Source organism: Halosolutus gelatinilyticus (assembly GCF_023028105.1).
Classification (GTDB): Archaea; Halobacteriota; Halobacteria; order Halobacteriales; family Natrialbaceae; genus Halosolutus; species Halosolutus gelatinilyticus.
The window spans coordinates 1,843,038-1,898,438 of the sequence record NZ_CP095491.1 but is presented as its reverse complement, the minus strand read 5'-3'; the positions used below and the strand labels follow the sequence as shown (position 1 = coordinate 1,898,438).

The window sequence follows — 55,401 nt, the reverse complement described above, 5'->3', positions numbered from 1 at the left end:
GTGGCGTTGTTGCGATTCGCCACGTCCGCGCCTCGCTGCAGGGCGGCCATCGCGTGATCGCTTCCGACCGTCGGGACGAGGACGGCGGTATACGGATAGTTCGTCGTCACATCGTCGGCCGCGCGGACCGTCAGAACCGGTATCGTCGCTCTGTTGACGACGCGCTCCGCGACACTTCCGAGAACGTATCGCTCGAGTCCGTCCCGGCCGTGGGTTCCCATCACCACGAGGTCGGCGTCGTGCGTCGCGGCGTATTGGACGATAGCTTCGTGGGGAATCCCCTGGACGATATCCGTGGTGACGGAGACGCCGCGTTCCGCGACTCGTTCGCGAGCGTTCGAAACGATCTCTTCGCCCTCCTGTTCCAGAACGTCGACGACCTCGGTACCGAGACGAGTCTGACTGGACTCGTTCGTATCCGCGACGTAGAGCAGGGAAATGGTCGCATCCCACTCGTCGGCGATCTCGAGTCGGCAGATGCTCGAGGAAAATCCACGGGAGGGCGCTCGAGTCAATATCGAGGGCTTCGTAAACGTCGTCGAACAGGCGCTGGCGGACGGCTGCCGGACGATCGTCTACGCGTCGTCGTCGGTCTACGGGAGCCGGACGACGCCGACGGCCGAAGACGTTGATATCGAAGCCGCGACGGGGTACGACGCGTCGATGCTCGGGAGAGAGCGGTACGCGGAGCACTACAACGACTTCTACAACGAGTTGACGCTCGCCGGAATGCGGTTTTTCTCGGTCTATCAGGGCTACGGGGGGCGAAGAACACAAAGGCGCGTACGCAAATACGGTTTCGCAGCGTTGTTTCGAATACTTGGCTCTGTTGAAACCATTTTTCGTTGACACTAAATAGAGCAGCCCTCAAATTGGCTCTCGGCCGATGCGTTCGAAAAGCGGCCTCAGATAAAACCGCCAGACGTGAAGAGGGTTTCAACAAAGCCGAATACTTTAAAGAATATCGTGAGACTGCTCGTTGAGCAAGGTGAAATGCTTCCTCGACAAACCGAAGTAACTGCGATTTTGGGAGGGTCTGCATTCACTCACACTATCGACTGAATCGTACCTCTCCATTGATTTCAACAGAGCCGAAGATAAAGCACCGTTCCCCCAGTGTAACAGCCATAATGGAGAATGGTGTATGGCCATATCGGCCATAGAAGACGCAACTATTTCGAACTCAGTGGCCTGAAAATCACAACCCAATTATCCAGAATTCGGCGTTGTACGGCCATATCACGCCAGAATTGGATTGGAAGGTCTCTAGAGTTTATTTATCCCCGATGGATGAGGGCAATCGGATGAGAATGAACTCGATCGTCGACTTCTGGATGTCGCGCCTTATCTCCCACATAGAGATGCTCAGTGATGACCGCGGAATCGGAATCAGCGAGGCACTTCACGGGTTGGCACAGGACCCGGTTCTCGTTTTCTTTGCGCTGTTAACCCAGCTTGGCGATGTCTGGTTTCTCTTTTTGCTGGGCGGCGTACACTACGTCGCCGGCGACAGGTTCCCGAAGTGGGGGATCGACCGACGACGTGGTCTGTTCGTTCTCGGACTCTTACTGACCTACGTTGCTCTCGTCGGAGTGCTCAAGCAGTCCTTCATGGTTCCCCGACCGCCGGGGGCGGAGACTCCACCGGACGTTCAGTGGATTCCGTCCGCCCTGCAAGGGGTGTTCGCTAGTATTTCGACGGGTACGGGGTATGGGTTTCCGAGCGGCCACGCCCTCGGGAGTACGCTGGTGTGGGGTGGGTTCGCTCTCGCTGTCCGAAAAGACAAACGTTCGCATGTGTGGCTCGCGCTCGCGGGCGTCGTAATCCTCATCGTCTCGCTTTCGAGAGTCGTCTTGGGGGTTCACTACCTCGTTGACGTCGTAGTCGGAACCGTCATCGGGATAGTCGTTCTGGGAGGACTCTACACGATCAGTGATCACGGCACTACCCCTGGCCGGGTACTCGTGTTCGCCGCGGGCATTGGAGTGCTGGGATTGATTCACGGAGTTACCTTCGATAGCGTAGCTGCTGTCGGGAGCGCTGTTGGTGCGTGGCTCACTTGGCGTGCCGTCGGTGATTTGACGCCAGCCCACCCATTGAATCGCCGAGAGGTTGTTGTCGGTTTCGCCGTCTTCGGACTCGCTGGCGGCTTCTTCGCGCTCTTGAATTCCCTCAAACCGTCGCTGCCAATCACGTTTTTCGGGGCTACTATTGCCGTCGGCGGTGTCGTTGGTGCACCGCTGATTGGTAACCGATTTGTCGAGCAGTCGGAAGGTCGGTAGACTTACTCGACGTTTCGTGGGCCCGTCAGTTCATCCGGAGGAAAACGCTCGTGCAGATCTCACGCTCTGTTACAGCACGTCGTTCTTGGCAGCTATCAGTGGGATCACTTTCGGTTCCGATACCTCTTTCATCTGTACTGATCGTTAGATTGCTCGGTCAAGATTATGGACGATACACGCAAGGGCGAGTTCACGGAACTGCTTCCACCAGCGTCGTGAACGGACGAACGCACCGTATCTTCGTTTGAGTCGAGAGTTCACCGTTTCGCTCTGGCTCCGTTGGCCGTAGAGTTCAGTATCCAACCGAGCGTTCCACGCTTTCTGAAGTGAGGAAAATTCACGGTGTTTGATAAGTGGACGAACCCCGTTCTCGCGGGCCATCGCTCGAATCTGCTGATCGTCGTACCCCTTGTCTCCAAGCAAAACTCCGATTTCAGACACGTTGCGGTTGATGAGTGACGGTGCGATCTGCGTATCGTGTTTTCGGGTCGTTGTGACGTGGAGATCGAGGATCGCGTTTGCTCTCGTATCGACTAAGAGCGTGACTTTCAGCTGCTGAATCGTCAGCTTCGCCCGTTCGTATAGTACTTTGAGGCATGGATTCGGTCGAACCCCGAAGCGTTGATCCCTGCAACACCGTTAGTCGGGAGCAGTGCAACAGAGAGATTGAGAAGTACCCGCCAGACAGCCATATCGAGTCTATCAAACGCTTTGCACAGCGTTAACGGGGCAGGAAGTTCGGTGAGGTTGATCGCACTCCGAATACGAGGCATTTCAATGAGTTCGTCGAGGAGTGTTCGATAGGTCGTGTTCTTCCGAACTTTGAGACAGAGCAGAACGGCGTGCTGATGAAGCGTGTAGCGTTGTTTCGAATACTTTAAAGAATATCGTGAGACCGCTCGTTGAGCAAGGTGAAATGCTTCCTCGACAAACCGAAGTAACTGCGATTTTGGGAGGGTCTGCATTCACTCACACTATCGACTGAATCGTACCTCTCCATTGATTTCAACAGAGCCGAAGATAAAGCACCGTTCCCCCAGTGTAACAGCCATAATGGAGAATGGTGTATGGCCATATCGGCCATAGAAGACGCAACTATTTCGAACTCAGTGGCCTGAAAATCACAACCCAATTATCCAGAATTCGGCGTTGTACGGCCATATCACGCCAGAATTGGATTGGAAGGTCTCTAGAGTTTATTTATCCCCGATGGATGAGGGCAATCGGATGAGAATGAACGAGACACGCGCTTTGACGAAGCATTATGCGAATCTCGCCACAGTGCAGGGAGAGGCATATAGGTTGCATCGAATCGTTGTCGAGAAGATTATTATTTTATCAGATAGACAATGAAAACAGATACGGCATTAGCATCTGTTGTGATCGTGACCGCCCTCGCCGTCTGTACCGGACTGACGATGACGTGTGCTCTCTGTGTCCAGCCCCGACAGTTTCGACGAACCATCGGTGAACTCGATCGTCGACTTCTGGATGTCGCGCCTTATCTCGGCGCTGCGGCGCTGTTCTTCCTGCTGAAGCGAGCAACGCATAAGTACAGTCTGGAGATCTCGTATGCGCTTGACTGGGACATTACCGACGAACTCTACGCCGTCGAAGGCGAGCTCGTCGCCTCCCTTCAGGACATCGTCCCCGAGGCTACGCTAGGTTTCTTCTCGGCGATGTACATGTTCGGGTTCCCGTTCCTCCTGGTGACCGCACCGATCCTCTATTTCCTGTGGTCGTCCCAGCGCCACCTCAAGGAGTTGCTCATCGCGTACCTCTTCAATTACCTGCTCGGTTCGATCTGTTACACGTTGTTTATCGCGTACGGACCCCGCAACCACCTGTCGACCGTCGATGGCTTGATGTACTCCTTCTATCCGGAGACCCAGGAACTCACGTCGGCGGTCTCTGCGAACACGGACGTGTTCCCGTCGCTTCACACGTCGCTGTCGATCGTCGTCTTGCTGTTTGCTTGGCGGTCGCGCCGGGAGTCCCCACGGTGGTTCCCGATTGCATCGTTGGTGGTCACCTGTGTCGTCTTCTCGACGATGTACCTCGGCATTCACTGGTTACTCGATGTCGTGGCGGGCGTCGTGCTCGCGGTCGGATCCGTCTTCGCGGCCGAATGGATCGTCGCACGCGTGGAAGGCGATGCTGACCGGGTTGCTTCGTAGGATCGGTAGACGAGGCTCAATTTCGGCGTTTTCACTAACTCCACCGCCGGCCGAAAACCGACACACTGCGGTTGATTCTACAGATATCTAACCGTTCGGCGAAGATTGTAGACGGCGCACTTGAGTACCATCTCTCGGAACTCAAGGTGCCAGCTTCGTGCACGCACGGCGGAGCCGAGCGTGCGCTTGATCGACGAGAAGACGGTTTCTACCATCCATCGGCGATTGTACCAGAGTCTGCTCATCCGAGCGTTGTGAGCGAGGTCGAGAGATGAGTAGATCCGGTGTTTGATCAGCGGACGCACACCGTCTTCGCGGAGTTCATCACGGAACGGTTTCCCGTCGTAGCCACGGTCAGCAGCTAGTGAACGCAGGTCCTCGGCGTTGCGCCGAGCGACCTGCGGACCCATCTTGGCGTCGTGTTTCTTTGTGGTCGTGCAGTGAACATCGAAGATGTACAGCGTTTTCACGTCCACGAGGGCGGTGACTTTAGCGACCGAACGCGGTAGTGCGATCGCTGAGCGTAGTGGCGTGAAGGCTGATCACGGTCGAAGCCAGTTGCGTCGATTGCGGCGTGACCAGAGCGTTTCTCGGCGCATCAGCCGAGAAACGCTCGGTAGGTCTTCATCGGGATTTTCTCGAACCAATCACGCAACACCGTGTAATGGGGAAGTCGTGTGAGACCGAGTTCTTCAAGAATGCCGGGTATCTCGCTCAGGGGTTGAACAACAGTTCTAATTAATCTCGGCGCTGAGTAGGCCGAGTTCACTTTTATTGTAAGTGTAGCCGATGTATAGAAGACCCTGAGTTTCTAAATATATGATATTTTTATTGAGTTACTGAAATAAGACAGCAGGCTTGATGCCACTACTGCAGGCGACATTTCGGCGGTACGCGACTACACGTGAACTCATTGAATTCGATAGGAGTCTGTGACCTGCGTTCTTATTTATTATTTCTAGAACTCCAAAACGCCGAATCTGCGTGAAATTAGTTAGTTTACCGAAGTGAGTGGTTATCTTTGGTGTCTTAGCAGGCCCTCTTTTCGATTGAGATCCGTATCTGGAAACGGGTGTACGTCCATATCGCCTGTAAAGCATGCAACTCTCTCGAACTCAGCGGTTTGATTGGTGGAAACTAATTCCGCCGAATTTGGCGGTGTATGGCGGTATCAAGCCGGTATTGGATACAAAGGTCTCTATGGTTTATTTGCTCCCAGAAGAGAAAGGCACTCGAATGAGCATGATCGAAACGCACGGTCTGACGAAGCAGTATGGAAAATTCCCTGAATTATTATATTTCAAAAAAATTTAATATGAGTCGTCTCAGGCGTTTTGCCGGCCCAAAATTAACCCAGGGTAGCCTACTGCACATTGTATTTCGATTGTATCGACTCGTTGTCGAGAGGAGCAGGATATTCTCGGACCGACAATGAAATTAATCGCTGACCGTGGATTCGCGGAAATCTTTCCTGAGAACACACAAACTGCGTTTCAAAACGCACCCGAGCACGCTGATATGATCGAATTTGACCTCCGTCGATGTCGAAGTGGGGAAATTGTGGTTATCCATGATGGAATTTTGGATGCTGTTACTGACGCAAGTGGCCGAGTAGATAGCTTTTCGGCCACAGAGCTGGCGAATCTCAACGCCCTTAAATCCGGGCAGGGACCTCCGACGCTCGATAGCGTTCTTGATACCATTCCGTCGAGTGTCGGTCTCAACCTTGAGCTTAAAGAATATGGCTTAGCGGAAGATGTTGTGAAAGCGATTCGGGACAGAGAAGCCCATATCGTGATCTCGTCGGCAAATAAGGAGATTCTCCGAGAGGTAAGGGTGGTTGATCCGGACATCCCAACCGCACTCATCTTTGCAATAAATCCAGAGAAAAATCTCAAAACCGCGGAGGAATTGGGTTGCACTCACATTCAACCCCATTGGGTTATCTGTCTATCCACGGGTCTCATTGAGCGAGCACACAAGAAGAAGATGAAAACGTTCGTGTGGACGATAAATACTGACGTTGGGGCACAAATCCTTCGGAAATCCGGTGCTGACGGCGTGATTGCTGACCGTCCAGTGTCCGTTGGCCAGCTATCCTCGTATTCCTCACAAGAAGGAACAAAATTTGACCACTACTCCGTTCAGAAGATCGGCATCTCACTACTTCCAATCGCACTCAGTAGCATTACGTATCCGTTTGTTCTGGTCAGCTCTTGTCTCTCCCTCATCACCCAGAATTTTGGAACGATCCCACTCAATGCCACCGATAGCGGACGTGCAGGCCGTCTTATCACGCAAAGCAGTTCAACGGTGAAACGAAAGCTATCGGTCCTTCTGTGGAAAGGGAAAGCAGTAGCTATACGGAGTGATGGCCAATGGCGGGGAGTATTATATCTGACTAGTGTTCGCCGATTCTACTCCTCGATATTCAGCCGAGGAACGGTCCCTATTCAGTTTACAGGATCCGAGCCGGCGACCAAAGTGAACAAGCTCTGGAACAAGGCTCAGAACGGCGTTTTGTCAGTATATGCAGCAGTGACCGACAAGCTCCACAACGTTTCCCTGAGCAGATCAACCGTTATTGGTTGGTGGAGGCAATGAAGGTATTTGCTTCCACACTGAGTCGAGCGCAGAAGTCTGCAATTCTCGGTGGGGTTGTTGTCGCTGCCATCGCAATATATCTGCTCACCTATCAGTTTCTACCCGGCTTATTAGACACAACAAGACTCCTCCAATGGATCGATAGCTTCGGCATCTTTGCCCCGGTCATATTCGTTCTAATCCAGACTGCTCAAGTTATTTTTGCACCAATTCCCGGCCAGTTGCTAGCGTTGTCTGGCGGGTACCTCTTCGGACCAGTTTATGGCACAATCTATAGCTTACTCGGTGTCACAGTTGGGAGCAGTATCGCGTTCCTCCTCACAAAGCGGTATGGTCGGCCTCTCGTCGAACGAGTCCTCCATGAGGATGTGATAGCTGGTTTTGACGGGTTCATTGATCGAGTAGGACTCCCAGGCTTCATCGCCTTCATTATCATCCCTGGACTCCCGGACGACGCAGTGTGTTTCCTCGCCGGTCTCACCAAGTGGCGGCTCCGAACATTCATATTTGCCATTATCATCGGCCGCTTCCCCGCGTACGTTCTTACCGTCTACGCTGGTGGCGAATTGGCAAGTGGTCGATTTGTTGTGGGTGTCGTCCTCATCAGCGTCTTAGTAGTGCTTTCGGCCGTTGGTTATTTTAAACAACAGGAGATACAGAATTGGGTCTATCGCCTAGAGGAACGCATACGGTTTTGATCCGTGCAATAGTATCAATTATACTATTATAAGCGCCTTCGATGCTTTGAGGGTGGGGCCTGTTCGTGAACTCGGCCTCAAATCCATCAGGGTAGGCAGTAAATCCGCTCCTCGGCTTCAGCGTTCCAGACTTTAGGGCGAGCTGACTGTCACCCATCCGCCGAGACGACTGTTGGCCTCGACGGACGTACCGCAGACCGATGTTCTTCGCCGCACTGTAGTCCGCATTCGCTTCCGACCCACACTTCACGCACCGGAAGTCGTTGCGCGACGAGCGATTCTCGTCTGCCGTAAATCCGCACTTGGAACACCGCTTCGACGTGTACGCCGACTCGACTTGCATCACCGAGATACCGACGGCTTCGGCTTTGTACTCGACGTATTCGTAGAGCGTTCGGAACGCCCACTTGTGACCCCACGACGCACCGGTTCGGTCGCGGATATGGGTAGGTTCTCGAACGCGATTACCTACCCTTTTGGCCCTCAAGTCCTCAGATATCAGATCTACAAATCATCCCACGCCTTCCGCATTTGCTTTCCCGGATCCCTGATCAGGCTTTTGAATCCCTCTCTCACTACTGCTGCCGGATTTCGCCGAAACCTCACAAGAACTGGGATGATGTTATATTTCAATATTTTCAATGACGTAATAATAAACCATCCCACTGTGCATATGACGAAAGGGATACCAAATAGTGGTAACAGCGGGTCGAGATTTATCGCCGCTCCTTCGGCAATATACTCATCGGACAATTCAAGGATTGCGTAAGGAATGAAAAAAACAATGGCTAGTTTTCCCAGCCTGCTTGCCCGTTTATCCCAGGGACCCTCTTCAAACCGTTCTTCAACGTCGGCTTCTGCCTGACTGCGAATCTCTGCCGTTGTCTGAAGTTCAATCTGATCGATGGTAGCAGCATTCGTTGTGTCGGAGTCGTCTTCAATCTGGGCGCGAACCTCCTTGATCAGTTCCGCACGGTCGATATCGTTGAGTTCCCGGAGTCGCCCAACGACAATGGTAGTAGACGCGAGTATCGTCAAGAGTTCGTCATCCGACAGTTCGTCGAGCGCCATCTCGAACTGCCGGTCTGGATAGTCGGCAAGCAGTTGGAAATCCAAGAGACCCGATCTTACCCGTTCTCGAATTCGTTGTTGGTCCCGGCGTTTTTTCTCCTCATCGAGATCAGCAAAATCATCCCGTATTCTATTTCGCTGGGTTTTCGTGAGTAGTGAAGCCGACTTCCCCGCCATACTACACGGATACAGGGTATAGAGAGTTACTCTTTTCGGTTGAGGGCTGTATCTGGAATGTAGGTGTATCTCCCATACCGCCCGTATATCACGTAGCTACTCCGAACTCAGCGGTTTGGCTTCCGAAAATCAATTCACCAGAATTTAGCTGTATATGGCCGTACAAGGGTGGTATTGGATACAAAGGTCTGCACGCTTTATTTACATCAGAAGAGAAGGGTACCCGGATGAGCATTGATCGAAACACAGAGTCTGGCTCGGGTCCCTCAAACGATCGCCTACGAGGACTATTATGAGTGACCATCCAAACGTCGTATTTCTGGTTCTGAATACACTTCAACGGGACCGAGTTCCGCTCTACAACGATGACGTGACTTTCACCGAAAACCTCGAAGCGCTCGGCTCAGAGAGCGTGGTCTTCACTGACGCGGTCGCCCAAGCTCCGTGGCCCCTTCCTTCTCACGCGTCAATGTTCACCGGAACGTATCCCTGGGAACACGGAGCAACCCAACAGTCACCAATATTCGAATCGGCCACCGTTACACCCGTTGGGCGCGTCGCCGACGCAGGGTACCAAACAACTGGGTTCTCCCCGAATCCGTGGGTCTCGTCCTTTACTGGCCTTACAACCGGGTTCGACACTTGGGATGATTTCCTTACGCCAAGACGCTTCTCTCTTCCGGAGTTCGTAGCAAGCTCGCGAATTCTCGAATGGTGGTCAAATCAACGCTTTGAACGGCTCAAAGGCACCCTCACCGATCTCGCGGACTCGCTCTTCGAGGCTTGGTCCCGGTATCAGGATACCGACGCGGCTCAATCCAAGTGGGTCGTTGAGCAAGTACAGGCGTTCCTCGAAGATAGGAATCGTTTTTGCCCGTTTTTCCTCTATATAATTCTGCTCGACATCCACAAACCGTACTATCTGTCGGATCCATACCGCCAGCGTCACGCCCCGGATGTTGCCTCTCAGGAAGAATGTCAGATCACATTCCAGTACTTGAAGGCCGATATAACAGCTGACTTCGAGAGTTACACCGCGGGCGCCCCCGTCGCCAAGGACGGATATGGATTCCTTGACCTCGCCACTAGACAACTGCCGGCCACCCATCGGGACAGGTACTACAAACAGTTTCGCTACGTCGTCAATGAGTTCTGGCGCGTGGTCAGGGCGAAGTCGGAGTCAGAGCCTGCTAGTGCGACTTCAGCGGTGCGTCGGGAACTGGGGAGGAAACGAAGCCGGATCGAACGCTTGTGCGCTCGTTCCCGACCGACGAGAACTGCGAACGCGATTCGGTTGACTTCAAGGATCCCGTTGAAAACCGCCTTGCGAAATTTGACTATCTGTAGTGTCTGCATTAACGAAGGGGTCATTTCCGTGAGTGATCTGTGTTTGCAGAGAGTCGAAAATCGCTCGCTAACAGGTCTCGGAGGTGGATGCGTCTCGTGCAGCGCCGCCAAATAGTCGCGGGCTTTGTCGGCGCTGGCATTGTCCTCGCGGGACTGCTCTGGCAAACTGATTTGGAAGCGGTCCTCTCGGCGCTGAGCCAGGCGAACCCCCTGTGGACGGTGGTACTGTTCATGTTTGCGTGCCTATGGATCTTTGCATGGGGATTAACGCTCAGAACGGTCCTTAGCACCCTAGACGTGGGAATCTCCATAGGGAATTCAGGGATTGTCTACAGCGCGGTTGTGTTCGCGAACAACGTAACCCCGTTTGGGCAAGCCGGCGGCGAACCGGTCTCGGCGCTGACTATCTCAAGCGTAACCGATACCCAATATGAAAAGGGGCTCGCCGGTATTGCGACTGTTGACGTGTTGAACGTAGTCTCCTCGCTTGTGCTTGTATTCTTTGGGTTCGGTGTCTACGCGAGTTCGTTCACGCTGGTACCTCGCGTACGTTCGATCGTCGGTACGGGCCTCGGTGTCGCTGTAGTTATCATAGCTACGTTTGTGGTGGTATGGCGATACCGATCACGGCTCGTGGATCCAGTCGTGGGCGCGCTCGCAGGGATCGTAGCCAGTATTGGCGGGAGACTACCTGGGTCGGCATCCGTCACGAAGACCGATGTCACTGCTCGGATTGACGGATTCTTCGACCACCTCAAGAATATTAACGCTGACCGAAGCACGCTCGCAGTGGCGCTCGTGTTGTCAATGTCTGGATGGGTTCTCCAAAGTGTTGCACTTGCCGCCGCATTCAGGGCCATAGGCCCGGACATCTCGATTGCTGTTCTATTGTTCGTCATTCCGCTTGCCAACCTCGCAGGGTTTACCCCCGTCCCTGGTGGTCTTGGTGCCATTGAGGCCGCATTCGTCGCGCTGCTTGTCCCGACAACCGGCATTGATGCACCGACGGTGACTGCGAGTGTTCTACTGTTTCGGGCCGCAATCTACTGGATGCCTGTCTTGGTCGGTGGCACCTTCACGGCGGTTCAGGTAGGTGGGACGCTCGAATAACTACACGCTAGATACGCCGCGATCTTCACGATTTCGGTCACGAAATCACGTCTAATCGGTTAATTATGAGTATACTATCCATACAATCTGTTATTCAGCAACCTAGTCGACAGAGCCGTCGCACTCCTCGCCGGTCGCTCCTCTGGCTTCGACCTCACGGCAAGAGTCGTTACCGACTGGCGGCGAGACAGCCTTCCACAGCGCTGGGAAGTTTGTGAGGAGGATCAGCAAGGGGAACTAACGGTGCGACGCTGTGAGAGGTCACGCATCAGCCACTTCGTTAATGAAGGTCTCGTCCAACTGCTGTTTCAACACCCGGAGGTTTGCCGCCGCTTCGGCGCTGACGAGCTCTGTGAGCTGGTCGATGGTAATTTCGTCATCGTAGCAAGCGGCCGCAATCTCTTGGGTAACCGTGTCTTCGTCGGTCATCGGTCGCGCAGTTGATCGCGAGCGGCCGCGAACCGAACAGGATCTGTGTCGCCAGATGCAGCCATCTTGTTTGCTGACTGAAGCTGCGAGTCAATAAGGCGATTCTGCTGGCGTGACCACTCCTCATCGTCGTGCGTTCGAACGTACTCGGCCCAGCGCTTGATCATCGCACGCCGTTGCTCCGTGTTCCGGCGTTGATCGTCCTCAAACTCCTGTGAGTTCAGCATAGTAGTCCTCCACTCCAAGTTTGTTAACGTACGTTTCGAGTTGCTCCTTCCAGAACGATCGCTGGTAGGACACACCGACTTTCGGATGCGCGATCGAGCGGTTGTTGTCCAAGCTCACCGCCTGCTGCGCGTAGTAGTGTTTCACTTCCTTTGGTAACTCGTGTGATGGAAACGCCTCACGGACACGTCGTGGGCCGAGAGTCGCCGTGTGATAGTATCCGGGACGATCTCGATGTTCATCGCTGTCGTACTGAACGAGTTTGCGTCGCCCTGTACGGTCGTTCTCGAGCAGGTGGCCCAGTTGGGCAATTGTCCCATCGCGTGCATGCACTGGGCCACTCTCGTTCTCGATCAATTGCACCCGCACCCACCTCCTGACAGACCGTCACTATCGCAAATAAGGAAGATGTAGAGACGGTTCCACCGGTATCGTTCTTTATACACCCTGGTTTAACCAAAACGCAGGAAGCCAGACCGGTGTTTGAACCCGGACTCCATTCTTACCTTACCAAGACTGTGCGAAACGACTATACGCTAATACTACAATTTAGCTCCTAGCGAACCGCACGACAACGCCGACCCCCGTTCACCAATTGAACGGACTCTAAACGGCGCATCGGTCGCCGTTTAAATACACCCCGACGCCGCCCCTTGGATTTGAACCATCCAGAATTCGGATGGGCCCTGACGGATTCGAACCATCGACCACTCGGTTATGAGCCGAGCGCTCTAACCAGACTGAGCTAAGGGCCCTCCAGTCGGGAGGAATCGCGCGTCCTAATTAACGTTTGCTGTCCGGTCCGCGCCGGAGAAAACTGGGATCGATCGCTACGCGGTAAGTGCTTCGAGTTCCTCGGCGCTCAGTTCCTCCTCCAGTTCGTCTTCGCTGTGGGATTCGAGGACCTCCTCGCGTTCTTCGGCGTCGAGGTCGGTGACGGATTCGAAGTGGTGGCACATAGCACTCGACGCTACGCGCGTGCCGTCAATAAAGGCTGGTTCAGGCGATCCGACTGGTACCGATCCTGCCGATCGAACTCGAACGGCGCCAAGGACCGAAATCCGAGCGCAGGGTTCGTTATTCCTCCTCGTAATCCGCGAGCGTGTGGTCGTTCGACCCAGCATGGTGGCGCGTCGCAAGACCCGCGAGGTGCGGCGCCTCGGGGACGATGAGTTCCTCGCAGGCGGTCCGACAGGCGCCCGTGCTTCCGGGCAGACAGAAGACCGGCGTGTCGACCGCGATCCCGGCCGTCGCGCGCGAGGCCATCGCGCGAGTACCGATCTCGTCCCACGAAAGCGATCGGAACAGCTCGCCGAAGCCGGGGAGATCGCGTTCGAACAGCGACGAGGTGGCCTCGGGTGAGACGTCGTCTGCGGTGACACCCGTTCCGCCCGTGGTGACGACAACGTCGATATTCCGGCGAGCGACGAGGCCCCGAACCGCGGTCCGGATCGACGAGTAGTCGTCCCGGACCAGGAGGCGTTCGCGAACCTCGTGGCTCTCGGCCTCGAAACACTCCTGAACCGTGTCCCCGCCGGGGTCGTCCGGATCTTCTGCGGCGGCGCGGGAGCTCGAAACGGTCACGATCCCGACGTACAGCGGGTCGATGACGTCGTGGCCGTGGTGATCGGTGCTCCGTCGATCGTCATCCTCGGTTGCCATGTGGATACGTCGACCTCGGAGGGCGATAATAGCTCCCCCGAATCCGCCCGTTCTTGCGGCAGGGGTGCGGTTTCAGTCTTCCGACGAGGACGACTTCCGATCGGCGTCTGCACCGCCGTCAGAGCCGCCGGTATCGGTCGAAACGATGATCGTCTCGCCCATTCTCGCCGGCGCTCGATTGGCGAACGTCGACCAGTCGGCGTCCATCTCGGCGTCGGTGAGCAGACAGCCGTCGAGCCGAGATTTCAGTGCGGCCACGTCGAGGTTCCGGCCGATCAGCGCCAGTCGGACCTCGCGATCGCCCCACTCCTCGTCCCACGAAAGATCGGGCTGTCCCTCACGGTACAACTGTTGGCGCTGTTCGGGGAAGCTGGCGATCCACCGCCCCGTCACTTCGAGCGTCGTCTCCGAGCCGGCGTAGCTAATCGTGATAGCCTGTTTCTCGCGGCCGGCGATCCAGCACAGTCCCTTCGCGCGCACGAGTTTGGCCGGGAGGTCGGCGAGCAACTCCTCGAAGCGTTCGGGGTGGAGCGGACGCCTGCGGTGGTAGGTTTCGACCTGGAACCCGTACCGATCCTGCGGAGTGGGGTGTGCGTGATCGCCGTGATGATCGTGGTCATCGTGGTGATCGTGTCCGTGAGCGCCGTGGTTGTGCTCGTTGTCGTCCCGATCGATCTCGCTGCGATCGTCGTGACGACCGTCTTCGCTGCCGCTCCGATCGGCGGCCTCGATCGCCCGTTTCCAGCCCGCCGACTCGCTCGCGGCCTCGAGATCGAACCGATCGCTCTCCAGGATCGTCCCGGGATCGATCGCGCCGTACTCGGTCGTCGCGATCTCGGCGCGGGGCTGAAGCGTCTCGAGCAGGGCGACGACGCGATCGCGTTCGTCTGCGTCGACGAGATCGCACTTGTTCACGACCAGCAGATCGCAGAACTCCACCTGCTCGAGTAGCAGATCCGCGATCGGGCGCGCGCCGGTTTCGTCCGGCCCCTCGCGGATCGGCGCGTCCGCCGCCTCGGCAAACGTGTCGTAGAAGCGCCGCGCGTCGACGACCGTGACGACCGCGTCGAGGTCGTACGGTCCGCCCGCGGGTCCGCGGACGAACTGCCGGGCGATCGGCTCTGGTTCGCCGACGCCGGAGGCTTCGACGACGAGGGCGTCGAAGTCGTGTTCCTTCCACAGTCGAACGACCGATCGGGAGAGTTCGCTCCCGAGGCTACAGCAGATACAGCCGTTCTCGAGGGCGACGACTTCCTCGCCGGTGTCGAAGTCGGTTCGAGCTTCCACGAGGTCGGCGTCCACATTGATCGCACCGACGTCGTTGACCAGGACCGCGATGTCGCGGTCGGTCGATTCGAGCAGGCCCGACAGCAGGGTCGTCTTGCCGGCGCCGAGTTCGCCACAGAGGATCGTGACCGGAACTGCCATTACTCGTTCGCGAGCGCGAGTTCACGTCGCTCTTCCGGTTCGAAGGGATCGGCGTAGGCGTCCCAGTCCTCGTCCATCTCGGCGTCGGCGAGCAGACACTCGTCGAGCCGGTCGATCAATCGCTCGCCGTCGAACTTGCGACCGATGAACACGAGTCGGGTCAGGCGATCGCCCCACTCGTCGTCCCAGTCGTCCTCGAGACCGGGGCGGGCGGCGAAGAACTGCTGCCGTTCGGCTTCGGGAAGCGTCGCGAGCCACTTGCCCGACGATCCCGCCCGGACGGACGTGCCGGCCTTGTCGACGCCCATCGCGACGTCCTCTCGGCCGGCGCTCCAGAAGAATCCCTTCGCGCGAATCAGTTCGTCCGTGAGATCCGAGAGGACGGCGGCGATCCGCTCGGGGTGAAACGGACGGCGCCGTTCGTAGACGAACGACGCGACGCCGTGTTCCTCCTGCGGATCGTGGTGGTGCTCGTGCTGGAGTTCGTGTTTCCAGCCGGCGGAATTCTGTGCGCGCGAGAAATCGAAGCGATCGGTATCGAGGATCGCCTCGGGACCGACGTCGCCGAACTCGGTTCGGACGATCTCTGCCCGCGGCTGGAGTCGCTCGAGGACGGCCTCGATCTCCTCGAGCGCGTCGTCGGGCACGAGATCGCACTTGTTCACCAGGAGGACGTCGCAGAACTCGATCTGGTCGAGCAGGACCGCCTCCGGAACGCGCTCCGCATCCCCGGAGATCTCGTCTCCGGTCAACGCCGCGCCGGAGTCGAACGACTCCCAGAAGCTGTGGGCGTTGACGACCGTCACCATCGTGTCCAGTCGGTAGGTGTCGGTCGGATCGAAGTCGGCGTCCTCGAAGCCCATCGCGAAGGTCTGTGCGACGGGAATCGATTCCGAGATCCCCGACGATTCGACCAGCAGGTAGTCGAACTCGCGCCTGTCGGCGAGTCGACCGACTTCCTCCAGCATGTCGCCGCACAGGCGACAGCAGATGCAGCCGTTCGATAGCTCGATGACCTCCTCCTCGCCGCCGAGGTCGGACTGCTGCGTGACGTGTTCGGCGTCGACGTTCACCTCGCCCATGTCGTTGACGACGACGGCGACGTCGAGCCCGTGGTCGTCGGTCAGCACGCGATTCAGTACGGTAGTCTTTCCGGCACCGAGACTGCCGCTCAGGACGGTGACGGGGATTCGATCGTCGGTCACACCTCGGTTGTGAATCCCATATGAGGTTTTAATAATATTAATTATTACGGTTTGATTGGATCTCAAATAACAATGGCTATTATTTTGCAATTCAGAATTCATATATGGCCGTCGTCAGTGTTTCGATGCCCGACGCCCTCCTCGAGCAACTCGACGCGCTCGCGAAGGAGTACGAGTACACCGGTCGCAGCGAGGTCGTTCGCGAAGCGGCCCGATCGCTGCTCGCCGAGTTCGACGCCGAATCCCTCGAGGACAGCACCGTCGCGGGGATCGTCAGCGTTCGCTACCCCTTTGGCACGCGGAGCGTCGAGCGGCGTCTCACGGAACTTCGACACGATCACGACGCGGGAATCGTCTCGAACGACCACAGCCACGTCGACGACTACTGCCTAGAGGTGTTCGTCCTAGAGAGCGACCCGGCGGGCGTGTCGGCGTTCGTCAGCCGGTGTCGATCGATCGCTGACGTCGATCGCGTCGACTACTCACTGGTTCCACTAGACGGCGTCGAACGCCTGCAGGAGACGTAGCTACGGCCGCCGAAGGTCGTCGAGTCGATCGTCGAGGAGGTACTCCTCGCACCAGTTGATCCCCGCTCGTTGCTCAGTTTTCGGCGTTCGAAACCGGAGTGCCATCGTTTCGGTCGCAGCATCGGAAACTGGGACGAGATACTCGTCATCGTTGATCGGATCGTACACCGCGAAGTACTCCGCACAACCATCGTACTCCGTCCGATCGGACCCGCTCCCACGACGACGCGTACTCACCGTTTCGAACGCGACGGCCCCCTCATTCTTTCGATAGGCGGTCTTGCACTGAATTCTATGAAGTCGCCCGCCCACTTCGACGACCAGATCGTACGGTTCGGTATCGTAGGTGGGGACGAGAACGGGAACGTCGCGGACGGCAAACGCCGATTGGACGATCGCTTCCGTCGCCTGTCCGCGTTTCTGTGGTTGTTCGAGATCTTCGTAGCAGGCCGTTCGATCGGGCATGCATGGATTCGCCGCGGTATCGAATATAAACTACAGGGGCGGACCACCGTGAAGAGATACGTCAGAAGGCGGCTATTCGCTGCGCTCACCGACAGCGTCGTAGTACTGGCCTCGGGTGACCGTGTACCGGTGGAGATCAGCGACCGCGTCACCCATCGGCACCCAGTTTCGAAGTACCCCGTCGTACTGGCCGCCGTGAGCCTCGATGTACGTCTCGATCGCCCGTTTCGACTTCTCGTTGCCGTCGTTGTGGCCGGCGGTGACGAGTTCGAGGTCGAGGCGCTCGAAGGCGAGTCCCATCAGAGCCGCCGCCCGTTCGCCCGAGTAGCCGCGTCCCCAGAACGGTTTCCGCAGGATCAGTCCGAGTTGACCGGTCCGTCGCTCCCACTGACAGGTCAACCCCGTTATTCCGGCCAGTTCCCCCGCGCCGCCTTCACCCGCTCTGGGACGGACGACGTATTCGGCACCCTCCCTCTCGGCCCAGCGTTCCTCTGCATTCGCGATCTGTTCACGCGCGTCCATCACCGTCTGATACGGGGTCTGTGGGACGTACTCGAACACCTCGTCGAGGCCGTCGCCGTGTCGATCGGCGAAACAGTCGTACAACTCGAAGACGTCCGCGTTCTCGTGACAGAGCCGTTCGAGTCGAAGTCGATCGGTTTCGATTCGCTCCGGAAACATGTGTCACCGTTCCAACCGGTCGTGCAAATAGTTACCTGTGGTGTGCGACAGCCTCTCAAATGACGAGGGTCTCGTCGGTCAAACCCGGCAGTATTGACACGAACGACGAAGAAGCGCCGAAGCCAGGACTCGAACCTGGGACAACCTCGTTAACAGCGAGGTGCTCTACCATCTGAGCTACTTCGGCTCATCTTCACGTAGTGGGGAGTATTTGATAGGGCTTTCGTTTTCACCGTCCCGTGCCCGTGTTCGACACACTTTCACGCGCCGCACGAATACTTCTCACCAATGAGTGACGAGGACGCCGATCGCGACGACGGCGAGTCGGAGGCCCCGGACGCCGACTTCGAGGACGTCGTCGCCGCGGTTCGCGATCGAATCGACCCCGACGAGGAAGAGCACCGAGAACTCCGGGACGTCGCCGATCGACTGCTCGACCGCGCGGAGGTGGCAGCGACCGAGCGCTGTCCCGAGGCCGACGTGCTCCAGGTCGGTTCGACGGCCAGGGACACCTGGATCAGCGGCGACCGCGACATCGACGTCTTCGTCCGGTTTCCGCCGGACCTCGATCGGGAGACCCTCGAACGGTACGGGCTCGAGGTCGGCCACGAGACCCTCCCCGAAGGCCACGAAGAGTACGCTGAACATCCCTACGTGAAGGGGACCGTCGACGGGTTCGACGTCGACGTCGTCCCCTGTTTCCGACTCGAGTCGGCCACCGAGATCCGATCGGCGGTCGATCGGACGCCGTTTCACGCGCGATACCTCGAACGGCGCCTCGACGACGACCTCGCAGCCGACGTGCGACTCGCGAAACAGTTTCTGAAAGGCATCGGCGCCTACGGAAGCGACCTCCGGACGCGGGGATTTAGCGGCTACCTGACGGAGCTGCTCGTCCTCGAGTACGGCGGCTTTCGGCCGCTGTTCGAGGCGGCGGCCGACTGGCACCCGCCGGTCGAACTCGATCCCGAAGACCACGGACGGGCGCGCGAGACGGCGAAGCCGTCTCGGAATGAGGAGGTCGGCAACGCTGACCTCCCGTTCGACGATCCACTTGTCGTCATCGATCCGACCGACCCAGAGCGCAACGTCGCGGCAGTCTGCGACGCCGAAAACGTCGCCCGGCTGCAACACTACGCCCGCGAATTCCTCGCAGCGCCCGCCGCCGCGTACTTCGAACCCGCCGATCCCGACCCGCTCGACGAACCCGCGCTGCTCGAACACGTGGGGCGCCGGGGTACCACGCCCGTCGCGATCCGGTTCGACGCTCCCGACCTCGTCGACGACCAGCTTTACCCCCAGCTTCGCAAGTCGCTCGCCGGCGTCACCGGCGGGCTCGACGACCGCGGCTTCGACGTCTTCCGCGCGACGACGTTCGCAGACGACATCGCCGTTCTGTTCGTCGAACTCGCCGTCGCCGAGCGACCCGCCGTCGAACGCCACGAGGGGCCGCCGGTTCGCGTTCGCGGCCACGCGGAGGGGTTCTACGATGCATACGCCGACGATCCGAACGCTTACGGTCCGTTCATCGACGACGATCGGTACGTCACCGAGCGCGAACGCGAATTCACCACTGCACGCGCGTTCCTGGAGAGCGATCGACTGTTCGACGTCGCCCTCGGCACGCACGTCGAAACCGCACTGAAGGAGGAATACGAGGCGCTGATCGGCGAGGACGTGACCGCGTTGTTGCCGGAGTTCGGGACGGCCCTCGCGACGTACTTCGATCCCGAACCGTAGTCACCCGTCGAGGTCGACGTCAAGCCCGTGTTCGTCGACGACCGACTCGATGGTCGCTCTGGCGTCCCCGTCGGACGCGGAATCGGGTTCGAGTGGCTCGCGCCCGTCGAACGTCTCGTGGACGAGGGCGACGCTGTCGGCGAGCACGTCCAGCCCATAGCCGCCTTCGAGGACGATCGCGAGAGCGGCGTCCGTTTCGTCGGCCGTGGTTCGGAGCCGATCGGTCAGCAACGCGTAGGCTTCCGTCGAGAGTCGAATCCGCGAGATCGGATCGTGTTTGTGCGCATCGAACCCCGCGCTGACTAACAGGAGATCGGGATCGTATGCCCGGAGCGCGCTATCGATCGGCCCCTCGAACGCGGCGAGGTAGTCCGCGTCGTCGCTGCCGGCCGGCATCGGGAGGTTCATCGTCGTCCCCTCGCCCTCGCCGGTTCCCGTCTCGTCGATATCGCCGGTGCCAGGGTAGAGCCCCTGCTCGTGTATCGAGATGAAGAACACGTCCCCCCTGTCGTAGAAGATGTCCTGTGTGCCGTTCCCGTGGTGGACGTCCCAGTCGACGATCGCGACCCGATCGACGTCGAACTCGTCGTGATCCAGGGCGTACTGGGCGGCGACCGCGACGTTGTTGACGAAGCAAAAGCCCATCGCGTCGTCCTCGATCGCGTGGTGGCCCGGCGGTCGGCCGATCGAAAACGGGGTTTCTCGGCCGTCCGCGCCGTCCAGCGCCGCCTCGGCGGCCCAGCACGCGAGCCCGGTACTCTTGCAGGCCGCGTCCCACGTCGCTTCGACGGCGCTGGTGTCCGGGTCCCAGCTCCCGCCGCCGTCGGCACAAAACTCCCGCACCGACTCGAGGTAGTCGCGGTCGTGGACGGTCGCCAGCCGATCGATGTCGCAGGGATCGGCGTCGATGTACTCGACGCCGTGTTTCCGCTTCAACCCCTCTCGAATCGCCCGCAATCGGTCCGGTGCCTCGGGGTGGCGCGCGCCGGGATCGTGTGCGAGACAGTCCTCGCTGTAGCCGAATTGCATCTCACTCGAACAGCGAGAAGTACGTCTCGATGTCGTCGTCCGTGATCGTTCGCCGATCGGCGTGGTGTGCAAGGGTCGCCGCCGCCCGGGCGACGTTGTCCGCGTAATCCTCGAGGATGTCGGCGAGGGCGACGCGGGCATCCATCGAGACGCGATACCGGTCGTCGATCTCGAGGCGCGCGATCCGATCGACCGGGGCGACCGGTAGCTCGAGATCGTCCTTGTCGACGACCTGTTTGACCTCGAAGTCCGCCGCCATCAGCGTCTTTCGCCCGTCGGCGGTCGCTCGATCGGCGGCGCCGATCGCCAGCTCGCTCCCGTGGTCCTGAATTCGTTTCGCGAGCTCCTCCGACGCGTCGGCACTCACCCGAAGATCGCCCGCGTTCCGCCGGATGATCGTGTCAACCGGGGCGAACGGGAGTTCGACGTTCATATCATGATAGGCGAAGCTGACTCCCTTAACGCTTTTCCTAACCGCTCGATCGCGGTGCTCGCCGCCTCAGAACACGTCGTTCGCGTCGAGGCGACCGTCGCGGACGACGCCGCGTGCGGTCACTTCCTCGCCGAGGCCGACGTCGGTGTCGGTCGAGACGCTCATCGTCGTCTCCCCGTCGTCCAGGACGACCGGGTCCCCGGCCTGGACGACGACGCCGGTGAACTCGATCTCCTCGCCGTCGTCGGGAGCGTCCGTTCCACCATCGCCCCCATCGTCGGCGTTGGTCGACGGCTCCGTCGTTCCACTGGGATCCCCGTCGCCGTCGGAACCGCCGCCGCTATCGGAGAACGCGGCGAGCCCGCCGCTCGGCTCGCCCTCGCTGGATCCCTCGGTCCTATCGCCGCCGGTCGAATCGCCCTCCAGAACGGTGACCGTCGACCGCCATCCCGCCGACGCCTCGAGGTCGTCCTGCCAACCGTCCTGGATCTCGACGTCGGCCAGCGCGACCTCGTCGCCCGGCCCGACGTCGACGTCGGCCTTCTCGCCCCAGAGCGCGACGCGGATGTCGCCCGTCGCGTCCTGGACGCGGATGTTCCTGACCTGTCCCTCGGAGCCGTCGTCGCGGTCGAACGTGCGCTTGGGATCGGCGGAGCGAACGACGCCCGCGACGTCGACCGTCTGACCGATCTCCAGGGCCTCGATCGGGGTGCTCTCGGGAACGTACTCGACGTCCTCGTCGACCTCTTCGATCGCGCCGCGGTTGCCGACGTGGAGTTCCAGGGTTCCGTCGCGCTCGCGGACGTAGCCGTCGACGACCTCGACGGTCGAACCCGCGTCGAGTTCGTCGGCTCGATCGGCCTTTTCGTCCCAGAGGGTGACGCGCACGCGGCCGGTCGAGTCGCCGAGCGTGAGGTTCGACACTTTTCCCTCGGAGCCGTCGTCGCGATCGAACGTGCGGACGGCGTCGGTATCGAGCACGAGTCCGACGAGGTTGACGTTCGAGAGTCCCAGCGAGAGGTCCTCGACGGTGTGGGTGTCCGAGAGCTGAACGTCGATCTCGGTGTCCGCGTCGGGTTCGACATCGTCGACGCTAACCTCGACGCCGCTGTAACCCTCCTTCGGCCGGCCCTTGATTCGTAACACGTCGCCCGCTTCGAGTTCTTCGACCGCGGCCTCGGCGTGTTCGTCCCAGAACGCCGCTCGAATCGACCCGGTTTCGTCCGCGACCTCGACGTTGACGACGCGGCCGTCCTCGTCCTCGCCGTCGCGTTCGAACGTCCGGAGTTCGCCGATGCTCGTCACTTTGGCGACGAACTTCGCTTCCTCCATGCCGGGTTCGACGTCGGCGACCCCGCCGACCTCGCTCTCGCCGAGTTCGTGCGCGACGAGCATCGCGGCCGTCTCTTCGTCAGCGAGCCCCCCCATCTGCTCGACTTTGGCCTCGACCGCCTCGCGAAACTCCTCGAGAGAAACGTCGGCGTCGAGGTCTTCGTACACGCCCTCGATGTCGCTCATTCTTATGCTCGTGCATGCGTAGCCCGCGCATAAGCGTTGTCCATTCCGCCCGCCTGGAGCCGCTGTCGATCGATTCCGAAACGCCCTGACGGCGGGACGACGCGGTTCGCGTTCGAACTCATATTTCTCCTGGCTCCGCGCCCGTATATAAAATCTCGGCGTCTCGAGCCGCGGCGACCGATCCGCTCCCGATCGCAGGGGAACGAATACGACGACGTCCGGTCCTCGACGACGTCCTCCGCACCGGCGATCGCGGCGTGTGGGATATCGGTTCGTCTCCAACGTCGCGAAGAACGGAACTCGCTCGAGAGCGGTTCTCACGGGGAAAATTCGCAGGCGGCGGCCCGATCGCTTTCGAAAGGGCTTTAATGGTCACCCGGCTACGTTGAGTTGAGTCCTGATAGGGTAGTGGACTATCCTCTTGGCTTGCGGAGCCAGGGACCGGAGTTCAAATCTCCGTCAGGACGCTCACTCCTTGCGAGTGCTTCACGTTGTTCAGCGCTCGCTGCGTCGTTCGGTCCTGACGTGCCCAACGCTCGCATCCGCTCGCGTTGGACTCCGTCAGGACGCTTTTCACGCGGACAACGAGTCGATCGAACCGAGTACACAGGCGACAAAACGGCCCATAGCGTCCCCACTCCGGACAATTGAAACTGGGTGAGAGGAGTAAGCCCCCTTCTGTTCGTCCCGGCATTCGGCTGAGCGTCCGCGCCGTCCGCGGCGAGGCCGCGGGGCGTTCGGGCTACCACGGCGCGGACTTGCACCGGTGAGGGTTCGCCGTTCCATCGGTCCTCGGCCGTCTGTGTGCGGTCGGTCACGCCGAGTGCGTTCGACGGCTCGCGCCGTCTCACATCCGCGGTTCTCGTGCCGAAGGCACTCCGAACCGCGCTCGTAACCCGTGGGTTCGAACCACATGTTGCGACCACACGCTCTCTGCGGGTTAGCTCCCCTTCCTCTCGGTCGGGTTCGCTCGCGTCATCGATCGGGCCGAGACGTGTCGTTTCTGTTCCAGAGCCAGCGGTCTCCCGCTCCGGACTTGCGTCCGGTCACCTGCCCGAACAGGTGGGGGGACTTTCCTCGCGAGCGTGGGGCGCCCCGAAGGGACGGTCCACGGTATGCGATCGCACCGTTGCCGGTACGATCGTCGCGGCGGCCGGGCTCTCTCTCCCACATATCGTACGACCGTGACGCGAATAAGTCCCTCGGTCGCGACCGTAGCGGGGGTTCGAACCGAATGGAAGCGTTTTAGGAGAACTATTCCCATGTACATCTGTATGTCCCAGCGACAGGGCGTCGACCTCTCCTACGAGGACGGAGCGCGCGCGGTCGAACTCGCGCGCGAGGCCGTCGAATCTTACGTACGACACGGACAGCGAGAACAACCGGGCAGCATGCGCGAGGCCTTCTACGAGCGAACCGGTGCGTTCGTTCGACTGGAATCGACCCGCGGACGCGGGAGCCTCCGCGGCTGCGCCGGCGGCTACCGATCGGGCGAGCAACTCGGTCACGTGATCGTCGACGCGGCGATCGAAGCCGCGAGCGAGGATTCGTGTGGCTCCGAGGTCAGCCCCTCCGAGCTCCCCAACCTCACCGTCTCCGTGTGTGCGGTCAAGAACGTCCTCTTGACCGACGATCCGGTGGTGGATCTCGAACTCGGCATCCACGGCGTCGCCGTCGACGGCGGCGGCAAGAGCGGCTGGCTCTACCCGACCGTCCCCGTCGAAAACAACTGGAGCGCACACGAGTACCTCGATCGAACCTGTCGAAAGGCGGGACTGCCGCCGACCGCCTGGCAGAACGACGACGTCGTCGTGACGCTGTTCGAGGGGCAGGTGTTCCGCGAGCGGGCGGGCGACGGCAGCATCGAACAGGTCTAGCGCGACGGCGCGAGCGTCGGCTTACACCCGTCGCGACCGGCCGAGAGGCGCACCTGGGACGATTTCATGACCGTCGATCGTCGCGACGACGGTCGCGGTCGACGATACGAGTCGCCGATGGATACGAATCGGCCGCTCGGGTTATCTCCCACTCACGACGTCCCCGACGGAACGTTCGCTACACCGTTAGGTTCTCCTCCGGGAACGGACGGAACAACCGTACCCGGCTGGAAACCGCTCTTCGGAAGGATTACTCCTCGAAACCGCCGAACCCGACTACCTCCGCGTCCGCGAGACAACGATCGCTCGCCGCGTCGAGATCGAACTCGCGGACGACGTCGCCGTCGCGGACGAGCGGTTCGAGCAGCGCCTCGCCGTCCGCCGGCCCGTCCCGATCGGCCAGCGCGACGTGGTGGCCGCCGTCGGGGGTGCGGTAGACCTCCTTGACGCCCGAGAGCTTGCCGCGCTTCGAGATCGGCTCGCCGTCGTCGCCGGACTGCGTCCGGCTGCTCGAGGGATCGGACGATCCCTCGCTGATCTCGACGATGTCGAGGCTGAAGTCGATCGGGTCGCGGTTGGTGACGTAACTGCCGACGCCGAAGCCGTCGGCGACGTCCCGCAGCTCGCGGAGCCGATCGGGGTCGAGGCCGCCGCTGCAGAAGATGTCGACGTCCTCGTAGCCGCGCGCGTCGAGTTCCCAGCGCACCTCGCGGACGATGTGCCGGAAGTCGCCCCGGCGCGACCCCGTCGTGTCGATGCGGACGCCGTCTAAATCGTCACCCAGCGTCTCGGCGGCGAGCAGGCTCTCGCTTTTCTCGTCCCAGAACGTGTCGACGAGGGCGATCCGCGGCGTTTCCTCGGGAACGGCCTCGTCGAACGCCCGCCACGCGTCGGCCTGGTTTCCCTCGCCGAAACAGAACATGAGCGCGTGGGGCATCGTCCCGCTCGCCTCACGACCGAGGATCTCGCCTGCCGCGACGTGGGAGATGCCGTCGAGGCCGGCCAGCAGCGAGGAGCGCTCGACGATCGACGAGATCGACGGGTGAACGTGGCGCGCGCCGAACGAGAGCACGAGCGAGTCGGGCGCGGCCAGCCGGGCCTCCAGCGCGGCGGTCGCGAAGCCGCTCGCCTGGGACAACAGCCCGAGCAGCGACGTCTCGAGTTCGGCGAACTCGAGGTACGGGCCCTCGATCCGCACCACGGGACCGCCGTCGAACAGTTGGCCGTCCGGAAGCGCGTCGACGTCGACGTCGCGACCCTCGAACAGCGTCGCGACGTCCTCGACGCCGGTCAGGACCTGAAAGTCGCCGGTCGGGAACTGATCCGACGTTACCTCGGCGACAACGTGCGGGTTCTTCCCCGCGTGTTCGAGCGTCGATCGGGTGCGTTCGAAGTAAGCGTCGGTCGCGGATCCCTCGAGAATAGCGTCTGGCGGAACGGTTCCGAACGGGTTCGACATACCAGCAGTTTCCGATCGGAGGCAAAAAAGCTGCCCGTCTGCGGCGGCCGGTGCCGTCGATCCGGTTTTCGGGGATACCGAGCTACCCGGCGGAATCCCGCTAGCGATCGGCTACTGGCGGTTCGAGTCTGTGGACCTGAGCTGACCGCTATCCTCCGTCCTCGAACTCGCCGTCTCCGTGGGCGGATTCGAGTTTCGCGTCGAGGAAGGCGTCGAGCGCCTCGAACAGCAACACCAGGCTCAGCCAGAGCGCGATCAGGAGCGCGATGGCCTGGGTAACGGCGAACCAGGGCGGCCCGGGAAACAGCACGCTCGAGAGAGCGAATGAAGCGAACGTTACGAGGACGACCGCCGCGACGATCCGAACAGACAGCCAGGTCGCGAGTCGAACGGTCGATCCGGTGGAGTTCGGGCGGAACGCCGGCATACCGCTCCATCTCGGGACCGAGACGTGTTTCTTTCGGTTCGCACGTGAGTGATCATTGAGGGGCTGCTCGGCGGTCGTCTCGCCAGCCGGTGGCGATCAGGCGCCGATGGGCGCCGGTCCGGGTGACGACGAGGCGACAGTCGCGGGGGACGCGACCGCTGGCGTCGACGAAATGGACGCGTCGGCGTCGGCTTCGGCGCGGATCTCGTCGAGATCGTCCACCGTCGGGGCGCCGACGATCGTGACGGTATCGCCCGCGACGGTTACGCGGTAGGCGCCGGTGAAGGACTCGTCCTCGGCGATGCGGTAGATGCCGTCGTCGACTCGCTCCGCGCCGTTGTTCCCGAGTAACTCGCGGTACGCGTCGGCGAACTCGTCCGCGTCCGCCGTACTCTCCCACCGGAGGCGCCAGACGTGGCCCGTCCGATCGCCGTCCGCGTACGCCTGGAAGGCGTCGCCGGCCCAGCCGTCCGTGTACGAGTGGGAGTAGTTGTACGGCGAGAGGTCGGCCTCGCCGCCGACGATCGACGCGGGGTCGACGACCTCGTTGTCGACAAGGGTCGCGAACAGGGTCGCCTCGCCGATCGTCTCGGTCTGGACCTCGCCGCCGTCGTCCGTGATGGGGTCCCACTCGTCGGTCGATCGGTCCTCGATCTCGACGTCGACCGGTCGAGTATCGGGGTACCGTTCGGGGTGGATCAGTTGCGCCGTACTCGCGGGCCGCTCGTCGTGGGCTCGATCGACCCCGCGCCAGCCGTCGGCCTCGCGGAGGTGCGAGACGAACGTCGGCCCCTCGGAGTACGGCGCGTAGATCGAGAGGAAGAGCCCGACGTTGAACCGCCGATCGTCGGGCGCCGACACCGGGCGGTCGCGGTCGGGCAGACACTGCCACGTCCCGCCGCAGCGCCGGTCGTACAGCCGCGCCAGGAACTCCGCCTCGCCCTCGATGATCCCCAGTTCGGCACGGCGCTCGTCGATCGTCTCGCCGTCGCGGCCGAGTCCGAAGTGCTGGTCCTGGAGGGCGTGGGCCAGTTCGTGGGCCAGCACCCGGCGATCGATCCGTATCTCGTCGGGGTCGTCGGTAACGATGACGATCCGATCGTTCGCGTAGTAGCCCTGGACCGCGTCGCCGTAAAGGTCGTCCAGCGCGCGGTTCGGGTCCGCCCCTTCGTCGACGACGAACGCGCCGCGCCACAGCTCGTCGTCGAACCGCGAGGCCGGGTTGCTCTCGCCGCGGCGCTCGCGGTACTCCGCCCTGTCGATCACCTCGAGCTCCACGTCGCGCTCGTACTTGAGCCCGCGAAGGACCTCGATTCGGGCCATCGAACGGTACTTGACCGCCTCGAGCTGGCGTTCGGTGAGGCCGTCGCTCGCGTCGAACGCGAACTCGTCGTCGTGCGCGTAGTCGTCGACGGCGCCCAGTTCGCGATCGGTATCGAACTGTCCCGAACTCCCGGGAAGCGCACACCCCGACAGCACTACCAGCGCGACGGCCGCGAACAGTCTGGCCCGGCCCATTCGGTCTCCTTTCGAACGACGAATCCTAAGCTTCGTCGATCATGACCGTCGCGACCGCAATCGGCGCGATCGGATCGCGAGCGTCCCGGTCGAGAGCGAGAGGATCGCGACGGGGAGGCCGAATCCGGGGATCGACTCGCTGGATTCCGCGCCGCCGTCGCCGTCACCCGCCGTATCCCCGCCCTCGGCGCTCGCCGCGCCGGAGAATTCGAGCGTGTCCTCGCCCTCGGGTGCGGCGCCCGCCTCGATACCGTCGAGCGCGTCCACGGACGGCGCGCGGACGATCGTCACCGTCTCGTTGTCGACGTTGACGTAGTAGGCGCCGGGGTAGTCGTCGTCGATCTTGAACGTGTCCTGGCGGCCGTCGACGGGTTCGGCACCGTGGATGGCGAGCAGTCGGAGGTAGCCGTCGACGAACTCGTCGGCGTCCTCGGACGAGTTCCACTCGGTCCGCCACACGTAGCCGGCGTCGTCCGCCGCGGCGGTCGGATCGTCGATCTCGTCGACGTCGTCGGCGACGTACGTCACCAGTTCGTCGCCCGCCCAGCCGTCCGTGTACGACTGATCGTAGTCGATCTCGTCGACGTAGCCCTGCGCGTCGAGGTTGAGGAACGAGCCGCGATCGATTACCGATGGCTGGGACGGATCGATCGCGGTCCCGGCGAACATCGCGACCATCGCGGCCTCGCCGACCGTCTCGCTCGCGGGTTCGCCGTCGATCTCGAGTTGCCGCCACCCGTCGCTCGATCGGTCCTCGACGTCGATCGCGGCCGGGTCGCGATCCTCGCCGGGCCGGATCACTTCGGCCGTGCTGGCCGGCGGGTCGTCGTAGGCGTCGTTGACGGCCGCCCAGCCGCCCCGCTCGCGAAGGGTCTCGACGTAGTTGGGGCCGTCGTCGTACGGCTGAAAGACCGCGAAGTACATCCCCCAGTTGACCTCGGGGGGAACCGCCGGCTGTCCCTCGGGGAGCGTACACTCCCACTCGCCCTCGCAGCGCTTCTGGTACTCGGTTTCGACGGTGACGGCGTCACCCTCGACGAGCCCGTTCGTCGCGGCGTCGCGATCGATCGTCTCGCGGTCGAAACTCGTCAGGTTGAAGTGCTGGTCCTGGAGGGCGTGGACCAGCTCGTGGCCGAGGACGACTTCGTTCAGCTCGGGCTCGTCCGGGGTGTTCGAGACGATAACGATCCGATCGGTCTCGGGTTCGTAGTAGCCGTCGACCGCGCCGCCGTACAGCGTCTCCATGCCGCCGATCGCGCTCGAAGAGCGGTTGACCATAAACAGCGCCTCGTAGTTGACGTTCTCCTGAAGGCGTTCGGCCCCGCTCAGGTTGGCGACGACGTCGTGCTCGGACTCGAACTCGTCGCGGGAGACGACCTCGACCGGCACGTCGTCTTGGAAGGTCAACCCCCGGATCACCTCGACCCGGGCCATGGACCGGTAGACGACCGCCTCGAGCTCGTCGTCGTCAAGGCTGGCGTTGTCGCGGTCGTCGACGGGCAACTCGTCGTCGTACCAGTAGCCCTCGACGTAGCCGATCGTCTCTTCGGTCGAGGGATCGGGATCTCGCTCCTGTTCCTGCTCCTGGACGGCGCCAGCGGCGGCCAAGTCGGCCGAGGACCCGGCCTGCCGGGCCGTATCGACCGACGACGACTGCGGGCCGTCGGAGACCGGAGCGGTGCCGACCGCCGAAAGCGGAACCGCGAACAGTGACAGGACGACGAGGAGGGCGAGCAGCGGTGGGCGCGTCGATCTCATGGACGGGGATAGCGATCGGTACGGAGGCGACTGCAAAAAGCCCGGTGATCCGATCGGGGCGGCGTGTTCGAGTACCAGTGTGCGATAATTCCCGGTAACCGCCAAGTCGTCGCTTGAAACGCCACGAAAACCCCACCCGTGACGGCTGATCGGGCTGCCACTGCGGGTGGGACTGAAAGGGGCTGCCGGCATCCGGGAAGACGGGCGCAGTCCTTGCGAGCGGAGCGAGGGCTCTGCGAGACGCGAAGCGTCTCGCTGAGTAAGCACTGACCGAACGCAGTGAGGGAAGCGCGCAGCAAGCCCCTCGACCGGAGACCAACGGGAGAGCTGCTCTCCCGAACATCGCGGAAGCTTCGCTTCCGCTCAACGCCAGGGGCTTTCGCGGTGTTCTCGATCGCACCGGTCCAGAAAACGAAACCGCACACTGTGTAGATATCTATCGAATCGATCGCAGAAGGTTTGACGATGCTGTTCCTACGTTCACACATGCGCCTCGAACCCGACACCACCGCGATCGTCGTCGTCGACATGCAAAACGGGTTCTGTCACCCGGACGGGTCGCTGTACGCGCCGGGCAGCGAGGAGGTCATCGAACCGATCGCCGACCTCGCCTCGCGAGCTCGCGAGGCGGGGGCGCGAATCGTCTTCACGCGGGACGTCCACCCGCCCGACCAGTTCGACGACAACCATTACTACGACGAGTTCGAGCGCTGGGGCGAGCACGTCCTCGAAGGGTCCTGGGAGGCCGAGGTCGTCGAGGACCTACCGGTCGAGGAGGCCGACCACGTCGTCGAGAAGCACACCTACGACGCGTTCCAGAAGACGGAGTTGGAAGGGTGGCTCCGCGCCCGCGGCGTCACGGACCTGGTCTTCGCCGGAACCCTCGCGAACGTCTGCGTCCTCCACACCGCCGGCAGCGCCGGCCTGCGCGATTTCCGGCCGATCCTGGTCGAGGACTGCATCGGCGCGATCGAGGACGAGCACCACGAGTACGCACTCGATCACGCCGACTGGCTGTTCGGCGAGATCGTCTCGCTCGACGATCTCGACTTCGTCGACTGAGTCCCGGCGAGGGGCGCGACGGCCGTCGATCGGCCTCCCTCGACGATCGCGTCGGCGCGGAACTGAGACTGTTTTCACCCTCGCGTTCTAACGCCCACCGATGACAGGAGTTCGGATCGGTCGAGACCGACAGGAAGCGGGGCGAATCGATCGAACGGCGACGGTGTTCGGCACGCGCATCCGGACAGGGGACGAGCGATGAACGCGCGGCGGCTCCGATCGATCTACGCGCTGGGGATCGGCCTGAACGTGATCGCGCTGGTGTACGCGGCGATGGACGGCTCGCCGCTGTTCGCGGTGACGTTCGGCCTCGTCGTCGTCTACCTCGGCCTCCGGTACTGGATGATCGGCCGGGACTGACCGGTTCCGACGGAGTTCGGCGCCGACGGAACCGATCGGACTCGCGCGACTCGAACGTCGCCGATCGGCCCACTCTCGGAAAGACGAGGCACCGAACCACAGGCTAATACTCCTCCGGGTTAGACGGCGAGTCATGGATCGTCAGCGACGGCTCGTCGTCGGCTACGTCGGTCTCGTCGTCGCCGTCCTGGCCGCCTACATCGCCATCTACAACTACGGGATGGCCGTCTGGGAGGGGAATCCGCAGCCGATCCACCGATCGGTTCAGGGGATCGTGCAGACGGTGACGACCGTCGGCTACGGCGGTGACGCCCCGCACACCAGCCCGCAGATGAACTACTTCCTCTCGATCGTCCAGCTTTCAAGTCTCGTGCTCATCTTCGCGGCGCTGCCGGTGCTCGTCGTGCCCCTGTTCGAGGACGCCTTCCGGACGACCGCGCCGACGGCCGTCAGCGGTCTCGAGGATCACATCGTCATCTGCAACTACGGCCCCCGGGAGGAGGTCCTGATCGAGGAACTCCTCCGCCGCGACGTCGACTACGTGATCGTCCACGCCGATCGGGACGTCGCGACGGACCTGTACACCGACGGCTACTCGGTGATCTACGGGAACCCCGAGCAGGACGAGACGCTCGAACGCGCCCGCCTCGAGCACGCGAGGACGTTGATCGTCGACATCGACGACGAGACGAATCCGAGCGTCCTGCTCGCCGGCTGGGAGGTCGATCCCGACGCTCGGGCGATCAGCATCGTCGAGGAGCCCGAGCGCGCCGACTACCACCGGTACGCCGGCGCGGATCACGTCTTCGCGCCGCGGGAAGCGCTCGGCGAGAACCTCGCGGACAAGGCTATCGGCGCGTTCTCCCCGGAGGCGGTCGAGGCCATCTCGATCGACGAGGAGTTCGAAGTCGCCGAATTCCCGCTTCAGAGCGGGAGCGAGCTGATCGGTCGGACGATCGTCGACAGCGGCATCCGCGAGCAGACGGGCGCGGCCGTCATCGGCGCGTGGTACCGCGGGACGTTCGAGAGTCCGCCGCCGGCCGACGCGCGGTTCGACGCCCGAAGTATCATCCTCGCGGCCGGCACCGAGCCCGAACTCGATCGGCTGAAAGAGATGACCCTCACGGAGCGGCGACCGCACCAAGGACACGTCGTGGTCGTCGGGATGGGCGTCGTCGGGCGGACGATCGCCGCCGAACTCGACGCCGCCGGGCTCTCGTACGCGACGGTCGATCTCGCGAGCGGGCCGGACGTCGACGTCGTCGGCGAGGCGACCGATCGGGACGTCCTGGAGGCCGCGGGCGCCGACGAGGCGGCGACTGTCGTCCTCGCGCTCCCGGACGACGCGGCGACCATCTTCGCCGCGTTCGTCGTTCGCGAACTGAATCCCGCCGTCGAACTCATCGCCCGGGCGGACAACGTCGAGAGCGTCTCCAAGCTGTACAGCGCCGGGGCGGACTACGCCCTCTCGCTCGCGACGGTCAGCGGCCGTATGCTCGCGTCGATCGTCCTCGACGAGCGGATCATCTCGCCGAGCACGCAGATCAAACTCGTCCGAACGCCGATCGCGATCGACGAGCCGCGATCGCTCGCGGACCTGCGCATCCGGAACCGGACCGGGTGTACCGTGGTCGTCGTCGAACGGGTCGACGAGGCGGTCACGGACCTCCACGGCGATTTCGTCGTCGAGCCGGGGGACGAACTCGTGGTCGCCGGCACCGACCCGAACATCGATCGGTTCCTGACGACGTTCGCCTGAGTCGGGCCCGTTCGCGGACGGTCGTCTCGCTCGCCGACGTAAAGAGCGTGTATCCGTTCAGCCCTAGTCCTATCGGGCGGAGGATCGATCGGTCTCCCGATGCTCGATTCGGTCCCCGCCTACGTCGAAGCGGCCATCTACTGCTACTTCGGCCTCGTGGCCGTCCTCGGTTGCTACCTGTATCACTGGCTCTGGCGGGACGCGCGATCGACCGAACGGGTCCGAGCGGAGGGGCGAGCGTAACTCGCCGCTCCTCGGAGCGCAGCCATCTCCGTCGACGGTTCCGGTGGCGATCGATCGCGGATCCCCGTCTCGATCACTCCTCCCGGAAGATCCGGTATGCCCCCTGGCCGGTCGCGACCTCGCGCGTCTCCCCGTCCGGCGTGGTGCTCTCGACCGTCACCTCGCTGACGCCGACGGTGCTGCCGACCCGGATCACGTCCGCCGTCGCCGTGAGATCGCCCGTCGCGGGTCGGAGGTAGTTGACGTTCAGGTTGATCGTCGCGATGTTCGCGGCGATCGGGTTCTCGAGGTCGGTCCGGAGGACGAACCCGCCCGCGGTGTCGATGAGCGTCGCCGCGATACCGCCGTGGATGTCCGGCCGGGCGTCCTCGTCGGCGTAGGGGCGGACGTTGGTCAGTTTGTCGTCATAGGGAATCGAGAGCGTCATCGTGCCAGGGCCGATGTCGTCGACGGTCGTCCCGATCCACGAGAGGAACTCCTGGTACTCCTCGATGTATCCCTGCAGCAGCGCCTCCAGGTCGTCGTAATCCTCGATCGAATCCGGTGGTTCCGGGCCCATGCCCCCTCGTCCGCTCGCGGCCCTTTTGACCCCTGCGCTTCGCGGGTTTCCCGTTGTCGACGGTTCATTCGAGTCGGGTCGCAGACGGGCCGACGCTTCGGGCGCGACGGTGGCACCGATCGTCGGCGACCACCGTCGCACTCGTGTCTACAGCCAGTTCGAATCGAAAACGCGGCCGATCGAGGAGAGACTGCTACTGCCAGTCGTCCAGTTCGGCGACCGCGGCTGCCGAGATCCACCGCGTCGACGGATGCGTGACGCTACACAGGATGAATACGCGGCCCGTGATCATGTAAAGTTCGTCACCGGGGATGGCCTCCGGTCCGGACATCCGTTCGCTCTCGCGCGGCGTATCGTCGGCGTTCGAAATGGTCATCGATCTTCCACTCGGTACTATACACCGGCGATCGAGATGACCTCGACGCTTGGTGTACCAAGGTCCTCGAACACGCCACGATTCGTCGATCCTGCGGTGAGTGGGTACGACCTCGCTCCACGGACGATCGGTCACCGCTGGGTCGTTGGTTCCGAGGTGAGGACCGTGTGTCGGGCGAGGTTTGCGACCGCGCGCCTGAGGCGCTCGGTCATCGCTTGACTCGAAATATCGAGTTCGTCGGCCAGGTCGGCCGTGGAACACTGCCGCGGAATGTCGTAGTATCCCCGGTCGACCGCGAGCGACAGCGCCTCGCGTTGCGCGTCGGTCAGCCCGAACCACGGGTCGTCCCCCGGTTCGGCGCCGTGAAATATCCGCTCGACGTGGATGTTGACGTCGTCGCGATCGCACCGGCGTCTGAATCCGGAGAGGTACTCGTGTTCGGCGAACCGGACGACGAACTCCCAGTGTTGGTCTCGACAGACGGCCCGGAGAATCTGTCCGCCGTAAGCCTCGATATCGTGGAAGACGGTGTCCGAATCGGGCTGCCACTCGATCGCGACCAGCGTCGCGTCGTCGAGCCGATCGACGATTTCGACGGTTTCGACGGCGCCGTGATCGCGGAGCGACTCGACGACCCGATCGGGCGTCTCGGCGTAGATCCAGAAGAACGGGATCGGCCGTTCGCCGCTCGGAACGAGCGTTTCGAGTTCCACGGTACTCTCGTCCTCGATGTGAAGCGCCATGCCGAATTCGGAGTGAACGACCGGCGTACGGAAGCGGAGGATGACAACCATTCCTCGACACCGTCTATGCGGTTCACGGTGTTAGTACCGTATGACCGAGAACGAAACAGTCGGCGGGCCGTGAACGATAGCCACGACGACCGTCATCGCCCGCACGATGGCCCGCCGCGAACCGCCACGTCGACTCGATCGCCCACCGCGAACGATCGATCCGGACAGATCAGCTTGGCGCCGAAGTCGGCATCGCGAGCGCAGAACAGCGACAGTCCGGTGATCGGCTCGCCGTTCGCAGTGACGGTCACGTCGTCCCAGGCGATCGCCCGACCGTCGACGACGCCGAGACGATCGCCGTTCAGCGAGACCGAATCGCCGTCCGCGACAGAACGCCCGCGGCCGAGCAGGCCGCCGCCGTCGTAGTGGGGGAGGCCGCCGTCGAGAACCCCGCCTGCGTCGAAGCGTCGTTCCTCGCCGCTCGGTGCACCGACGTCCGCGCGAACGCCGACGAACGTCTCGTCGGGGTCCGGGTGGGCGGGCGCGTCGAGGACGGCGTAGGTGTCGCCGGTCTCGACGACGGTTCCGGTCCCGTTCCACGCGAGCGGGCGAACGTCGATTCCGAGATCGATCGGGAGCGATCCCGACGCCCGGTAGGGGTCCCGATCGGGCGCCCGGAAGCCGACGTGAAGGTGGTTGTCGACCCACGGCGCGAAGAAGCCGGCGCGGACGAGGGCGCCGAGAGAATCGCCGCGATCGACGCGATCGCCCGCGTCAACCGACGGCTCGACGTGCAGCACGCGGGCCGTCATCCCCGCTACGTCGCCCGGCCCGTCGCACTCGAGCAGGATCAGGTGGTCGTGCTCGGGCGCGTAGGGTTTCGGCGGCGCCCTCACGGTCCGGGTCTCGATCACCGTTCCGGAGACCGGACTCGGCGCGGCGCTGGTTCTGCCGTCGCGAAGGGTGCCGGGGTACAGGTCGATCGCACGACCCTCGTCGTGGGCGCGGTACGGCGAGTTGTACAGCGAGAATCGTTCGTACTGGCTCAGCAGCGACGGGGGTAACGTGACGACCATCGAGACACCGGTGGGTCGCACGTGGGCGCCGGGAGCGTTTAGGTGCACCGGGACGAACGGCCCCCATGCGCGTGTTCCGCGGGCGGGCGCCGACGATCGACGCCGATCGCGATCTGAGCCGACGGCTCCTCTCGGTCGCGACCGGCGGCGAGCGCGCGGTTCGCGTCTGGCGCCCGCACCGGCAGGTCGCCTTCGGCCGCCGAGACACCCGTCGCGATGGCTACGAGCGAGCCGGCGAGGCCGCGCGGACGCACGGATTCCCGCCGGTCGAGCGCGACGTCGGCGGGCGAGCGGTCGCCTACGACGGGGAGACGACGATCGCGTTCGCGCGAGCCGAACCGATCGCGGACTTCCGCCAGGGGACGTCGGAGCGGTACGAGGCGCTTACGGCCGCGCTGGAGACGGTTCTCAGTGAGTCCGGACTCGACGTCGAGCGGGGCGAACCGGCCGACTCCTTCTGTCCCGGCACGCACTCGCTGTCGACGATCGGCGCCGCCGGAACCCGGCGGAAAGTCGTCGGGATCGCCCAGCGCGTTCGGCGCGACGCCGCGCTCGTCGCCGGCATCGTGCTCGTCGCCAACCGCGACGAACTCGCGGCCGTCCTCGACGCCGTCTACGACGCGCTCGGAGTCCCGTTCGATCCGTCGTCCGTCGGAAGCGTTCGGGACGGCGGCGAATCGACCGACCCCGACCGACTTCGACGGGCGGTCGAGGACGCGCTCGTCGACGCGGATCCCGACGCCGAGTCGATCGTCCTCGAGCGCGTCGACGAGACCGGCGAGCGGGGCGGTCCGCGGGACTCCTGATCCGGTTTACGCCCAGCCGATCGTCCGGCGTCCACAACCACTGCGTCTACGAGCTGCCGCGACGACGGGTTCGTCCGAGGAGCGACGGATCCGGCCCGTTGCTCCGTCTGGCGGCGATTCGAGCGGTCTCGTGGGCCGTCGAGTCGGGAACCGTATCACCGCTCCGTCTTGCGATACTTCGTTCTTGAAAATGGTCGGAAAATATATGGCCTGCGCCGGAACACGTCTGAACGCCGGTGGCGTCCCGCCGGGTCGGACGGCCCGGTGCGGTCTCGACAGGGAACAGGGACACGGATCGTGCGAGCGGAGCGGTTCTCGCCTCGCACGCGGCGTCACCGCGGGACGAGCGTTCTCCGGATGCCTCCGCAGCGACCTGGAGCCGAGCGTCCGCCGATCGGCGATCCGCGACGCGATCGAGCGCCGCTCCGAAACCGATCGGTACCGAGGTCGACACGCGTTACTCGGTAGCATCGGAGACATGGTTTTTGGTAATCACACATAGACATAAGTGAGTGTGGCACGATTCGTCACATGGAAGCCGTACGCGGTCGCCGCTCGGGACGGACAGCGAACCGTCTCCGGCGCACCGCCGCGACGCAGCTTCCGAGTTACCGATCGAAGCCATGGTTGCACACGTTTCGCCGGGGGAAGCCTGTCGACCGAAACCGCCGAATCGCTCGCCGCGACCGCCCGCAGCCCCGCGCCGTCGCCGGCCGCGAGACGAGGCGCGATCACGATGAGCGACGATCTCGAGGCGGGCAACCAGGCGTGGCCGTTCGTCAATTGCCCCTACTGTTCGACGCCGATCTCGATCGTCACCGTCATCGGCCCGACGGACGGGATCGCGGCCCCCTGTGGCTGTCGCGTGTCTCCCGCCTTTTTCGAGGACGTGTAGCCATCAGGATCCATCCACATTATCCGCACGACCGGACGAACACTCGTCGCCCTGTCCCGCGGCCCGTCCGGCGGAGGGTCGCTACTCCTCGTCCTGTTCCCGCAATTCTTCGCTCGCCGCCCGGACCTCCCGCATCACCGACGAGATGCGCTCTTCGGCCTCGAGTTCCTCCTCGACGGAGAGATCGACGCCCTCGACCTCGAGGAGGAACTTCGCGACCTCCGTCGCCTCGTACATCACGTCGTCGAGCTCTTCGGCGGTGAAGAAGTCGCACATCGCGCCGTACAGAAAGGTCGCGCCGGCCTTGCGCACCTTCTCCTCGAACGAAGATCGCGCCTGGTTGACCGCCTGGGGTGTGTACGTGTCGGTCATGAAGGGGACGAGTTCGGGCAGGTTTTCCCCGATCTTGGTCATCTCGACGCCCGTCTCCGTCCGAAAGTCCGAGCAGAGCCGGGCGATCGCCCATTCGCGGGCCGTGACGTACGTTCGATCGCGGAGGAACTCGTTGACCCGATCGTACTGGGCGCCGTCCATCTTCTTGAAGCGGGCGTACTTTCGGACGTCCTCAGGGACGTCGGATCCCTCCGGCTCGGGGTCCGGAACGCCCGGCATCGCCGCGCTCTCCGCGTCGGCGGCGGCGTCGCGCTCGGTCGCGTCCGTCTCGGCGGCCGTCGCGTCGGTTTCGTCGACGGCAGTGCCGTCGTCACCGTCGTCGCGGGCCTCCGTCGGAGTCTCGGCATCCGCAGCCGTTCCGACCGATCGATCGCCGTCGCGGTCCGGCCGATCGGGCCCGGACCGATCGACTGTCTCGTTGCCGTCCATAGAGTGGCATTCCGAAACGGAACGCAAAAGGGTTCCCTTCGATTCTCGCCGTCGATCAGACCGTAGTGGAATGGATATGCGACCGCCTTGAACACCACGAAAGCCCCTGGGCCGCTCGACTCCCAGGACTCGCTGCGCTCCTCACTTCGCTGCGGTGCTTACTTCGTCCGGGATCGCCGAGCGGCCCAGCCCCTTTCATTCCCACCCACAGTGGCTGACCGGCAAGCCGACACGGGTGGGAATGAAAGCCCCTGCCGGTTTCCGGGAAGACGGACGAAGTAAGCACTGACCGAACGAAGTGAGGGAAGCGCGCAGCGAGGCCCTCGACCGGAAACCGGCAGGGGCTTTCGTGGTGTTCTCGAATGCGGCTGCTCGGAGCACCATTCGAATGTGAACGGAGCCGATCGCCCGAGATAGCGGGGAAACCGACCCTTAGAGTTCGAGCCGTTCGACTTCCTCCCAGGTCGTCTCGTCGAGGACGACGACCTCGCTCTCGCCGAAGACGTAGAGGTAGTCGTCGACGTACATCGCGCGGGTGCCGTGGCCGCCGACGTCGACGCGGGCGACCTCTTCGAGTTCGCCGCCCTCGTAGCTGAACACGTAGCTGTGTTCGCTGCCGGGGACGAAGAAGACGCCGTGCTCTTCGTCCTGCAGGAAGGCGGTGTGCGTTCGGCTGACGTCGCTGTAGTGCTCGTCGTCGAGGATCACTGAGTCGCGTTCGATCGGGTCCGCGGGATCGGTCACGTCGAACAGCGAGAGTTTGGGCTGGCGCTCCTCCTGGCCGACGCCGAGTACGAGGTCCTCTTCGAGCGGATGGAGGTACTCGGAGAAGCCCGGCAGTTTGAGTTCGCCGTCGACGGTCGGGTTCGTCGGATCGGAGAGGTTGAGCGTGTAAAACGGATCGATCTCTCGGAAGGTGACGACGTACCCCTCGTCGCCCTCGAAGCGGACGGAGTAGATCCGCTCGTCGACGCCGAGGCCCGTCACCTCGCCGACGACCTCCATGTTCGAATCGAGGACGTAGACGTCGTTTTCGGAGTCGACGCCGTGGCTTCCGGGGATCGTCGTCGCGATGCGGACGTGGTCGTCGTGTTCGTCCATCGAGAACTGGTTGAGCGGATAACCCGGTACCTCGCCGCTGCCGTCGGCGGTCAGGTTGTCGGCGGTGATATCGATCCTGACGATCCCGGTTCGGGTGAGGTTCCGGTGGTTTTCTTCGACGTACGACTTCAGACCCTCGTCCAAGCGTTGTCGGGCGTCCCTGCGTTCGTCGTCGTCCATCCCCTGGAACCAGTCGTCGAGGATCTCGCGGAGCTCGACGGTCTTCGCGCGGTGGGAGATGTCGAGCTCGTCGAGCGTCCGGAGGCGATCGCGGGTCTCCCGGTCGAACAGGTCGGCGGCGTCGCCGCTCGCCAGGTACGACTGCATGAGGTCGTACTCGGGGGTCGAGCGGGTGTACGAGAGGTAGATCGCGTTCTCGGAGACGTACGTCGCCGCGTGGCGCTGGGAGCCGACGACGCTCTCCTCGCTCTCGACGTCTCCAGACGCCGGCTCGACGCGCATCGCGGTGTAGACGACGTCGGCGTCGGACGGCGCGTTCGGTCGGACGATGTCGGTGCAGTCGATGGGCTCGCCCTCGAGCGGTTCGATCGGACACGGGTTGCTACCCGGCCGATCGACGAGGACGAGGTAGAGGTCGCCGTCGTAGAGGCGCGCGGTCTCGATCCGCGCGTCGAGGGTCTTGCGCCACAGTTCCTCGGGGTTCGCCGGGTCGCTCACGTCGTAGCCGGCGACCTGGTCGTGGCCGAGGACGACGAGCGTGTCGTTGGCGAGCAGTAGCTGGCCCGAGATCGGGATCGAGCCGACGGTCTCCGGATTCGCGGGATCGCGCACGTCGACGACGGACGTCTCGTCCCAGCGCGAGACGTACCGGACGTTCGCGTAGTAGACCGACTCGCCGTCGGTCTTCAGGACGTCCGGCTCGTCGAGCGCCGCCTCCTGGACGTTCGTTTCGGAGTGGCGACGATCGCCGGCGGCCTCGTCGCCTGACGAAGAGCGGGCGGCGGCAGCGTCACCGTCGGCACCGTTCGCGCCGCCGCCGTCGTCAGCCGCTTCAGCGGCGTCTGTTTCGACCGCTGCGTCGTCAGCACCGCCGCTCGTGTTCGTCGACCCGCCCATGATGTAGGCGCCCGATCGATCGTTCTGGAAGTACGCGGCGAACGCCTCGTCGGACTCGAACGTCGAGAGTTCGGGGGCATCCGAGCCGTCAAGCGGGGTTCGGTCGGATTCCGGTTCCTCTCGCTCCGCGCTTGCGGTCGGCGTTCCGTCGAACACGCCCGCGAGTCCGGCACCGATCGCCGACCCGACGAGCAACGCGGCGAGCGCGATCGCGAGTACCGTCGTTCTATCTGCCATGTACGAGCTATCGTATCACTGTGATAAACAAACAGCGGTAGGTGAAACGCCGATTTCACCAAGTAGAGCGCGTAAACCGCGAGCCCGTCCCGTAGAGTTGTACCGGATTTAAGTTCGTGAAGGACATCCGGTACGGTATGACACAGACACCGGTCATCGTCGAGGCAGTTCGAACGCCGCAGGGGAAAGAAGACGGCGTCTTCGCCGACGTTCGCAGCGAAGACCTCTCGGTGCCGCTGATCGACGAGATTCTCGCGGAGACGGGGCTCTCGGGCGAGGAGATCGACGACCTCATGTGGGGCTGCGCGCAGCAGCGCGGCGAGCAGGGCAACAACCTGGCCCGCGTCATCGCCCTCCTGTCCGAACTGGGTGAGAACGTCCCCGCGACGACGATCAACCGCTGGTGCGCCTCCTCGATGCAGGCGGTCATCTCCGCGTCGGACGCGATCGCCGCGGGGAACCGCGACGCCGTCATCGCCGGCGGCGTGGAGTCGATGAGCCGGGTTCCAATGGGCGAGAACACCCATAACGTCCACCCGCGACTGGCCGAACTCTACAACATCGGCGAGCTCCAGATGGGGATGACCGCCGAGAAGGTCGCCGAGGAGTACGACGTCAGCCGCGAGAAACAGGACGAGTACGCCGCCCGGAGCCAACAGCGCGCCGCCGAGGCGACCGAGGAGGGTCGGTTCGACGGCGAGATCGTCCCGATCGAGACCGAGGACGGTACCGTCTCCGAGGACGAGGGCATCCGACCGGGGACCACGAAGGAGAAGTTGGCCGAACTGCCGACGGTCTTCAAGTCCGACGGGACCGTCACGCCCGGCAACGCCTCCCAGATCTCCGACGGGGCGTCGGCCCTGCTGGTGACGAGCGAGGCGTTCGCCGAGGAGCACGACCTCGAAATCCTCGCCGAGGTCGGCATGAACAACGTCGCCGGCGTCGACCCGACCGTGATGGGGATCGGCCCGGTGCCCGCCACCCGCGGCTTGCTCGAGCGCAACGGCCGCGATATCGAGGAGTACGATCTCGTGGAACTCAACGAGGCGTTCGCCAGCCAGGCCGTCTACTCTCGGGACGAACTCGGCGCCGATCCCGAGCGGTTCAACGTCAACGGCGGCGCGATCGCGCTCGGCCACCCGCTGGGCGCCTCCGGCGCGCGCCTGCCCGTGACGCTGATCCACGAACTGCGACGCCGGGACGGCGGACTCGGCCTCGCGACGCTCTGCGTCGGCTTCGGTCAGGGTGCAGCGATCGAGTTCGAGGTTAACTGAGGCGATCGATCTGAGCCTTTTGGACCAGATTTTGCGAGGGCGCTCACGAACGAAGTGAGTGAGTCGGCCGAGACAAAAGGTGGTCGCGCCAGGGTGCAGCGATCGAGTTCGAGGTTAACTGAGGCGATCGATCGACGATCTACTATCGGACCCTCGGCCTCCCGCCGGAGAAAAAATCACGCAGCGGCAGCGCGCCTAGAGCAACTCGCTAGAGTTGAGATCGGGAACCGTTACGTTTGGTTCCTCGACTTCGGGCTCTTCGACTTCAGGCTCTTCGACTTCGGGTTCTTCGATCTCGGGCACCTCCGGTGCGACCGTGTCATCGATCGGGAGGTCGTCGGGAGCCGTGATCTCCTCCGTCTCCTCGTCGACCTCGGCGTCCTCCTGCTCGTCGACTTCGTTGTTCGAGTCGTCTTCGACGACTTCGGTAGTCTCGTCCGACTCGTTGCTAACCTGTTCGATACCGTCCGTCTGTGCGGCCGCCGTTCCGGCACCGAGGGTCATCGCGAGGAGGCCGACTGCGATCGCGACGATGAGCACCGTTCGTCTCGCCGTACCGCGTCCTATCCGAGTCATAAGGTGATTTGCCCCGCAGGGCAACGGCAGCGTCACCGACGACCGGAATAAATCGACCAAACCGTTCGACGCTGGAATAACGGGTTTCGCCGCTGAAAGCGAACCCAAACCTGCGAAGGAGTCCGGAAAGCGCCGTGCGGGATCCCCGTCCTGTCAGAACGATTGAACGCGAACCGCGGCTCGTTTCGCCGACGTAGCGTGTGGTTAACTGGGTTCAGCGGCCCGCATTCGTGTATCGAGTCGAACGACCGCGTCGAACGAGCCGGAACGCCGACTCGTTTGGCGGAGAGACTCGACGACTCCCCGCACCGATCGGCGTCGGTCGCGGGCGCGTTCCGACCGTCATCCGACCCGGAGGGTGATTTTGTACCTTCGGCCCGTACGTCGCCTATGCGCACCCTGCTGCTGGCCGCGGTCGTGGGGGTTCCGCTCGCCTGGCACCTCGGGCTTACGGCGTTCACCTATTATGACGCCGCCCGGGTCGGGCTGAAGCCCCGGGAGAAGTGGGCGGCGATCACCTTCTGCGTACCGGTGTTCGGCTTCTTCGCCTACCTTTTCGAGCGGAGCGAGCTCTCCTACGACCCGGAGAGCGATCCGTACCGCGGGAACAACTTCAACATCCACCCCTCGCGCGCCGACGACGCGCCGTTGCCGTCACGAGGTGACGATCGGCGCTCGCCGGACGACGACGCGGACCGGGAGTCCGAACGAACGGAGTGACGCCGTCGCCCCGGGACCGTGACGGACCGACGGCGCATTAGGTGCCGAACGCTAACGTTTTTACCACGACGGGAACGCTCTCGCCGCCGGTCATCGGCTCGCCGACGTCGAGGTAGTCCCCGCCCGCGGGGGCGAGTTCGTCGAGGACCACCAGGGGGCGATCGCGCTTCCGGCGAAGCGCCTGTCCGAGGGCCTTCGCGCAGTTTTGTCGCGTGACGACGACCACCGGGAGCGACGGCGGGAGCGACCCGAGCGCGCCGGCGAGCGCGTCGGCGACGGCGACGAGTCGATCGTACGAGAGCGGCCCCACGTCGTCGATCGAGAGCGCGATCGCGTCCACCGCGTCGAACTCTCGACGCTCGGCGTGCTCCGCGACGGCGGCGTCGAATCGGGACGCGAGCGAATCGCCATCGCAGTCAGCGAGGTTCGAAACCGGGACGACCGGCACGTTTCGCAGGGGGAGCGCCGACGGATCGAGCGAGACGGTTCGGCCGCTGAGCGTCGTCGTCTCCGTGCCCGCGCCGACGACCGTCGCCCGGATGTCCTCCGCGGGGTCGCGAACCGGCCACGATCGAACCCGCTTGTGGTCGGCGAGCGCGGCCGCGAGCGGCCCGCCGAGGTCGCCGTAGGCGAAGGGGTCCTCGGGCGGGGACGCGACGAGTCGACCGACGCCGCCGCTGAAGACGACGCCCGAAAGGTCGATCGGGTCCTCGGGGAGGTTCCCGATCGCGAGCGCGCGCGTTCGCTCGTCGAACGGCGGTCCCGCAACCAGATCGACGATCCGATCGGCCATCGCGGCCGCGAGGGCCTCGAGCGCGGCCTCGTCGGGCGACTCGCCCTCGGCGATCGGCGCGTCGATCGCCTCGACGAGAGTCCGGGCGGGCGGCGAGATCGACGCGATCCGGCCCGCGTCGTCGAACGCGACGAGGCGGCCGCCGACGTCGAGACAGCGGGTCTCCCGGACGGCGACGGGGTCGCCGGGCGAGCCCGACGCACCGCGACTCGAATCGTCGCCGTCGAAGATCGCCACGTTCGTCGTCCCGCCGCCGACGTCCACGTTGGCGACGAGGCCGCCGAAACGGGCGGCCCGCGCTGCCGCGCCGGAGCCCCGCCCCGCGAGGATCGCCTCGAGCGAGGCGCCGGCCGTCGCCGCGACGAACTGACCCGCGTCGTCCGCCAGCCGGTGTGCGAGGGGTTCGGCGTTCTCCCGACGAGCGGTCTCGCCGGTGATGATGACCGCCCCCGTGTCGATCGCCGCGGGCGCCACGCCCGCCGCGTCGAGTTCGTCCTCGACGAGTTCGGCCACCCGCTCGACGTCGATCGTTTCGGCGTCGAGCAGCGGCGTCTCGCGTACCGAGCCGCGGTGGACGATCTCGCGATCGGCGATCGTCGGACTCGCGCCGCCGCCGGGCGGCGTCTCGACGCGCAGACGGCTGACGATCGCGTGCGTGGTCGTCGTCCCGACGTCGACGCCGATGCTCGTCAACGTCCGCGGAGGATCCGTCACGACGATCACCCCAGGTTACTCCGGTTTGAACTCGCGGTCGGCCTCCTGGAGGTCGATCCCGCTGGCCTCCCTCTCGAGCATCTCGACGAGGAGGTCGACGAGTTCGGCGCCGGCCTCGATCGGCGGCAGGCCGCCGTCGTGGACGTTCGAGATCACGGACTTCTTCGCGGTCGGCGCGCCCCGTTCCGGCCCGTAGACGAGGTACGCGCTCAGGCTCTCGGCCGATCTGAGGCCCGGGCGTTCGCCGACGAGGTTCACGCAGCAGTCGGCGTCGAGTTCCTCGCCGATCGCGTCCATCACGTCGACGCGGCCGTACTCGACGAAGACCGGCGTGCCGACCTGGACGTCGCGGTCCGCGAGGCCGGCTTGCAGAACCGGGAGCAGTTCGGGAACGTTCGTCTCGACTGCGGTCGAGGAGAGGCCGTCGCTGACGACGATCTGGACCTCGGGCGCGGACGCACACTCCTCGCGGAGGGTCTCGACGCTCTCCGGCGCGAGTTCACGGCCGAGGTCGGGGCGGGCCAGGTACTGGTCCTTGTCGGCAACTCGCGTCCGAAGTCGCACCAGCCCGAGGTCGTCGATGACGCCGTCGTCGACGTGCGAGAGGACGGCGTCGCGGGCGGTACCGTGATCCGCCCGGAACTCGAGCAACGCGTCCGTCGTCGGGCGCGGGCCGGCGCGGCCGACGCCGAGTCGCGTCGGCGTTCGATCGACGATGCGGCGGAGCGCCTCCTCGTCGGCGCGGTCTTCGAGGTCGGTCTCGGTGGGTGGGTTCGTATCGGATGACATGGTCTGAATTCGGTGGACAGCGAAGATGGTGGTCAGGTGAAGATCGTGGGGTCGCCCGCGCGATCGGTCAGTCGGCCGTCGCGCCAGAGGCCCTGCTCGGCGAGCCACTCCGCGAAGGCGGGCGCGGGTTCAAGATCGAAGATCTCCCAGAGCGCGGCGGCGTCGTGGTAGCTGTTCGACTGGTAGTTCAGCATCACGTCGTCGCCCATCGGGACCGTGATGAAGTAGTTCGTTCCCGCGGCCGCGAGCAGGACGGCGAGGTTCTCGATGTCGTTCTGGTCGGCCTGGATGTGGTTCGTGTAGCAGGCGTCGATGCCCATCGAGATGCCGTGCAACTGCCCCATGAACACGTCCTCTAAGCCCGCGCGAATGACCTGCTGGCCGTCGTAGAGGTACTCCGGGCCGATGAAGCCGACGACGGTGTTGACGAGGAACGGATCGTACCGCTTCGCGAGGCCGTAACAGCGCGCCTCGAGCGTGAGCTGGTCGACGCCGTGGTGGGCGTCGCCCGAGAGCTCCGCGCCCTGTCCCGTCTCGAAGTACAGCACGTTCGGCCCCGAAGAGGTACAGCGGCGCTGCGCCAGGTCGTGCGCCTCGTCCAGCAACTCGACGTCGACGCCGAACTCGTCGTTGCCGGCCTCGGTGCCGGCCAGACTCTGGAAGACGAGGTCCGCCGGCGCGCCCTCGCGGAGGGCGTCCATCTGGGTGGTGACGTGGGAGAGACAGCAGTTCTGCGTCGGGACGTCCCACTCCCGGATGAATTCGTGCGTCGCCTCCAGGATCCGCGTCGTGGTCTCGACACTGTCCGTCACCGGGTTGACGCCGATCACCGCGTCGCCGACGCCGTAGGCCAGCCCCTCCCGAGTCGCGTCGACGATGTTGTCCACGTCGTCGGCGGGATCGTTCGGCTGCAGTCGAAACGAGAGGGTTCCCTCCTCGCCGATCGTCGTGTTGCAGCGGGCCGTCACCTCCATCTTCGACGTGACGAGCACGAGGTCCATGTTCGACATGAGCTTCGTCACCGCGGCGATCATCTCGCTCGTCAATCCGGGTCGGATCGCCGCGATCTCGCGCTCGCCCGTCGCGCTGTCGACGAGGAACTCCCGGAGGTCCGCGACCGTCCAGTCTTTGATCTCGTCGTAGACGGGTTCCCGCACCGCATCCTGGATGACGCGCGACACCTCGTCCCCGTCGGGCGGAACGACCGGGTTCTCGCGGAGCGTCTCGAGGCGCATCCCGGCGAGGGCGCGCTTCGCGGCGACCCGCTCGGCGTCGGACTCGGCTGCGATCCCCGCCAGCTCGTCGCCGGTCTTCGGCTCGTTGGCCTTCGCCAACACCTCGACGATCGAGTCGAATCGGTCCCCGGCCGCCTCGTTCGTGGTCTGGATCGACATGGGACGGATGCGCGCCACTACGGCGGGAACGTGCTTGATGGTTTGCCATACGTTATCAAAGCGCAGTTGTCGTACTGAAAGTGTAGCTGGACTCGAGGCCGGCGGCGAGCGCACGACCGGGGCGCCCCGGACATTAAGTCGTCGTCCGTGGTGGAGTAGGGGACATAGAAGGTGCCGACACCGACGATCCCACCCGCGTCGCGATCGCCTGCCAGGGCGGCGGCAGCCACACCGCCTTCACCGCGGGCGAGTTCGACACCATCCACAACGAGGGGGTGACCCCGAAGGCGGTGCTCGCGTCGACGGCGATTCCGACGCTGTTTGAGGCCGTCGAGATCAGCGAGGAGCGGAGCTCCTCGAGCGATCGGACATCGTCCGATGACGACAGCGACTACTACTGGGACGGCCTCTTTTCGCAGAATCCCCGATCCGGGACTTCCTGACGATGCCCGACCGCGGGCGAGAGAAGCCCGACGAGATCTGGATCGTCCAGATCAACCCGAAGCGCCGCGAGTCGGTGCCGCGGTCGATCGACGGCTTCATTTCGTCCACTCTAAAACAGGAACGAATTTATTGCCGTTTGACTGATGGTCCGTATGGACAGCCGGTACCGGATACTCGTCCTCGCGCTCCTCGGCGTCGTGTTCGTCCTGAACCCGGTCTACCTCTATCCCGACGCCGGCGGCGGCGGCGAACGAACGTATCACGTGGACAGGGTCGAAAACGAGGCGATGGCCGATGGGGCGATCGCGCTGTCGGAACGCGTGGTGAACTGTCCGGGCGTCCGGCTCTGCGCGGCGGAAGAGCGAGTTCTCGAGGACGGTGCCGTCGAGTACGACGGGCACGTCCAGTCGTTCGACGAACGCTCCGAACGCTACGAGGACCCCGGCTGGTACCCGGTCGTCAGAATCGAGGGGACACCATACCTGCCGGAACACGAGTACGAGGAGAACGGAACGGTGCTAACCCTCACCGAACTCAGTTCAGCGGAAGCGGTCGAACGCGCGGCCGTCCCCGCAGCGGATCTGCCTCCGGAGGTTCGCGAGGCCGTCGAAACGGGATCGATCACCGTCTACGGCGATCAGATCGAGGCGTTCGAGCGCAACGAGATCGTCGAGCACGACGGGGAGTATTACGTCGTCACGAGGTTTTCGAGACGGTCGCACTCGACCAAAGGTGTGGCCATCGCCTTGCTCGGGCCGACGCTATATGCGCTCGGAATCGGCCTGCTGTTCTACTCGGGGCGGGAATTCGGAAGACGCGCAGACTGACCCTCGTTCACGGTCGAGCAGCCGAGTACCGCGGCCCGTTCTCGAACCAGTTTGCGAGCTGAATCCGCGGACTGCTTGAGTAGCCGATACACTCCGTCCGACATAGACATCGTTTTCCTCCGGGACCCGCCAGCCCCACTATGGACCGGGCGCGCATCTGGACCCTCGCCATCTTTCTGTTCGTCATCGGCGATGCGATCGCGATGCAGGCGCGAGGACCGATTCTCACCAGCCTCGAATCGGCGTTCGGCGTGTCCGAGGCCGCGCTCGGCCTGGTCGCGCCGGCGGGGACGGCCGGGTTCGTCGTGGCCATCATCGCCACGGGGTTGCTCGCCGGTCGGCTCCGGATCCGGCGGGCGCTCCTGATCGGCGTCGTCGGCGTCTGCGCCGCGTTGATTCTGATGGCGGGCGCGCCGGTGTACGCCCTCTTCCTGCTCGCGCTCGTGGCCCAGGGAACCGCCGCGGGCGTGTTTCGCGGCCTCGATCGGGTCGTGCTCAGCCATCTCCACGCCGATCGGCGCGGCCGGGTGTTCACCGCCTACGCGCTCGCGTGGGCCGTCGGCGCCGTCATCGGCCCGCAACTGGTCAGCGCCGTGCTGGCCGTCGCCGACTGGCGGGCCGTCTTCCTCGCGATCGGGCTCTGTTTCGTCCCGATCGCGATCGTCGCGAGCAGGGTCGACCTCCCTGCGATGTCGGCCGAGCGATCGCTGTCGACGGACGCGCTGCGCGAACTCCTCCGGCGACCCGCCGTCGTCGGCGCCTGCGCCGGAATGCTGTTCGTTGGTTCGGTGGAGGGAATCCTCTTCACCTGGCTCGCCTACTACGCGAGCGGCCTCTACGAGACCGCGACGGCGAACCTGCTCCTGTCGACGTACCTCCTCGCGTACGTTCCCGCGCGGGCCGGCTACACCGTCCTCGTCGATCGCGTGCCCCACCTCGCGCTGCTGCTCGTCGCGACCCTCCCGACGGTCCCCGCGCTCGCGATCGCGTTCTCCGGGATCGCCGGTCCCCCGCTGTTCCTGGCCGTCTTCGTCGCCGGCGTCGGGCTCTGCAGCGTCTTCCCGACGCTGTCGGCGTACGCGGTCGAGGCCGCGCCGGAGTACAGCGGCCCGCTCGCCGCGCTCACCGCCGGCGCGACCTACGCGGGCATCGCGATCGCCCCCGCCGTCGTGGGCGTCCTGGCCGAACTGTACGGCCTCGATCGGGCGCTGTGGCTCGCGGTCGCCATCGCGGGCGCGCTCACGGCGACGATCGCGGCGACGTGGCTGTGGACCGGCACGCCGGACGCGCCGACGGCGGAGACGACCGCCGATTAACTCCGCCGGACGAACCAGTCCTCTCAGTCGTCGGCCGGAACGCCGCCGGCGTCCTCGAACCGACTGTCGGGAACCGTGCCGTCGTCGTCCCAGCCGCGCTCGGCGTAGTACTCGTCGAGGGCGTCCTCGAAGTCCGGCAGCTCGTAGGGCAGCCGATCGTCCGCGCGGTCGAAGCCGCGCTGGTTGTTGAAGTGCCGTTCCAGGGCGACGACGCGGCCGCCGACCGCGAGCAGGTCCTCGTAGTCGGCGTCGAGCAGCGTCGAGAGGCGGTCGGGCGAGACGAAGTCCCGCGAGAACTTACAGAGGACGGCGCTGTCCTTGATGACGTTCTCGTTCTCCTTCTCGACGACCTTCGGGGGCTTGCCCTCGAGGCCGTTCTTGCTCACCGCCTTCGACTCGTCGACGAGGGGGTACTCGAGCGAGTAGAACTCGGCGTACATGTGGTCGGCGCCGCGGTTCGAGGTGGCGAACGCGAGCCCCTGGCCGTTGAGCGTCCGACCGTCGTGGGCGGGGAACTCGAGGCCCTTGACGGACCAGTTCTCGACGTCCAGTTCGTCGTGGAACCGATCGACGCCCTCGGCGAGCGTGTCGCCGATCCCCTCGCGGCGGGCGATTTTCTCGACGGTCTCGTGGATCAGCTCGACGTTGCCGAACTCGTCCTCGCTGGCGAGGTAGGCGGCGACGACGTCGCCGCAGGAAATGGTGTCCAGCCCGAGTTCGTCGCAGCGCTTGTTCGACTGCATCACGTCGACGATGTCGTCGACCCCCGAGTTCGAGCCGAACGCCATCACGGTCTCGTACTCGGGGCCTTCGGTCTCGAGACCCGACTCCTCGTCGCGGGTCGGCAGCTTGCAGGCGAACGCGCAGGCCGAGCAGGTCCCTTTCTTGTACTTCTTCTCCTCGACGCGGTCGCCGCTGATCCCCTCGGCGCCCTCGAAGGAGAGCTCCGAGAAATAGCGCGTCGGCAGCGCCTCGACCGTGTTCGCGAACTCCGTCATCGACGAGGTCCCCTGGCGGCGCATGATGTGGTCGGACTGGGCCGCCTCGCGGTGGACGTCCATCTGCAGCGGCGGGATCTCGACCTCGCGGGTGGAGTCGCCGTCGAACGTGATCGCCTTCACGTTCTTCGACCCGAGGACCGCGCCGAGGCCGCCGCGGCCGAACGCCCGCTCGCGCGAGGTCATGATCGAGGCGAAGCGCACCTCGTTCTCGCCGGCGGGGCCGATCGTGACCGTGTGATCGTCACCGAGGCCGTGCTCGTCCTCGATATAGGCGCAGGTCTCGGACGTCTTGGCGCCCTCGAGCTCCGGTACCGCCTCGAACTCGACGCCTTCGTCCGTGACGTGGACGATCACGAGCTCGTCGCTCTCGCCGGCGATCTCGACGGCGCTGTAGCCCGTCGCCGTGAAGTTCCGCGACAGGAAGCCACCGGCATTCGAGGAGAGCAGGCCGTCGGTCAGCGGCGAGAGGCCCGTCGCCGACATCCGTCCGGTGAAGCTCATCGTCGCGTGCTGGAGCGGGCCAGTCGCGAGGTAGAGCCGGTTTTCGGACCCCAGCGGATCGGCGTCGAACGGGATGCGATCGTGCGCCAGCTTCGTCCCGAGCGCCCGGCCGCCGATGAACGACTCGAGTTCGTCGTCGATCGATTCCGTCTCGACGGTGCGGTCGCCGAGGTCGATCGAACAGAGCGGGCCGCGTACGTGTTTCATAGTCTATTATGCGGTTGTGCTATCGAAAAATGGTTTGGTTTCGGCCGGTGCGCCGCGTCGCGAGGAAGCTCCGAACGCGAATCGAAATCCGGACGCGACGGCGAAGGGCGCACACGGGCGTAGAGCGGCCCCGGGTCGCCGGCGAGCGGCAACGGTTGCGGATAGATTGCGAACGGTTTCGCAGATAAAACAGTTCGCTTCCATTCAACACTGTGATAAGACGACGATAGCAATACCGGGTGGCCACGCAACCCGGCGTATGCCGAACCCAAACAGACGGACAGTGATCGCGACCGGACCGGCGCTCCTGACCGGCAGTGCGTTCGCGACGATCGGCGCCGGCAGCGGAGACGACACCGAGGCGGACGAAGAACGATCCGGAGCGACCGACGACACTGCGTTCACCGCCGAGCCCCACGACGGCTGGTACGCGTTCCGAGCCGACGCCGGAAGCACCCGTGCCGTCTCGGCCGCGAACGAACCCGACGCCCCCGACGCCGTTCGCTGGCGACACGACGACATCGAGTCGCGCGACGGCATCGCGATCGGCGACGAGCGGGTCTACCGTCACGACGGTACGGGCAGGATCCGCGCCCTCGATCCGACGGACGGCTCGGTCGCGTGGACGAGCGACGACCTCGGCGTCGACGACGCGCCGAACAGCGCGCCGGTGGTGGTGGGTGACTGGCTCTACGTCGGCGGCGAGGCGCTGACGGCCCTCGACGCCGACACCGGCGAGGTTCGCTGGCGGCGGGCGTTCGGCGACGGCGACGACTCGCCGACGGTCTACCAGCCGGAGTTCGCGCACGGAACGATCTACGCGTCCACCGACGACGAGCGCCTGTACGCGGTCGACCCGGCGGACGGCTCGGTTCGGTGGGAACGCCACTCCATCGACGAGATCGACGAAGGCGATCACCCCTACTGGTCGTACGATACGTTCCACGCGTACTCGCTGGCCGTCACGACCGACGCGGTTTACGCCACTGTCGGGACCCCACCCGAACAGCGCCAGGTCGTGGCGCTCGAGCCTGAGTCGGGCGAGACGCTGTGGACGGTCCATCCGAACGGCACGTTGCGCGCTCGCGTCGCGGCGACCGAGAACTACGTCTTCGTCTACGACGCCTCGACGACCTTCGAGACGAGGGTCGTCGACGCGACGACGGGTGACGTTCTGAATCCGATTTCGGGCGGCGGCCCGGCCGCTATCGCCCAGGACACGTTCGTCGGGACCGTCGGCGGGAACGAACTCCGCGCGACGGACGTCGACGCGACCGAGGACCGGTGGATTACGCGCTGGGTCCGCGACGACGCGCAATCGTACGGAACGCCGACGATCGCGGGCGACACCGTGCTCGTCGTCGCGCTCGACGAGCGTGACAGGGAGTTCCTCAAGGGATTCGACCTCGAGAGCGGACGCGAACGCTGGTGTCTCCACCTGGAAGCGGTTCCGCAACTCGCCAACCGCCACGGCGATCTCCGCTACGACCTCGCGGTCGACGACGGAACGATCTATCTCAGCGGCGACGAAGAACAGGTCGCGATCCGGTAGTCCCGGCGCGAGCGAGCGTCCGTCGCGATCGGTCCTGCCGACACTATCGGGGAAACCAATACTTAACTCGACGGCGGATCACCTTCGGATAGATGGCAGGCCACGACTCCGCCCTCGGTGTGTACCGGCAGGCGCTGCCGGTCATTATCATCAGTCTCGTGGCAGGACTGTTCGCGGGTACGTTGCTCGGCACCGAGACGATGCGCGAGGGGATCGAAAGCGTCCCCGGTACCTTGCTGTTGTTGCCGGCGTTTCTCGCGACTCGTGGCGGCGTCTACGGCTCCCTCGGCGCCCGCCTCTCCAGCGGCCTCCACCAGGGGCTGATCGACCCGCACTTCGAGTGGAACGGCCGCCTCAGGAACGCGATCGTCGCGTCGTTTCTCAACGGGATGATCGTCTCCGTCTTCATCGCCGTCCTCGCGTGGAGCGTCTTACTCGCCCTCGGCCGGAACGGGAGCCTGCTGGAGTTGCTCATCGTCCTGTTCGTCGCCGCGCTACTGAGCGCGTTCGCGATGCTAGGGGTGTTGCTCACCGTGATCTTTAAGGGCTACCGGCGGGGACTCGATCCGGACAACGTCATCGGGCCGGTGGTGACGACCGTCGGCGACGTCTTCGGCGTCGTCTTCCTGCTGGTCGGCATCGGGGTCGCCGGGGTGGTGCTGTGAGCGGCGGCGACGTCCTCCGCGGCGAGGAGCTGGACGACGACTTCGTCGGCGACTGGACGGTCCGAAACATCGTGACGACGCTCGTCCCGCTGCTCGTCGCGATGTCGATCCTGCAGATGGTCTCGGGGACCGTCCTCGAGAGCTACGAGGAGCAACTGCTCGAGAACCCCTCGCTTCTCATCCTCGTGCCGGTGATGATCGGCACCGCGGGCAACCTCGGCTCGATCATGTGCGCGCGGCTCTCGACCCAGTTGCACCTCGGGACCCTCGAATTCTCCCCGCGAAACCCCGGCATCCGGGCGAACGTCGGCGCGATCATGGGCCTGGCCGCGACGGTGTTCGTCCTGCTCGGGTTCGCCTCGTGGGCGATCGGTAACGTGTTAGGCGGGACGCTCGGCCTCGGAACGCTCCTGGTGATCACGATCGTCAGCGGCATGCTGCTGGCCGTCTGGGTCGTCGTCGTCAGCTCCGCCTCCGTCTACGCCTCCTACCGGCTCGGCTACGATCCCGACGACACGACGATCCCGGTCGTCACGAACATCTGTGACATCACCGGCGTCCTCATCCTCTTCGGCGTCGTCGCGATCGTCCTCTGAGCGCCGAACACAGCCCCGCCCCCGTTTGGATCGCGCGGTCCGTCACCGCGGACGCGATCGCGTACCGCCGCGGTCGCAGCCGGCGCGGTGTCGATCAGTCGTGTGGATGCCACCGGTCGAGCGTTTCGTGAACCGCCTCGGTTCGACCCAGAAGGGTGACGTGATCGCCGAGTTTGAGCGTGAGCTCCGGGTCGGGGACCTCGCTCTCCCCGTCCCGACTCACCAACGCGATCAGGACGCCGTTGGGCAGTTCGTCGCTGATTTCGACGATCCGCTGACCGGCGACGTGCTCGCTGGTGATCTCGATCTCCTGGACGTCGCCCGATCGACCGATCTCGGTCATCCAGTTCGAGAGCGCCGGCCGCTCGATCAAGTTGTCGATCGCCCACGCCGTCGATTCGGACGACGAGATGGTCCGCACGTCGAGCTCTTCGAACGCGTCGACGTTGGCGGGATTGTTCGCCCGGGCGATCACCCGGTCAACGTCGAACTTGGACTTGACCAGCTGGGCGATCAGGAGGTTCGCGTCGTCGTCGCCGGTCGCCGCGACGACGATCTTGGCGTTTTCCGCCCCCGCCGCGAGGAGGACTTCGGTGTTCGTCCCGTCGCCCGCGTGGACGGTGAACCCTTCCGATCGGGCGCGTTCGAGGATCGTCTCGTCCGCTTCGATCAGGACTACGTTTTCGCCGCGCGCTTCCAGTCGTTCTGCCAGCGAGCGGCCGACCTTGCCGCCGCCGACGATGAGTACACGCATGGGTATCACGTCCAATCGTTCCGCGATCTGTCGGGCGAATCCGCCCTCGACGACGACAGTCACCAGAATGACGAGAAAGACGGTTCCGACGAGCAGTTTCGCACCGGCGACGTTCGTCGGCGGCTCGGAGTCCTGCAGCCGGATCGCGAATAGGGTCGCGACCGACGCCGGAATAATCCCCCGCGGTCCGACGGCGCTCATGAACAGCTTCTCTCGAGCCGTGAACCGCTTACCGCTCGTCGAGAGAAAAACTACCGCCGGCCGCAAGACGCCCATCACGACGACGACCAGCGCCAGACCACCGAACCCGAGCGCGGACAGCCG

General features: G+C 63.7%; 49 protein-coding genes, 3 tRNA genes, 1 other RNA gene and 8 pseudogenes (2 of these 61 running past the window's edge). 25 read left to right on the top strand and 36 right to left on the bottom strand.

Annotation, left to right across the window (positions count from 1 at the left end):
• Window positions 1-515 carry the 5' portion of a universal stress protein gene (locus MUH00_RS09435; RefSeq protein WP_247003836.1) on the bottom strand. The gene continues 328 nt to the left of window position 1, outside the view, so only the first 515 of its 843 coding nucleotides appear in the window; its start codon is at window positions 513-515; its stop codon lies beyond the left edge, outside the window.
• Between MUH00_RS09435 and MUH00_RS09430 the strand changes: the two are divergent.
• Window positions 451-805: pseudogene (locus MUH00_RS09430) on the top strand (NAD-dependent epimerase/dehydratase family protein); the annotation flags it as partial. The gene MUH00_RS09435 and the pseudogene MUH00_RS09430 sit on opposite strands and share 65 nt — an antisense overlap.
• Before the next feature lie 141 nt (window positions 806-946).
• Here MUH00_RS09430 and MUH00_RS09425 read toward each other — a convergent pair.
• Window positions 947-1,042 (bottom strand): annotated as a pseudogene (locus tag MUH00_RS09425) (IS5/IS1182 family transposase); the annotation flags it as partial.
• Between the two features lie 268 nt (window positions 1,043-1,310).
• On the opposite strand from MUH00_RS09425, the gene MUH00_RS09420 reads away from it, so the two are divergent.
• Complete coding sequence (locus tag MUH00_RS09420) at window positions 1,311-2,282, top strand: phosphatase PAP2 family protein (RefSeq protein ID WP_247003835.1); 972 nt, start codon at window positions 1,311-1,313, stop codon at window positions 2,280-2,282.
• Between the two features lie 144 nt (window positions 2,283-2,426).
• On the opposite strand, the pseudogene MUH00_RS09415 reads toward MUH00_RS09420, so the two are convergent.
• A pseudogene (locus MUH00_RS09415) lies at window positions 2,427-3,247 on the bottom strand (IS5 family transposase).
• Between the two features lie 384 nt (window positions 3,248-3,631).
• Here MUH00_RS09415 and MUH00_RS09410 point away from each other — a divergent pair.
• Complete coding sequence (locus MUH00_RS09410) at window positions 3,632-4,459, top strand: phosphatase PAP2 family protein (RefSeq protein ID WP_247003833.1); 828 nt, start codon at window positions 3,632-3,634, stop codon at window positions 4,457-4,459.
• Window positions 4,460-4,536: 77 nt separating this feature from the next.
• Here MUH00_RS09410 and MUH00_RS09405 read toward each other — a convergent pair.
• Window positions 4,537-5,180 (bottom strand): annotated as a pseudogene (locus MUH00_RS09405) (IS5 family transposase); the annotation flags it as partial.
• Between the two features lie 710 nt (window positions 5,181-5,890).
• On the opposite strand from MUH00_RS09405, the gene MUH00_RS09400 reads away from it, so the two are divergent.
• Both MUH00_RS09400 and MUH00_RS09395 read left to right on the top strand, forming a co-directional pair.
• Window positions 5,891-7,063: a glycerophosphodiester phosphodiesterase gene (locus MUH00_RS09400; protein ID WP_247003831.1), complete on the top strand. Its 1,173-nt coding sequence runs from the start codon at window positions 5,891-5,893 to the stop codon at window positions 7,061-7,063.
• Window positions 7,060-7,761, top strand: a complete 702-nt coding sequence (locus tag MUH00_RS09395) for a TVP38/TMEM64 family protein (protein WP_247003939.1) — start codon at window positions 7,060-7,062, stop codon at window positions 7,759-7,761. Before MUH00_RS09400 ends, MUH00_RS09395 begins: the two co-directional genes overlap by 4 nt.
• Here MUH00_RS09395 and MUH00_RS09390 read toward each other — a convergent pair.
• A pseudogene (locus MUH00_RS09390) lies at window positions 7,703-8,209 on the bottom strand (zinc ribbon domain-containing protein); the annotation flags it as partial. The gene MUH00_RS09395 and the pseudogene MUH00_RS09390 sit on opposite strands and share 59 nt — an antisense overlap.
• 56 nt (window positions 8,210-8,265) lie before the next feature.
• Window positions 8,266-9,009, bottom strand: coding sequence for a hypothetical protein (locus MUH00_RS09385; protein WP_247003830.1), 744 nt, complete (start codon window positions 9,007-9,009; stop codon window positions 8,266-8,268).
• 292 nt (window positions 9,010-9,301) lie between these two features.
• Between MUH00_RS09385 and MUH00_RS23195 the strand changes: the two genes are divergently transcribed.
• Both MUH00_RS23195 and MUH00_RS09375 read left to right on the top strand, forming a co-directional pair.
• The gene (locus MUH00_RS23195; RefSeq protein ID WP_425603050.1) at window positions 9,302-10,471 is read left to right on the top strand and encodes a sulfatase-like hydrolase/transferase; all 1,170 of its coding nucleotides are present in this window, start codon (window positions 9,302-9,304) and stop codon (window positions 10,469-10,471) included.
• Window positions 10,453-11,466 (top strand): lysylphosphatidylglycerol synthase transmembrane domain-containing protein, encoded by a 1,014-nt coding sequence (locus MUH00_RS09375; RefSeq protein ID WP_247003826.1) that lies wholly within the window; start codon window positions 10,453-10,455, stop codon window positions 11,464-11,466. The genes MUH00_RS23195 and MUH00_RS09375 overlap by 19 nt, the downstream gene beginning before the upstream one ends.
• Before the next feature lie 261 nt (window positions 11,467-11,727).
• Here MUH00_RS09375 and MUH00_RS23190 read toward each other — a convergent pair.
• From MUH00_RS23190 to MUH00_RS09345, 7 genes and pseudogenes are all read right to left on the bottom strand, one after another.
• Window positions 11,728-12,062: pseudogene (locus MUH00_RS23190) on the bottom strand (DUF8150 family protein).
• A 97-nt stretch (window positions 12,063-12,159) separates the two neighbouring features.
• A pseudogene (locus MUH00_RS09365) lies at window positions 12,160-12,483 on the bottom strand (DUF7845 domain-containing protein); the annotation flags it as partial.
• Between the two features lie 317 nt (window positions 12,484-12,800).
• A tRNA-Ile gene (locus tag MUH00_RS09360) sits at window positions 12,801-12,875 on the bottom strand.
• A 75-nt stretch (window positions 12,876-12,950) separates the two neighbouring features.
• On the bottom strand, window positions 12,951-13,079 hold the full coding sequence (locus MUH00_RS22855; protein ID WP_256464813.1) for a hypothetical protein: 129 nt from the start codon (window positions 13,077-13,079) through the stop codon (window positions 12,951-12,953).
• Between the two features lie 118 nt (window positions 13,080-13,197).
• Entirely contained in the window at window positions 13,198-13,782 is a 585-nt protein-coding gene (locus tag MUH00_RS09355) for a MogA/MoaB family molybdenum cofactor biosynthesis protein (protein WP_247003824.1), read from the bottom strand.
• A 72-nt stretch (window positions 13,783-13,854) separates the two neighbouring features.
• Window positions 13,855-15,210 carry a CobW family GTP-binding protein gene (locus MUH00_RS09350; RefSeq protein WP_247003823.1) on the bottom strand — a complete coding sequence of 452 codons (1,356 nt, stop codon included), beginning with the start codon at window positions 15,208-15,210 and terminating at the stop codon, window positions 13,855-13,857.
• Complete coding sequence (locus MUH00_RS09345; RefSeq protein ID WP_247003822.1) at window positions 15,210-16,415, bottom strand: GTP-binding protein; 1,206 nt, start codon at window positions 16,413-16,415, stop codon at window positions 15,210-15,212. Before MUH00_RS09345 ends, MUH00_RS09350 begins: the two co-directional genes overlap by 1 nt.
• A gap of 104 nt (window positions 16,416-16,519) precedes the next feature.
• Between MUH00_RS09345 and MUH00_RS09340 the strand changes: the two genes are divergently transcribed.
• Window positions 16,520-16,942: a CopG family ribbon-helix-helix protein gene (locus tag MUH00_RS09340; protein ID WP_247003821.1), complete on the top strand. Its 423-nt coding sequence runs from the start codon at window positions 16,520-16,522 to the stop codon at window positions 16,940-16,942.
• Here MUH00_RS09340 and MUH00_RS09335 read toward each other — a convergent pair whose 3' ends face one another.
• The 3 genes from MUH00_RS09335 to MUH00_RS09325 all read right to left on the bottom strand — a co-directional run bounded on the left by MUH00_RS09335 (window position 16,943) and on the right by MUH00_RS09325 (window position 18,275).
• Window positions 16,943-17,407: a group I intron-associated PD-(D/E)XK endonuclease gene (locus tag MUH00_RS09335; protein WP_247003820.1), complete on the bottom strand. Its 465-nt coding sequence runs from the start codon at window positions 17,405-17,407 to the stop codon at window positions 16,943-16,945. It abuts the gene before it with no gap.
• A 72-nt stretch (window positions 17,408-17,479) separates the two neighbouring features.
• A complete protein-coding gene (locus MUH00_RS09330) occupies window positions 17,480-18,088 on the bottom strand; it encodes a GNAT family N-acetyltransferase (RefSeq protein ID WP_247003819.1) in 609 nt (202 codons plus the stop codon).
• Between the two features lie 114 nt (window positions 18,089-18,202).
• Window positions 18,203-18,275: transfer RNA gene (locus MUH00_RS09325), tRNA-Asn, on the bottom strand.
• Window positions 18,276-18,376: 101 nt separating this feature from the next.
• Here MUH00_RS09325 and cca point away from each other — a divergent pair.
• Window positions 18,377-19,828 (top strand): CCA tRNA nucleotidyltransferase, encoded by a 1,452-nt coding sequence (gene cca / locus MUH00_RS09320; protein ID WP_247003818.1) that lies wholly within the window; start codon window positions 18,377-18,379, stop codon window positions 19,826-19,828.
• On the opposite strand, the gene MUH00_RS09315 is transcribed toward cca, so the two are convergent.
• The 3 genes from MUH00_RS09315 to MUH00_RS09305 form a co-directional block, all read right to left on the bottom strand.
• Window positions 19,829-20,857 (bottom strand): histone deacetylase family protein, encoded by a 1,029-nt coding sequence (locus MUH00_RS09315; protein ID WP_247003817.1) that lies wholly within the window; start codon window positions 20,855-20,857, stop codon window positions 19,829-19,831.
• A 1-nt stretch (window position 20,858) separates the two neighbouring features.
• Entirely contained in the window at window positions 20,859-21,290 is a 432-nt protein-coding gene (locus MUH00_RS09310; protein ID WP_247003816.1) for a histone, read from the bottom strand.
• Window positions 21,291-21,356: 66 nt separating this feature from the next.
• Entirely contained in the window at window positions 21,357-22,808 is a 1,452-nt protein-coding gene (locus tag MUH00_RS09305; RefSeq protein ID WP_247003815.1) for a single-stranded DNA binding protein, read from the bottom strand.
• 394 nt (window positions 22,809-23,202) lie between these two features.
• Between MUH00_RS09305 and MUH00_RS09300 the strand changes: the two genes are divergently transcribed.
• Window positions 23,203-23,275: transfer RNA gene (locus MUH00_RS09300), tRNA-Arg, on the top strand.
• Window positions 23,276-23,463: 188 nt separating this feature from the next.
• On the opposite strand, the gene rnpB is transcribed toward MUH00_RS09300, so the two are convergent.
• Window positions 23,464-23,977: RNase P RNA component (gene rnpB, locus MUH00_RS09295), an RNA gene on the bottom strand.
• 105 nt (window positions 23,978-24,082) lie between these two features.
• On the opposite strand from rnpB, the gene MUH00_RS09290 reads away from it, so the two are divergent.
• On the top strand, window positions 24,083-24,685 hold the full coding sequence (locus MUH00_RS09290; RefSeq protein WP_247003814.1) for a TIGR00296 family protein: 603 nt from the start codon (window positions 24,083-24,085) through the stop codon (window positions 24,683-24,685).
• A 250-nt stretch (window positions 24,686-24,935) separates the two neighbouring features.
• Here MUH00_RS09290 and MUH00_RS09285 read toward each other — a convergent pair whose 3' ends face one another.
• The 4 genes from MUH00_RS09285 to MUH00_RS09270 form a co-directional block, all read right to left on the bottom strand.
• Window positions 24,936-26,144 (bottom strand): nicotinate phosphoribosyltransferase, encoded by a 1,209-nt coding sequence (locus MUH00_RS09285; protein ID WP_247003813.1) that lies wholly within the window; start codon window positions 26,142-26,144, stop codon window positions 24,936-24,938.
• A 148-nt stretch (window positions 26,145-26,292) separates the two neighbouring features.
• Window positions 26,293-26,571, bottom strand: coding sequence for a hypothetical protein (locus MUH00_RS09280; protein WP_247003812.1), 279 nt, complete (start codon window positions 26,569-26,571; stop codon window positions 26,293-26,295).
• Window positions 26,572-26,667: 96 nt separating this feature from the next.
• A complete protein-coding gene (locus MUH00_RS09275) occupies window positions 26,668-28,089 on the bottom strand; it encodes an Hvo_1808 family surface protein (protein WP_247003811.1) in 1,422 nt (473 codons plus the stop codon).
• A 39-nt stretch (window positions 28,090-28,128) separates the two neighbouring features.
• Window positions 28,129-29,847 carry an Hvo_1808 family surface protein gene (locus MUH00_RS09270; RefSeq protein ID WP_247003810.1) on the bottom strand — a complete coding sequence of 573 codons (1,719 nt, stop codon included), beginning with the start codon at window positions 29,845-29,847 and terminating at the stop codon, window positions 28,129-28,131.
• Window positions 29,848-30,333: 486 nt separating this feature from the next.
• Between MUH00_RS09270 and MUH00_RS09265 the strand changes: the two genes are divergently transcribed.
• The 4 genes from MUH00_RS09265 to MUH00_RS09250 all read left to right on the top strand — a co-directional run bounded on the left by MUH00_RS09265 (window position 30,334) and on the right by MUH00_RS09250 (window position 33,271).
• The gene (locus tag MUH00_RS09265) at window positions 30,334-30,909 is read left to right on the top strand and encodes a cysteine hydrolase family protein (protein ID WP_247003938.1); all 576 of its coding nucleotides are present in this window, start codon (window positions 30,334-30,336) and stop codon (window positions 30,907-30,909) included.
• A 198-nt stretch (window positions 30,910-31,107) separates the two neighbouring features.
• Entirely contained in the window at window positions 31,108-31,269 is a 162-nt protein-coding gene (locus tag MUH00_RS09260; RefSeq protein WP_247003809.1) for a hypothetical protein, read from the top strand.
• A 133-nt stretch (window positions 31,270-31,402) separates the two neighbouring features.
• Window positions 31,403-33,028 (top strand): potassium channel family protein, encoded by a 1,626-nt coding sequence (locus MUH00_RS09255; RefSeq protein WP_247003808.1) that lies wholly within the window; start codon window positions 31,403-31,405, stop codon window positions 33,026-33,028.
• A 99-nt stretch (window positions 33,029-33,127) separates the two neighbouring features.
• Window positions 33,128-33,271, top strand: coding sequence for a hypothetical protein (locus MUH00_RS09250; RefSeq protein ID WP_247003807.1), 144 nt, complete (start codon window positions 33,128-33,130; stop codon window positions 33,269-33,271).
• Between the two features lie 73 nt (window positions 33,272-33,344).
• Here the strand turns inward: MUH00_RS09250 and MUH00_RS09245 are convergent, their stop codons facing one another.
• From MUH00_RS09245 to MUH00_RS09230, 4 genes are all read right to left on the bottom strand, one after another.
• A complete protein-coding gene (locus tag MUH00_RS09245; RefSeq protein ID WP_247003806.1) occupies window positions 33,345-33,830 on the bottom strand; it encodes a PaaI family thioesterase in 486 nt (161 codons plus the stop codon).
• Between the two features lie 193 nt (window positions 33,831-34,023).
• Window positions 34,024-34,206 (bottom strand): hypothetical protein, encoded by a 183-nt coding sequence (locus MUH00_RS09240; RefSeq protein ID WP_247003805.1) that lies wholly within the window; start codon window positions 34,204-34,206, stop codon window positions 34,024-34,026.
• A 131-nt stretch (window positions 34,207-34,337) separates the two neighbouring features.
• A complete protein-coding gene (locus MUH00_RS09235; RefSeq protein WP_247003804.1) occupies window positions 34,338-35,000 on the bottom strand; it encodes a helix-turn-helix domain-containing protein in 663 nt (220 codons plus the stop codon).
• Between the two features lie 92 nt (window positions 35,001-35,092).
• The gene (locus MUH00_RS09230) at window positions 35,093-36,016 is read right to left on the bottom strand and encodes a DUF8155 domain-containing protein (protein ID WP_247003803.1); all 924 of its coding nucleotides are present in this window, start codon (window positions 36,014-36,016) and stop codon (window positions 35,093-35,095) included.
• A gap of 65 nt (window positions 36,017-36,081) precedes the next feature.
• On the opposite strand from MUH00_RS09230, the gene MUH00_RS09225 reads away from it, so the two are divergent.
• Window positions 36,082-36,822, top strand: a complete 741-nt coding sequence (locus MUH00_RS09225) for a lipoate--protein ligase family protein (RefSeq protein ID WP_247003802.1) — start codon at window positions 36,082-36,084, stop codon at window positions 36,820-36,822.
• A gap of 736 nt (window positions 36,823-37,558) precedes the next feature.
• Window positions 37,559-37,717 (top strand): hypothetical protein, encoded by a 159-nt coding sequence (locus MUH00_RS09220; RefSeq protein WP_247003801.1) that lies wholly within the window; start codon window positions 37,559-37,561, stop codon window positions 37,715-37,717.
• 81 nt (window positions 37,718-37,798) lie between these two features.
• Here the strand turns inward: MUH00_RS09220 and MUH00_RS09215 are convergent, their stop codons facing one another.
• Complete coding sequence (locus tag MUH00_RS09215) at window positions 37,799-38,539, bottom strand: DUF5806 family protein (protein WP_247003800.1); 741 nt, start codon at window positions 38,537-38,539, stop codon at window positions 37,799-37,801.
• 432 nt (window positions 38,540-38,971) lie between these two features.
• Window positions 38,972-40,954, bottom strand: a complete 1,983-nt coding sequence (locus MUH00_RS09210; RefSeq protein WP_247003799.1) for a beta-propeller domain-containing protein — start codon at window positions 40,952-40,954, stop codon at window positions 38,972-38,974.
• Window positions 40,955-41,091: 137 nt separating this feature from the next.
• Between MUH00_RS09210 and MUH00_RS09205 the strand changes: the two genes are divergently transcribed.
• On the top strand, window positions 41,092-42,228 hold the full coding sequence (locus MUH00_RS09205) for a thiolase family protein (protein WP_247003798.1): 1,137 nt from the start codon (window positions 41,092-41,094) through the stop codon (window positions 42,226-42,228).
• 195 nt (window positions 42,229-42,423) lie between these two features.
• Here MUH00_RS09205 and MUH00_RS09200 read toward each other — a convergent pair whose 3' ends face one another.
• Window positions 42,424-42,804 (bottom strand): hypothetical protein, encoded by a 381-nt coding sequence (locus MUH00_RS09200; RefSeq protein ID WP_247003797.1) that lies wholly within the window; start codon window positions 42,802-42,804, stop codon window positions 42,424-42,426.
• A 390-nt stretch (window positions 42,805-43,194) separates the two neighbouring features.
• Here MUH00_RS09200 and MUH00_RS09195 point away from each other — a divergent pair, with 390 nt between their 5' ends.
• The gene (locus tag MUH00_RS09195) at window positions 43,195-43,524 is read left to right on the top strand and encodes a PLD nuclease N-terminal domain-containing protein (protein WP_247003796.1); all 330 of its coding nucleotides are present in this window, start codon (window positions 43,195-43,197) and stop codon (window positions 43,522-43,524) included.
• A 37-nt stretch (window positions 43,525-43,561) separates the two neighbouring features.
• Here the strand turns inward: MUH00_RS09195 and MUH00_RS09190 are convergent, their stop codons facing one another.
• The 3 genes from MUH00_RS09190 to MUH00_RS09180 are packed head-to-tail and all read right to left on the bottom strand — an operon-like array spanning window position 43,562 to window position 47,214.
• Window positions 43,562-45,031, bottom strand: coding sequence for an ethanolamine ammonia-lyase reactivating factor EutA (locus MUH00_RS09190; protein ID WP_247003795.1), 1,470 nt, complete (start codon window positions 45,029-45,031; stop codon window positions 43,562-43,564).
• 15 nt (window positions 45,032-45,046) lie between these two features.
• On the bottom strand, window positions 45,047-45,820 hold the full coding sequence (gene eutC, locus MUH00_RS09185; protein WP_247003794.1) for an ethanolamine ammonia-lyase subunit EutC: 774 nt from the start codon (window positions 45,818-45,820) through the stop codon (window positions 45,047-45,049).
• 32 nt (window positions 45,821-45,852) lie between these two features.
• Window positions 45,853-47,214 carry an ethanolamine ammonia-lyase subunit EutB gene (locus MUH00_RS09180; RefSeq protein ID WP_247003793.1) on the bottom strand — a complete coding sequence of 454 codons (1,362 nt, stop codon included), beginning with the start codon at window positions 47,212-47,214 and terminating at the stop codon, window positions 45,853-45,855.
• 164 nt (window positions 47,215-47,378) lie between these two features.
• Between MUH00_RS09180 and MUH00_RS23185 the strand changes: the two are divergent.
• The 3 genes and pseudogenes from MUH00_RS23185 to MUH00_RS09165 form a co-directional block, all read left to right on the top strand.
• Window positions 47,379-47,746 (top strand): annotated as a pseudogene (locus MUH00_RS23185) (hypothetical protein); the annotation flags it as partial.
• Window positions 47,747-47,810: 64 nt separating this feature from the next.
• Window positions 47,811-48,485 carry a DUF8127 domain-containing protein gene (locus MUH00_RS09170; protein ID WP_247003791.1) on the top strand — a complete coding sequence of 225 codons (675 nt, stop codon included), beginning with the start codon at window positions 47,811-47,813 and terminating at the stop codon, window positions 48,483-48,485.
• Window positions 48,486-48,625: 140 nt separating this feature from the next.
• Complete coding sequence (locus MUH00_RS09165; RefSeq protein WP_247003790.1) at window positions 48,626-49,801, top strand: MFS transporter; 1,176 nt, start codon at window positions 48,626-48,628, stop codon at window positions 49,799-49,801.
• 23 nt (window positions 49,802-49,824) lie between these two features.
• On the opposite strand, the gene MUH00_RS09160 is transcribed toward MUH00_RS09165, so the two are convergent.
• Entirely contained in the window at window positions 49,825-51,510 is a 1,686-nt protein-coding gene (locus tag MUH00_RS09160; protein ID WP_247003789.1) for an aldehyde ferredoxin oxidoreductase family protein, read from the bottom strand.
• A 259-nt stretch (window positions 51,511-51,769) separates the two neighbouring features.
• On the opposite strand from MUH00_RS09160, the gene MUH00_RS09155 reads away from it, so the two are divergent.
• From MUH00_RS09155 to MUH00_RS09145, 3 genes are all read left to right on the top strand, one after another.
• Window positions 51,770-53,062, top strand: a complete 1,293-nt coding sequence (locus tag MUH00_RS09155; RefSeq protein ID WP_247003788.1) for a PQQ-binding-like beta-propeller repeat protein — start codon at window positions 51,770-51,772, stop codon at window positions 53,060-53,062.
• Between the two features lie 92 nt (window positions 53,063-53,154).
• On the top strand, window positions 53,155-53,727 hold the full coding sequence (locus MUH00_RS09150) for a magnesium transporter (protein WP_247003787.1): 573 nt from the start codon (window positions 53,155-53,157) through the stop codon (window positions 53,725-53,727).
• Complete coding sequence (locus MUH00_RS09145) at window positions 53,724-54,323, top strand: magnesium transporter (RefSeq protein WP_247003786.1); 600 nt, start codon at window positions 53,724-53,726, stop codon at window positions 54,321-54,323. The genes MUH00_RS09150 and MUH00_RS09145 overlap by 4 nt, the downstream gene beginning before the upstream one ends.
• Before the next feature lie 94 nt (window positions 54,324-54,417).
• Here MUH00_RS09145 and MUH00_RS09140 read toward each other — a convergent pair whose 3' ends face one another.
• Window positions 54,418-55,401 carry the 3' portion of a cation:proton antiporter domain-containing protein gene (locus MUH00_RS09140; protein ID WP_247003785.1) on the bottom strand. 891 nt of this gene lie beyond the right edge of the window, so only the last 984 of its 1,875 coding nucleotides appear in the window; the start codon falls outside the window, past its right edge; the stop codon is at window positions 54,418-54,420.

Excerpts from the sequence above, each read along its gene's own strand:
- MUH00_RS09420 (WP_247003835.1), top strand. The coding sequence starts at position 1,311 with ATGAACTCGATCGTCGACTTCTGGATGTCGCGCCTTATCTCCCACATA.
- MUH00_RS09410 (WP_247003833.1), top strand. The coding sequence starts at position 3,632 with ATGAAAACAGATACGGCATTAGCATCTGTTGTGATCGTGACCGCCCTC.
- MUH00_RS09400 (WP_247003831.1), top strand. The coding sequence starts at position 5,891 with ATGAAATTAATCGCTGACCGTGGATTCGCGGAAATCTTTCCTGAGAAC.
- MUH00_RS09395 (WP_247003939.1), top strand. The coding sequence starts at position 7,060 with ATGAAGGTATTTGCTTCCACACTGAGTCGAGCGCAGAAGTCTGCAATT.
- MUH00_RS09385 (WP_247003830.1), bottom strand. The coding sequence starts at position 9,009 with ATGGCGGGGAAGTCGGCTTCACTACTCACGAAAACCCAGCGAAATAGA.
- MUH00_RS23195 (WP_425603050.1), top strand. The coding sequence starts at position 9,302 with ATGAGTGACCATCCAAACGTCGTATTTCTGGTTCTGAATACACTTCAA.
- MUH00_RS22855 (WP_256464813.1), bottom strand. The coding sequence starts at position 13,079 with ATGTGCCACCACTTCGAATCCGTCACCGACCTCGACGCCGAAGAACGC.
- MUH00_RS09355 (WP_247003824.1), bottom strand. The coding sequence starts at position 13,782 with ATGGCAACCGAGGATGACGATCGACGGAGCACCGATCACCACGGCCAC.
- MUH00_RS09350 (WP_247003823.1), bottom strand. The coding sequence starts at position 15,210 with ATGGCAGTTCCGGTCACGATCCTCTGTGGCGAACTCGGCGCCGGCAAG.
- MUH00_RS09340 (WP_247003821.1), top strand. The coding sequence starts at position 16,520 with ATGGCCGTCGTCAGTGTTTCGATGCCCGACGCCCTCCTCGAGCAACTC.
- MUH00_RS09335 (WP_247003820.1), bottom strand. The coding sequence starts at position 17,407 with ATGCCCGATCGAACGGCCTGCTACGAAGATCTCGAACAACCACAGAAA.
- MUH00_RS09330 (WP_247003819.1), bottom strand. The coding sequence starts at position 18,088 with ATGTTTCCGGAGCGAATCGAAACCGATCGACTTCGACTCGAACGGCTC.
- cca (WP_247003818.1), top strand. The coding sequence starts at position 18,377 with ATGAGTGACGAGGACGCCGATCGCGACGACGGCGAGTCGGAGGCCCCG.
- MUH00_RS09315 (WP_247003817.1), bottom strand. The coding sequence starts at position 20,857 with ATGCAATTCGGCTACAGCGAGGACTGTCTCGCACACGATCCCGGCGCG.
- MUH00_RS09310 (WP_247003816.1), bottom strand. The coding sequence starts at position 21,290 with ATGAACGTCGAACTCCCGTTCGCCCCGGTTGACACGATCATCCGGCGG.
- MUH00_RS09305 (WP_247003815.1), bottom strand. The coding sequence starts at position 22,808 with ATGAGCGACATCGAGGGCGTGTACGAAGACCTCGACGCCGACGTTTCT.
- MUH00_RS09290 (WP_247003814.1), top strand. The coding sequence starts at position 24,083 with ATGTCCCAGCGACAGGGCGTCGACCTCTCCTACGAGGACGGAGCGCGC.
- MUH00_RS09285 (WP_247003813.1), bottom strand. The coding sequence starts at position 26,144 with ATGTCGAACCCGTTCGGAACCGTTCCGCCAGACGCTATTCTCGAGGGA.
- MUH00_RS09280 (WP_247003812.1), bottom strand. The coding sequence starts at position 26,571 with ATGCCGGCGTTCCGCCCGAACTCCACCGGATCGACCGTTCGACTCGCG.
- MUH00_RS09275 (WP_247003811.1), bottom strand. The coding sequence starts at position 28,089 with ATGGGCCGGGCCAGACTGTTCGCGGCCGTCGCGCTGGTAGTGCTGTCG.
- MUH00_RS09270 (WP_247003810.1), bottom strand. The coding sequence starts at position 29,847 with ATGAGATCGACGCGCCCACCGCTGCTCGCCCTCCTCGTCGTCCTGTCA.
- MUH00_RS09265 (WP_247003938.1), top strand. The coding sequence starts at position 30,334 with ATGCGCCTCGAACCCGACACCACCGCGATCGTCGTCGTCGACATGCAA.
- MUH00_RS09260 (WP_247003809.1), top strand. The coding sequence starts at position 31,108 with ATGAACGCGCGGCGGCTCCGATCGATCTACGCGCTGGGGATCGGCCTG.
- MUH00_RS09255 (WP_247003808.1), top strand. The coding sequence starts at position 31,403 with ATGGATCGTCAGCGACGGCTCGTCGTCGGCTACGTCGGTCTCGTCGTC.
- MUH00_RS09250 (WP_247003807.1), top strand. The coding sequence starts at position 33,128 with ATGCTCGATTCGGTCCCCGCCTACGTCGAAGCGGCCATCTACTGCTAC.
- MUH00_RS09245 (WP_247003806.1), bottom strand. The coding sequence starts at position 33,830 with ATGGGCCCGGAACCACCGGATTCGATCGAGGATTACGACGACCTGGAG.
- MUH00_RS09240 (WP_247003805.1), bottom strand. The coding sequence starts at position 34,206 with ATGACCATTTCGAACGCCGACGATACGCCGCGCGAGAGCGAACGGATG.
- MUH00_RS09235 (WP_247003804.1), bottom strand. The coding sequence starts at position 35,000 with ATGGTTGTCATCCTCCGCTTCCGTACGCCGGTCGTTCACTCCGAATTC.
- MUH00_RS09230 (WP_247003803.1), bottom strand. The coding sequence starts at position 36,016 with ATGGTCGTCACGTTACCCCCGTCGCTGCTGAGCCAGTACGAACGATTC.
- MUH00_RS09225 (WP_247003802.1), top strand. The coding sequence starts at position 36,082 with ATGCGCGTGTTCCGCGGGCGGGCGCCGACGATCGACGCCGATCGCGAT.
- MUH00_RS09220 (WP_247003801.1), top strand. The coding sequence starts at position 37,559 with ATGAGCGACGATCTCGAGGCGGGCAACCAGGCGTGGCCGTTCGTCAAT.
- MUH00_RS09215 (WP_247003800.1), bottom strand. The coding sequence starts at position 38,539 with ATGGACGGCAACGAGACAGTCGATCGGTCCGGGCCCGATCGGCCGGAC.
- MUH00_RS09210 (WP_247003799.1), bottom strand. The coding sequence starts at position 40,954 with ATGGCAGATAGAACGACGGTACTCGCGATCGCGCTCGCCGCGTTGCTC.
- MUH00_RS09205 (WP_247003798.1), top strand. The coding sequence starts at position 41,092 with ATGACACAGACACCGGTCATCGTCGAGGCAGTTCGAACGCCGCAGGGG.
- MUH00_RS09200 (WP_247003797.1), bottom strand. The coding sequence starts at position 42,804 with ATGACTCGGATAGGACGCGGTACGGCGAGACGAACGGTGCTCATCGTC.
- MUH00_RS09195 (WP_247003796.1), top strand. The coding sequence starts at position 43,195 with ATGCGCACCCTGCTGCTGGCCGCGGTCGTGGGGGTTCCGCTCGCCTGG.
- eutC (WP_247003794.1), bottom strand. The coding sequence starts at position 45,820 with ATGTCATCCGATACGAACCCACCCACCGAGACCGACCTCGAAGACCGC.
- MUH00_RS09180 (WP_247003793.1), bottom strand. The coding sequence starts at position 47,214 with ATGTCGATCCAGACCACGAACGAGGCGGCCGGGGACCGATTCGACTCG.
- MUH00_RS09170 (WP_247003791.1), top strand. The coding sequence starts at position 47,811 with ATGGACAGCCGGTACCGGATACTCGTCCTCGCGCTCCTCGGCGTCGTG.
- MUH00_RS09165 (WP_247003790.1), top strand. The coding sequence starts at position 48,626 with ATGGACCGGGCGCGCATCTGGACCCTCGCCATCTTTCTGTTCGTCATC.
- MUH00_RS09160 (WP_247003789.1), bottom strand. The coding sequence starts at position 51,510 with ATGAAACACGTACGCGGCCCGCTCTGTTCGATCGACCTCGGCGACCGC.
- MUH00_RS09155 (WP_247003788.1), top strand. The coding sequence starts at position 51,770 with ATGCCGAACCCAAACAGACGGACAGTGATCGCGACCGGACCGGCGCTC.
- MUH00_RS09150 (WP_247003787.1), top strand. The coding sequence starts at position 53,155 with ATGGCAGGCCACGACTCCGCCCTCGGTGTGTACCGGCAGGCGCTGCCG.